The following is a 42,391-nucleotide window of genomic DNA, read 5'->3' as shown; positions in this document are numbered from 1 at the left end:
CCAGATGAAGGTGAAGTTAAAATTACAGAGGATATTTCAATGGTTTTTCAGGAAGATAGGTTGATTCCATGGCTTTCGGCAATTGAGAATATTAGTTTGGTTTTGAAGGATAGAGAACTAGGCCTTAAGATGGCCAAAGAATATATGAATGATATGCAATTAACTGACATTAAGAATAAAAGACCACAAGAATTAAGTGGTGGGATGAAGCGTAGAGTAGCAATTGCAAGGGCGCTCGCTTATGACAAAAGAATTATTTTGATGGATGAGCCATTTAAGGGGCTCGAGGAAGATCTTAAAAATCAGATAATGGATCAGGTAATTAAGCTTTCGTCGGATAAATTAATAGTAATTGTTACACACGTGAAAGCTGAAATAGAATATTTGAATGCAGATATAGTATATTTGTAGGTTTAATGCATTGTGATGATCGTAAAGTCATAAATAGTAAAAAAAGAAATCCTATGATTTAAATAATTATAGGATTCCTTTTTTTGATTTTAATCTTTAAAGTTAGATAATTGTTGAGATGCAGAATTAAGAGAATCTATTGCTGCTTGAATTTTAGCTTTATTATCTGCTTTTTCTGCTGAAGTAAGTGCTTGTTGTAATGATGTAACTGTGCTCTGTACAGTTGACATACTTTGGTCTACATATTGTTTAGCTTTTGCCATAAAAAATACCTCCTAAATATTAGTTTTCATTTCAATACTAGTATGGATATAAAAACAAAATATATGCATTTATAATTGCAAATAAAATATTTTTGTAGTAAGTAATATAGGTATGTAGCTTTATAGTTTGTGGAAAAGAGGATACGAAAATATAGACACCGTTTAAATTAGCATTTGACAATAATTGTGTATGGTAGTAATATAAAATTGTTGAAAGCTAATATAGATAAAGGAAATAAACTAATATTATATGAAATTTTTATATTATGGAGGCTACAAGATGTATAGTGATAAGGTAATGGAACATTTTATGAATCCTAGAAATGTTGGGGTCATTAAAGATGCTGATGGCATAGGTGAAGTTGGGAATGCAGAATGCGGTGATATAATGAGAATATTTATTAAGGTTAAAAATAATCTAATAGTAGATACAAAATTTATGATTTTTGGATGTGGATCTGCTGTAGCATCAAGTAGCATGGCAACGGAGATTATTAAGGGGAAAACTCTTGAAGAAGCTTGGAAAATCACAAATAAAACCGTTGCAGATTCATTAGACGGACTTCCATCAATTAAAATGCATTGCTCGGTTTTAGCACAAGAAGTTATACATGTGGCCATAAATGATTATAGAGAGAAACAGGGACTGGAGCCCTGGGTATAAATCACAAAATATAGGAGGAATTATATATGAAAGATATGAAAACACTAAGGGATGAAATGTTTAAAATGAAGAAATGGGCGTTAATTGGAGCGTCACCAAATGAAAGTAAGTTTGGATATAAAATATTAATGAAACTTAAAGAAAAAGGGTATACAGTATACGGTATAAACCCTAAATACGACGAAATAAATGGAGTTAAAATATATCATTCATTAAAGGAATTACCAGAGAAGGTAGATGCGGTAAATGTTATAGTGAATCCCACACTTTCTTTAAAGGCTATAGATGATATTGTGGAATGTAAAATAGAAAATGTATGGTTCCAACCAGGCTCTTATGATCCACAAGTTTTAAATAAGGCTAAAAATAATGAGCTTAATATGGTTTTTCATGAATGTTTATATGTAGAATTAAACAAAATTTAAAATTATATTGGTTATTAGAGTTTTTATATAAGAGTATAATTTGTGGGGGTACTATTATAAAAAAAATAGGAATCATTATTTGTGGACGTTATCAGAACTGCGGCGGTGGAAAATGTTTTAGAGGTTTAAGAGAACGTCTAGGAGGATTTTCAATATATCCTGCAGAAGAACAAGTCGAAGTAGTTGGATATTCGTATTGTGGTGGATGCCCTGGTGGAAACATAGAATATGTTCCAGAAGAAATGATTAAAAATGGAGCTGAAGTAATTCATTTAGCTACAGGCCTTGTAGTTGGATATCCACCATGTCCATATATTTTAAAATTTAAAGAGTTTATTGAGACTCATTATAAGGTATCTGTAGTAATTGGAACACATCCAATTCCTATGAAGTATTTTTCAAATCATGAAAAAATGTCTTTCTGGAAGGAAATGCACATGAGTGACATTGCTCCAGAATTATTTGAGGACTCAGAAGAAACAATGAAAAATTATGATTAATATGTATTTTTAACAATAGACCATACTGTTATTGGCATAAATAATAGTATGGTCTATTATTTTGTAAAAAAAATCTTTATATGTAAATTAATGAAGATATAGTCTTGTTTAAAATGATATATAAAATAATAATATAAAGTTATTGACATATACCCAAAACAGTGTATAATAGTAATCGTAAAGGACATATGTCCAAAATAAAAAAGAGGAGATGTTTTCATGGCTAGAAGAGATGGAACAGGTCCAATGGGAATGGGATCAAACACAGGAAGAGGAATGGGATTTTGCAATGTTACTAACGGTTTAGGCGTAAATAGAGGCTTAGGAATGGGAATTGGTTGCAGAGGAGGTTTTGGATGGAATAGTTTTAATAATACAATGAGTCCTGTAAATCAAAGTGATTTGCTTTCGGAAGAAAAAGCTATTCTTGAAAATAGACTCAATTTAATAAATAACCAATTGAATACTACGCAGGATGACAATTAAGTATAATTTTAGATGATTTATTAACAACAGACTGTACAATTATTTCATATGAAATAATTGTACAGTCTGTTGTTTTATTAGAGTAATGGAAGTTTAGACGTAAGATTTTATATAATAGTTGTTAGGAAGATGAAGTTTTTAATGTTGACTAATCTTAGCAAAATGTTATAATATAGTTAAATGTAAATGCAAATAGTTTGTATTTACATAGTATAGGAGGTTATATAAATGTTGAAAACAAGTAAAAAATCATTGGTATTTTATGTTGTTTTTTCTAGTTTATTTTTTTCTGCCTGTGGGGCTAGCAAAACAACTAATTATACAAATATAAAACAGAAAATTAATGTTGCTGTGTCTATAGTGCCACAGGAAACTTTTGTAAAAGCTGTCGGTGGGGAGAAGGTGGATGTCATTACAATGATACCACCAGGAAAAAGTCCGGAAAATTTTGCGCCTAGCCCAGATATAATGGAAAAACTCAGTAGCGCTTCTGTATATTTTACTATCGGTGTTCCTACTGAAAAAGCAAGTATATTGCCTAAAATAAAAGATTTTAATAAAGATATAAAGATAGTTAATATGGCAGATGTAGTTTCAAAGGTTTATCCTGACAGAAAGTTTGAATCTGGAGAGAGAGATCCTCATATATGGCTTTCACCTAAAAGAGCAATGGTTATGGTACAGGAAATAGTAAGTGAACTTTCTTTAAAAGATCCTTCTAATAAGAGCTTTTATGAAACAAATGGTAAAGATTATATAAATAAGCTTGAACAACTTGATATAGATACAAAAGATTCATTGTTGGCACTTATGAAAAAGGCATTTATATGTTACCATCCAGCTTTTGGATATTTTGCAGATGAATATGGACTTGAGATGGTATCACTTGAACAGGAAGGAAAAGAAGCAACGATTCAGGATTTACAAAATACAATAGATTTTGCTAAGAAAGAAGATATAGTGGTTATATTTTATCAAGCAGAAATAGATAGCAAACAATCGGAAACTTTTGCCTTAGAAATTGATGGAAAGGCTGAAATGGTAGAGCCACTTTCCTCAGATTATATAAACAACATAGAAAAAATGGCGAAAACTTTTAAAGAAGCAATGGAGATGAATTAAAATGAATGCAGTTGAAATACAAAATTTAAGTATGGATTATGAAAATTTAAATGCACTAAAGGATGTGGATTTAACTATTAAAGATAAGGAATTTGTTGCGATTTTAGGTCCTAATGGAGGAGGTAAGTCAACACTTTTAAAAGTGATATTAGGCTTAATCAAACCTACGTCAGGGCAGGTAAAAGTGTATGGTGAAAATCCGCATAATAAAAGAAATTCTATAGGGTATGTACCTCAATTTTCTAGTTTTGAAAAAACCTTTCCTATAAATGTAATAGATGTAGTACTTATGGGAAGGCTGAAATTTGGTATGAATTTTTTACGGAAATATTCTAAAGAAGATATGGAATATGCTAAAAATATAATGAGCATGTTAGAAATATATGAACTTAGGAACAGGCAAATAGGGCAACTTTCTGGTGGACAGATGCAAAAGGTATTAATTGCAAGGGCACTTTGTACAGAACCTAAACTTCTACTTTTAGATGAGCCAACTGCAAGTCTTGATGTACAATCAAAAACTAGTATTTATTCATTGCTTAAAAATATTAATAAGGATATGACTATAATTGTAGTGACTCATGATACAGGATTTGTTTTTTCTTATGTAGATAAAATAGCTTGTTTTAATCAGAAGCTATTTTATCATGGAGAACCTGAACTTGATAAAGATACAATGGACAGCGTTTATGGATGCCCAGTAGATGCTATATCTCATGGTGCTATACCTCATAGGGTGCTTAGAAGTCATCAGGAGGGGAATTAAATGATAGATGCAATTTTCAAATATACGTTTTTACAAAATGCAGTAATTGGAGCAGTGCTTGCAAGTATAATATGTGGTATTATCGGAACGATAGTTGTAGAAAAAAAGCTTGTGATGATGAGTGGAGGTATTGCTCATGCTGCATTTGGTGGAGTGGGTATGGGCTATTTTTTAAACATAGAACCAATAATAGGCGCTCTTATATTTGCTGTAGTATCATCTTTTGGTATAGTAGAGATAAATAGAAAATCAAAAGTGAATACTGATACTATTATAGGTATGTTTTGGTCATTAGGTATGGCGCTTGGGATTATATTTATATCGCTTACTCCTGGATATCCTCCAGATATATCATCTTATCTTTTTGGGGACATACTTACAGTCTCAAAATTAGATCTTTCTATAATGGTTGGATTGGACGCTATTGTTATTTTTATCGTAATAGCACTTTTTAATAATATAAAAGCCTATCTATTTGATGAGGAATTTTCAAAGGTAGTTGGCATTAATGTTAAATTGATGGAGTATGTGGTATTTATACTTATAGCATTTAGCGTAGTTGTACTTATAAGGGTAGTTGGAATAATACTTATAATTGCACTTTTAACAGTTCCACCTGCTATTTCTAAATTATTTACATTTGATTTAAGAAAAATTATGCTTCTTTCTATTTTATTTGGTGTGATATTTTCACTATTAGGACTTTATATATCATATAAGTTTCATATTGCTTCTGGAGCCTCTATAATAATTGTAGCGGTAAGTACTTATATTATATTTTTTATATCATCTAAATTGCTAAGGAAGAAAGTTAAGCCACATACATTATAATAAAATAATATAATTATATATAATAGTAAAGTTAATAATCGATTTTAAACTTTACTATTATTTTTTTACACGAAATCAATTGGCATTTGACAATAACTAATATTGGGAGTATTATAAAAAGTGAAAGTGGCAAATGCCAATATGCATAGATCAGTTTTATGATTGAGTACACTACATGTCGATGTAGATACAGATTTTAAATATAAGAAACTGATTTAAAATTGTATAGTAACGAATATAATAAAAATATTGGAGGTAAACAATGAAAATAGTGATTTCATCAACAGGGAAAACTACAGAGGATTTATTAAATACTAGGTTTGGAAGGTGTGAATATTTTCAAATTCATGATACTAAAAGTGGAGAAGTTAAAGTTATAGAGAACAAGGGTCAAAATGCTGGTGGTGGGGCAGGAATTATTGCATCTAACCAAATAATCGACGAAAATATAGATGTTATTATTACAGGTAATCTTGGTCCCAATGCTTTCGAACTTATTGAAAAAGCAGAAATTAAAGCATATAAGTGTGAAAGCATTGATATAAGCTCAGCACTTTTGAAATATAATAAAGGAGAACTAGAAGAAATACAAATGTCTGGTCCTGCATATCATGGTGGAGGTAAATAAAATGAAAATAAATATAGCAGTTCTTAGTGGAAAAGGAGGAACGGGTAAAACTACAGTTTCAACTAATCTCGCTCTTGCATTAGAAGCCAATTATATAGACTGTGATGTTGAAGAACCAAATGGGTTCTTGTTTCTAAAACCTGAAGTAGATAAAACAGAAAAAGTTATGGTAGAGTATCCAATTATAAATAAAGCTAACTGTACTTCTTGTGGAGCGTGTGTAAATGTATGCCAATTTAATGCTCTTGCAAAAGTGAAAGATGAAATTTTACTCTTTTCTAAATTATGTCATGGATGTGGAGCTTGTGAACTTGCATGTAAATATAATGCTATAACCTACAATAAAAGACAAACAGGTAAAATTGAAAGCGGAAAAGCAAGAAACATAGAATGCAGTAGAGGAATTTTAAATGTGAATGAACCTATGGCAGTTCCTGTTATTAGACAATTGCTTAAACGTATATCGGGGGGAGTTAATTTAATTGATTGTCCTCCAGGTACTTCTTGTAGTGTAGTAAATGGACTGAAATATGCTAATAGAGCAATACTTGTTACAGAGCCTTCAGAATTTGGACTTCATGATTTGAAAATGGCTGTAGAACTTGTAAAAATGTATAATATACCTTTTGGTATAGTTATAAATAAAGATGACGAAAAAGATAATATAATAAAAAGATATTGTAGGGAAGAAAAAATAAAGTTGCTAGGTACTATACCTTATAGTAAAAACACAGCAGTAATTTATTCTAAGGGAGAAGTATTATATGATGATTTATATCATAAAATTCTATTTAACGAAATTTCAAAGGAAGTAAAGGAGGTGTTGTTTTGGAACTTGTAATTTTAAGTGGTAAAGGTGGAACGGGCAAAACTACAATTGCAACAGCACTAGCTGAACTTGCTAAGGATGTAACAAGAATCGATTGTGATGTAGATGCACCTAATCTTTATATGTTTTACAAAGGACAGGATACTTACAAAAATGATTTTATAGGTGGTAAAAAAGCTGTAATAGATGAACCTCTTTGTAGTAAGTGTGGTAAATGTGAGACAGTGTGTAAATTCGAAGCTATAGAAAATTGCAAAATAAATTCATTTGCTTGTGAAGGGTGTGGAGCTTGCACACTTATATGCCCACAAAATGCTATAAAATTAAAATCAGAAAAAACAGCAGAAACATTTATTACTAAGTTAGATAAAGGTATAATTTCAAGAGCAGAAATGGATATAGGTAGTGATGGTTCAGGACTTCTAGTAACGCTTCTTCGGAAAAATGGCAAAAAATTTAGTGACAATAATAAATTAACTATATTAGACGGTTCGCCAGGTATTGGATGTCCTGTTATAGCATCAGTAACAGGGAGCGATGCGGTACTCGCTGTTACTGAACCTACAAAATCAGGTCTTGGAGATTTAAAGAGAGTGGTAGAGTTATGTGAACATTTTGGAGTTATTACCATGGTTTGTATAAATAAATATGATATTAATGAAGAAGTAGCTAAAGAAATAGAAGACTTCGCTCATGATAAAGGTTTGAAAATAGTTGGTAAAATTCCATATGATGATGTTGTTATGAAATCTATAAATGAGTTAAAACCAATTACTTGTTACAAAGAGAGTATAGCCGAAATAGCTATTGAAGATATGTGGAGCAATATTAAAGACTTATTTAAACTTTGATGTTCTGTGTAAAATAATTTATTAAATTAAATATAGGGAGGAATTATAAATGAGAATAGCAGTGGCAACTGAGGAAAGTAATGTAAGTGGACATTTTGGGTATTGTGATGGTTTTACAATATATGAGGTAGAGGAAGGTAAAACAGTAAGTAAGAGTTTTACTGCAAATCCAGGACATAAGCCTGGATATCTTCCAATATTTTTGAAAGAATTAAATGTCAATATTATTATTGCAGGTGGAATGGGAGAAACAGCACAAAACTTATTCAATGAAAATGGTATTGAGGTAGTAGTTGGTGCACAAGGATTAAGTGATGACGCAGTACAAAAATATATAAGTGGTGAATTAAAATCAACAGGTACTGTTTGCCATGAACATATACAATAAACGCACATAATTTTATAAGCTTTGTATTTTAGAATGGTTATTATATAAATAAGTTGTACAAATAAAACTGTATAAAATGGAGGAATTAAAATGGAAAAAATTCAAGCAAACATGAAATCTTGTCTTCAACCAATGCCTAAAGTGATAGTTTCTTGTAGAGGCCTTGATGGTAAAAATAATGCATTAGTAGTAGCTTATTGTTGTAATTGTAGTTATGATCCACCAATGATTATGGTAGGTATTGTTCCATCACGATATTCTCATAAAATCGTGAAAGAAACAGGTTCATTTGTAGTAAATATAGCTACTAAAGATCAGAAGGAAATGTTTGACTATTTGGGTAGTACTAGTGGTAGAGACGAGGATAAATTTGCAAAACTTAATATAAAGTTTGAAGAAGGAGTAAAGGGGCGTGCACCATTATTATCAGATTGTCCTATAAATATAGAATGCAAGGTAGTAGATTCTATACTTACGGGTTCACATGAAATGTTTGTAGGCAAAATTGAATATATGCATACTGACAGAAATGTAGTTGATGATAAAGGTCATATTGATTATTCTAAAATTGAACTTATTTAACATTATCACATTAGTTATTGACATATACCCAAAATAGAGTATAATAGTAATTATAAAGGGTATATGCTCAAGATAAAAAGGAGACGATGTTATGTCAAGAAGAGACGGTACAGGTCCAACAGGAATGGGACCAAAAACAGGAAGAGGATTAGGATTATGCAACGTAGCCAAAGTTGCAGCTGTAGTTGGAGGCTTAGGACTTAAAATGGGACGTGGAACTAAAAGAGGACTAGGTAATACAAATAATCCTAAAAATAAAAGATAATAATTTGATAAGTAATAAATAAGGGGTGGTAATCTACCTCTTATTTGTTATTGATTTTTAATAAATAAAAGAAAAAATGAAAGAAGGTATTAATCCAATGAGGAATATACATAAATTCATATGCAAAGGTGATTACTTTATTTTAGATGTAAGTTCGGGCGCTATTCATGTGGTGGATAAAATCATTTATGATATCCTTTCTGATGATGGTGTTGAAAGTAGAAATGATGTTATAAATAAATACAGAGAAAAATATGATAAAGATGTGTTAAATGAATGTTATGATGAAATAGAGGAACTTATAAAAAATGGGCAATTATATTCAGAGGATGCATATGAACCTATTGCTAAAAAATTTGAAAAGGAACCTGATTATATAAAAGCTGTGTGTCTTAATATAGCGCACGATTGTAATTTGAGATGTAAATATTGCTTTGCTGATGGCGAAGGTTATGATAAGCAAAAGATACTCATGAGTTTTGATGTTGCTAAAAAAAGCATTGATTTTTTATTGCAAAATTCAGGCTCAAGAAAGAATATTGAAGTAGATTTTTTTGGTGGAGAACCTCTTTTAAATATGGAGGTAGTTAAAAAAACTGTTGATTATGCAAGAGGACTAGAAAAACAACATAATAAAAATTTTAGATTTACAATTACAACAAATGCAACGTTACTAACTCCTGATATTATGGAATATTTAGATGAAAATATGGTTAATATTGTATTGAGCATTGATGGTAGAAAAGATGTACAAGACAATATAAGAACGAGAATTAATGGTGATGGGACTTATGATGATATTCTTCCTAAAATTAAAACTATGGTCCAAATGAGGCATAAATCTAAAAAACAATATTATATAAGAGGAACATTTACAGCTCAAAATTTGGATTTTTCTAAAGATATTAAACACTTTATAGATCTTGGATTCAAAGAAATTTCAATAGAACCAGTAGTACTTCCAGCTGATAATGTGCTTTCTATTAAAGAAGAACATTTAGAACAAATATACGATGAATACGATAAAATTTTTGATGAACTACTATTTCATGATGATGTAATATTTTACCATTTTAACATTAATATTAATGGAGGAGCATGTATTTACAAAAGAATATCAGGTTGCGGAGCTGGGTTTGAATACATAGCAGTAACACCGGAAGGAGATATATATCCTTGCCATCAGTTTATAGGAAATACAAGGTTCCTTATGGGAAATGTGTTTGAGGGAATTAAAAACAAAGAAATGCCAAGCATTTTTAGACAGGCTAATATATATAACAAACCAGACTGCAAAAAATGTTGGGCAAGATTTTATTGTAGTGGAGGTTGTCAAGCTAATAATTTTAATTCAACTGGAAATATAAAAACGCCTTACGAAATTGGATGTAAAATGCAAAGCAAAAGAGTTGAATATGCTATTGCATTACAATATTATAGAAATAATAAAAAGAAAAATAAATTATTAGAAAATAATAAGATCAAGTAATATAAATTTAGCAAATGGAGGAGTAATTATGAATGAAACAAAGTTTGTATATGGTCCAGTACCTTCAAGAAGAATGGGAGAATCTTTAGGAATAAGTCCAATACCAAAAAAAACGTGTAATTATTCATGTATATATTGTCAACTTGGAAGAACAGATAAATTGTCTAATAAACGTTTAGAATTTTTCTCTGTTTCTGACATTATAGAAGAATTTAAGACTTATATAAAAAGTGGATCTGAATTTGATGTGGTTACAATAGTGGGTGAGGGTGAACCAACTCTCTATCTAAAACTTGGTGAATTAATAGGCAAAATTAAGGAACTTACGTCTAAACCTGTAGCTGTTATTACGAATGGAGCATTGCTCCATGATAAAACAGTTAGGGATGAATTGTGTGAAGCAGATATTGTGCTTCCGTCATTAGATGCTTATGATGAAGATACTTTTAAAAGAATAAATAGGCCTTATCCTAAGTTAAACTTTATGGAATGTTATAATGGACTTGTTGAATTTTCAAAAATTTATAAGGGACAATTATGGATTGAAATAATGCTTATAGATGGAATTAATGATGACAGTGATTCACTTCAAAAATTAAAGCTATTAATTAAAGAAATAAAATACCACAGATTATATATTAATACCCCTGCAAGACCACCAGCTGAGGAATATGTGAAAACTATTAGTAATGGAAACATGAATATGGCTATAGAAATGCTGGGTGGTATATCTATAGAAAATTTAGTTTCCGTTGGATTTTCTAGCGGAATCAAAGATGATTATCAAGCTATTTTAAGTATTATTAAAAGACATCCAATGAATCAGTATGAAATCAAAAGTTTTTTAAATTCTAGAAAATGTGAATATATTGATAATATTATTAAAAGATTAAATTTGGATAATACTATAAACCATATAGATTATAAGGGATTTATTACTTATAGATTAAAATAAATAATATATAAATGCAGGAGGAATTAAAATGCCAAGACCAATAAAATTTAGAAGAGTAGAGTTTTTTCCAGAGGATACTTATTTTATCCCCTGGGGTAAGCCTAAATGTAAGATTGAAGAAATAGCTTTAAAAGTAGAAGAACTTGAGGCAATGAGGCTTAAGGATATTGAAGAATTGAATCAAGAAGAATGTGGTGAAAAAATGCAAGTATCAAGGCAAACTTTTCAAAATATTATAGATAGTGCAAGAAAAAAGGTGGCTATTGCTTTAACCGAAGGAAAAGCTATAAGGATAAGTGGCGGTAATTACAGGACAAAATTTTGTGAATTTAAATGTAACAATTGCAATAGTATATATGAATTAAATTATGAACAAGACAAACATATTTGTCCTGATTGTGGTTCTGATACAGTTATTTGTGTTAAAAAATCAAAAATTTGTAAAAAGTGGTGTAATGATTGTACTTAAGAATTTAAAGCAACGGAGGAGATTAAATAATGGCAAGACCTAAAAAATGGAGAAGAGTTTGTACGTTGCCTGAAATTGTTAAATTTGGTCCTATTGATTTAGTGGAAACAGTTAATGAATCAATAATTATGACAGTAGAAGAATATGAAACTATAAGGCTAATAGATTTAGAAGGTTTAAATCAAGAGCAAAGTGCAAATGTAATGGGGGTTGCCCGTTCTACATTACAAAGAACATATGATGATGCTCGCAAAAAAATAGCAGATACTTTAGTAAATGGTAAAATATTAAAAATAGAAGGTGGCGATTATAAGCTATGCAGTGATTTTGACGACAGAGAAAATTGTGACGATTGTATTTGTCATAGACATAGGCATGGTAGAAACAACAAAGGTTAAATCATCATCTGTGATGCTGTTAAATCATCTTTAAAATAATATTTAATAATATGAAAGCGGGTGCTTAAAATGAACTTAAAAATAACAACTCTTATTGAAGATAATTCAAGTGCGGATATAAAATTATACAATGAACATGGATTGTCTCTTTATATGGAAATTGATGGGATGAAGATTTTATTTGATACTGGTAAGAGCGGGGACTTTATTAAAAATGCTGAAACACTAAATATTGATTTGAATAAATTAGATTACGTTATGATGAGTCATGGACATTATGACCATAGCGGAGGATTTAGAAAACTTGTTGAGGAAACTTCAAACTCATATAAATTAATTGTAGGGGAAGATTTTTTTAATGAAAAGTATGGAACAATAGAAGGAGATAATTACAAGTATCTCGGCAATTCTTTTGAAAAGGGATATATACATAAAAATAATATTGCAATAAAATATATTAAACAAGATATATTTTATATTACCGAAAATATAATGGTATTTGCTAATTTTAAAAGAAATAATGATTTTGAATTACCTAATAAAAGATTTCAAATTAAACAAGATGAAAAATATATTTTAGATGACTTTTATGACGAAATAGTATTAGTATTAAAGGGTAAGCGTGGTTTATTTGTTGTTGTAGGATGTTCTCATGTAGGGATAGTTAATATTTTAGAGACCATTATAGAACGTACTGGGCTTCCAATCTATGGTATAATTGGGGGAACTCATTTAGTAGAAGCAGATGAGCAAAGACTAAATAAAACAATTGATTTTTTGAAGGAAAAAGATATAAAAATCATAGGGGTATCCCATTGTACAGGAGAAAAAGCAGCTGAAGAAATAAAACGACAATTCGGGGAAAGATTTTTATACAATAATACAGGTAACATAATAGAGTCTACTGTATATTAAATTTAAAGTCTAATAAGATAAAAATTTAGAAATATATGATTAGCATATTCTTTTACAATGCGAAATCTTTGAATATATATGGGGTGGGGTAAACCACCCCATTACATGCACTTTATTATTAATTAGGAATTTTTTATAGTTTTGCCATTATTTAATAGAGTCTAATTCTTCAAGGTTAAATACTTCTAGCGTGCTAGCTGAAATATTTTTCTTTATTACGTCCACCATGGCGCGTACAGTATCTAGTGTAGTGATTACTCCAATAGAACGTTCTAGTGCAGTTCTTCGTATTCTAAACCCTTCTCTTTTTAAATCATTTCCTTTAGTAGGGGTGTTAATAACTAAGCACAATTCTTTGCTTTTTAAAATTTCTGGTATATCTATAGTTCCTTGATTATTTTTCACAACCTCTACCACATCTAAACCTTCCCCCTGCATTAATTTAGCTGTTCCTGCAGTTGCAATAAATTTATAGTTTAAATCAATAAGCGATTTAGCTATAGGTAAAAATTCCTTTTTATCCTTTGAACTTATTGATGCAAATATTAGTCCGCTTTCTTTTATAAAATCCATTCCAGCAGCTACGAATCCTTTATATAGTGCCTCCTCTACAGTTCTTCCTATGCCTAGCACTTCTCCAGTAGATCTCATTTCGGGTCCAAGGCACACCTCTACCTCTGGTAATTTTTGAGTTGAGAATACAGGTACCTTTACGGAGATAAGTTTTGGCTCTTTATAAACTCCGATGCCATAGCCTAAGTTTATAAGCTTTTCTCCTAACATAACGCGGGTTGCTAATTCAATAATAGGGACATTGCTTACTTTACTTATATAAGGTACAGTACGGCTCGCTCTAGGATTTACCTCTATTATATATAGTCTTTCTTTGAATTCTATAAATTGGATGTTCATCATGCCTATAATTTGAAGTTCTGCTGCAAGCTTTTTAGAATACTCTAATATTTTCTCTTTTATAGCATGTGATATATTTTGACTTGGATACATTGTAATGCTATCTCCGGAATGTACACCTGCTCTCTCTAAATGCTCCATAATACCGGGTATTAATATTTCGCTTCCATCACAAATAACATCTACTTCAATTTCTCTACCTATTAAATATTTATCTATTAAAATAGGATTCACTTTATCTTTTTTAAATGCATTTCCTAAATAATGAATTAATTCCTTTTCTTCATAGGTGATTTCCATCCCTTGTCCTCCTAGAACATAAGAAGGTCTAACTAGTACTGGATACTTTAATTTTTTTGCTTCAAGTATTCCTTCTTCTAGGCTCCAAACGGCTTTGCCCTTTGGTCTGTCAATATTTAATTTCTCTAAAATTAAATCGAATTTTTCTCTATCTTCTGAAGCATCTATTTGTTTAGGCTGCGTTCCAAGTATAGGGACATTATTTTCACTTAAAAAGTTAGCTAGCTTTATTGCGGTTTGACCTCCGAACTGTAATATGACACCTTCAACTTTTTCTTTTTCTACTATGTTCAGAACTTCTTCTTCTGTTAAAGGCTCAAAATATAATTTATCAGAGATATTAAAATCAGTACTAACGGTTTCAGGATTATTATTTACTATTATAGTTTCAATTCCTAATTTTCTAAGAGCCATTACACTATGAACAGAGGCATAATCAAATTCTATACCTTGACCAATTCGAATTGGACCTGAGCCAATGACCATAATCTTACGATTATCACTCACTTCTACTTCATCATACATTTCGTAAGTAGAATAATAGTAAGGGGATATTGCTTCAAATTCTCCTGCACATGTGTCTACCATTTTATAGGAAGGTTTAATATTCCATATCTTCTTTAAGTCATAAATATCCTTTGATTTAACCTTTAATAAATCTGCAATTCCATTATCTGAAAATCCTTTTTTCTTTAGCAAATATAAATGTTCCTTTGTTAAATCCTCTATAGATAACTCTTTTAACTTTTCCTCTTGATCTACAATCCATTTTATTTTGTTCACAAAGAAAGGATCTATTCCTGTGATTTCACATACTTTACCTGGACGATAATCACGTCTAAGCATTTCAGCTAAGTAAAAAATTCTTTCATCATCGGGAATCATAACTCTTTTTCTTAACTCCTTTAAACTCTTATTCATGTAAGAAGGATTAATTAAAGAGAATTTTCCTAAATCTAAAGAACGAATTCCTTTTAAAAATGCTGCTTCAAAATTACTGCCTAAAGCCATAATTTCTCCGGTAGCCATCATTTTTGTACCTAAAGATCTTTTTGCTCCATAGAATTTGTCAAAGGGCCATTTAGGGAATTTAACAACCACATAATCCAAGGAAGGTTCAAAACAAGCATAAGTCTTTTGGGTAACTGCATTTTTGATTTCATCTAGTCCGTATCCCAGTGCAATTTTTGCTGCAACTTTTGCTATGGGGTATCCGGTCGCTTTAGAAGCTAGAGCTGAAGAGCGACTTACTCTGGGATTAATTTCTATTATTGCATACTCAAAGCTTAGAGGATTTAGTGCAAGTTGTACATTGCAACCTCCTTCTATTTTTATTTCATTAATAATATCTATAGAGGCCGTGCGGAGCATCTGATATTCTTTATCAGAAAGAGTTTGGCTGGGTGCTACTACAATACTATCTCCAGTATGGATTCCAACAGGGTCTATGTTTTCCATATTACACACTGTAATACAATTTCCTCTACTGTCCCTCATTACTTCATATTCTATTTCTTTCCAACCTTTAATCGACTTTTCGAGAAGAACTTGGGAAACGGGACTGAGGTATAACCCCTGTTCTAATATTACAATTAATTCCTCTTCATTTTCAGCAATACCGCCACCAGTACCACCTAAAGTATAAGCGGGTCTTACAACGACAGGATACCCTACTTTCTCTGCGAATTTTATTCCTAGTTCTAATTTTTCTATAATATCACTTTCAATAACTGGTTGATTTATTTTCTGCATGACTGCTCTAAATCGGTCTCTATCTTCTCCGTTTTTTATAGATTCTATAGAAGTTCCGATTACTCTAACCTCATACTTATCCAGAATACCCTTATCATAAAGTTCTACTGCTAAGTTTAGTCCTGTTTGACCTCCCATTCCACAAAGCAAGCTATCTGGCCTTTCTTTTGCGATTATCTTTTCTATAAACTCCACGGTTAGTGGCTCTATATATATTTTGTCCGCAATTTCTTTGTCCGTCATAATTGTAGCAGGATTACTATTTATGAGAACTACATTTATTCCTTCTTCTTTTAGTGATTGGCAAGCTTGTGTTCCAGAATAATCGAATTCTGCTGCTTGACCTATAATAATAGGACCTGAACCTATTACCAATACTTTTTTTATACTTTTATCTATAGGCATATGAGTCCTCCTTTATTTTTAAATAAGTGAAAAGTGTCAATTTAGTCGCATAACTCAAGAAATTTATTGAAAATATTATTAGCATCATTTGGACCGGGACTGGCTTCTGGATGGAATTGAACGCTAAAAATAGGTAATGTTTTATGCCTCATTCCTTCTATTGTTCCATCATTTACACTAATATGAGTTTTAATAGTATTTAGTGGTAAATCTTTTACTACATAACCGTGATTTTGTAGAGTTATGTATACTTTGTTTTCTTCTATATCCTTTACAGGGTGATTTGAACCCCTGTGACCAAACTTCAATTTTTCGGTGGTTCCGCCAAGACTTAATGCTAAGAGCTGGTGGCCCAGGCAAATACCGGAAAGAGGCTTAACTCCTATTAACTCTTTTATAGTATCAATTACTTTTTCTAAATCCTCTGGGTCCCCAGGTCCGTTAGATAAAAATATTAAATCCGGATTTTCTTTTAATATTTTATCAGCATTTGTATTAGCTGGAAATATAGTTATTTTACATCCTCTTTTTTTAAAGCACCGAAGTATATTTTCTTTTACACCAAAATCCATAATGGCTACATGTTTGCCAGTGCCCTCTATAACACGTATTTTTTTTGCAGTAACTGAGTTTACAGCATCTCGATTATTAAAGGTTTTAAATTTTTCTTTTATTTCTTCCTTAGTTAATTCTTTTAAAGCAATGATGCCCTTCATTGTACCGCTATTTCTAAGTGTTTTAGTTAAAGCTCTTGTATCAATTCCCTCAAGGCCTATAATATGATTTTGCTTTAAGTAACTTTGTAAATCCATCTCGCACCTGAAGTTGCTAGGGCTATCACATTTCTCTCTAACAATAAATCCACTCACTTTTGGTGCTTCTGATTCCATATCCTCTAGATTTATTCCGTAATTGCCTATAAGAGGGTAAGTCATAGTTACAATTTGGCCATAATACGATGGATCAGTTAACACTTCTTCATATCCTGTCATTCCGGTGTTAAATACTACTTCTCCGACGCTTTCTTCCAAGTATCCAAAAGGTATTCCTTCAAAAATAATTCCGTTTTCTAATATTAGTTTTGCTTGCATCTTGCTGCCTCCTTAGTAAAAATAAAATGATAAAGTTCAATTTAGTAAAATAATTCAAATTTATTAAACAACAAAATAATAATTTTGTATTTATACAATGATGTGTATATTTATACATAATACTTTATAAACAAAGATTTGTCAATATGAAATCTCACCTATAATTAAGAAGAGATTTATTCTGATGTTTTCCTGATTATCAGTGGGGTATATAGCACAAACGGTTAAATAGGTAAAAACTTAGTTTGTGATAAAAACAAAGGTAACTATAAAATAGATACAATACAACAACCAATAAAAATATATTTTTAGAATTTTATGTTGCATATTTATTCAATTTAATGTATAATTAATTAAAATGAAACAAAGGGGATGAATATATGATAAAGGTTGGAATTGTGGGAGCAACAGGATATGCAGGAGTAGAACTTTTACGATTACTACTCCAGCATCCTGAAGTTAAAGTAACAGAAATTGTATCACACTCATTTGAAGATAAAAATATCAGTGAAATATATGAGAATTTCAATGAAAATTGTGATTTAATATGTAGTAGTTTAACAGAATTTATTAAAACTGGTATTAAAAAATGTGATTTGGTTTTTGCTGCTTTACCACATGGATTAAGTGAAGATATAGCTTTTGAATGTGATAAACAGGGAATTGTTTTTATAGACATAGGAGCAGATTTTAGGCTGGAGGATGAAGAAGCCTACAAAAAATGGTATGGCCTAAGTTATAAACACAAAATATTACATAATAAAGCTCAATATGGATTACCTGAACTCTATAGAGAACAAATAAAGCAGTCGAAAATTATTGCGAATCCTGGCTGTTATCCAACCAGTATTATTTTAGCGCTGGTTCCTGCTTTAAGAAAAAAACTAATTAGTTTAAGTTCAATAATTATTGATGCAAAGTCGGGTCTTACTGGAGCTGGAAGAGAACTTTCCTCTGCTAGTCATTATATAGAGTGTAATGAAAGCATGAAAGCTTATAAAATCGGATGCCATAGACATACACCTGAAATAGAACAGGAACTATCAAAAGCTGCAAAAGCTGCAATATTAGTAAATTTTACGCCTCATTTACTTCCTATAAATAGGGGGATATTGTCCACTATATATTGCGATTTAGAGGTTCCGATTACTTTAGAAGAATTAATAGAGCTTTATAGAGATTTTTACGCTGAGGAGAAATTTGTAAGAGTACTGGATATAGGTAAGAGTGTAGAAATAAAAAATGTTAGAGGATCAAATTATTGTGACATAAGTCTTAATATAGATACTAGAACCAATAGACTTATTATTAATTCTACAATTGATAATATGGTTAAAGGTGCTGCAGGGCAAGCAATTCAAAATATGAACTTGATTTTTGGTTTCGCAGAAGATTTGGGATTATGTTATATCCCTATGGTATTTTAGAAAAAAATTGAATGGAGATGGGTTAAAATGAAAATTATTAATGGTGGAATAACTGCACCAATTGGATTTGTTGCAGCTGGTATACATTGTGGATTAAAAAAGAATATAAAAAAGAAAGACTTAGCGGTTATATATTCACAAAAAATATGTACTGCCGCTGGAGTCTATACTACAAATAAGGTTAAGGGAGCCCCGTTAATAGTAACAATGGAGCATTTAGAAAATTTAAAGGCCCAAGCAGTAATTGTTAATAGCGGGAATGCAAATACTTGTACTGGTTTAGTAGGATATGAAAATGCAAGAAAAATGGCTCGACTTACTGCTGACAGTTTAAATATTAAGGCAGAGGACGTAATTGTTGCATCCACAGGAGTTATAGGTGCTCACCTTAATATGGAATTCTTAGAAAAAGGTATACCTGAGGTTTGCATGAGCATTAGTAAGCAAGGGTATATTGATGCAAGAGAAGCAATTAAGACAACAGATACTGTTAAAAAGGATATAGGTATTGAGATTGATATAGCTGGTAAAAAAGTAACTATAGGCGCAATGGCTAAAGGATCTGGCATGATTCATCCTAATATGGCTACCATGTTAGCATTCATAACTACGGATTTAGATATTGATGAAACCCTGCTAGCAGAGGCACTAAAGGAGAGTGTAAGTAAAACTTACAATATGATAAGTGTTGATGGGGATACAAGTACAAATGATATGACGGTGATCCTTGCAAATGGAATGGCAGAGAATACAAAGATAATTGAAAAAGATATTAATTACAAAATATTTTTAGATGCACTCCAATTTTTAAATACAGAACTTGCTAAAAAAATTGCTAAAGATGGTGAAGGAGCTACGAAGCTTTTAGAAACAATTGTTATGGGAGCCGCAACTTACGAACAAGGCGCAAAGGTAGCAAAGGCTATTATCGCTTCAAGTCTTGTTAAAACTGCCATGTTTGGTGCAGATGCAAACTGGGGTAGAATTTTATGTGCAATAGGTTATTGTGGAGAAGATATAAATCCGGATATTGTTTCAATAAGCTTCGAAAGTGATAAAGGATATATTAAGGTATATGAAAATAGTCAACCATTAGATTTTTCAGAAGAAAAAGCCAAGGAAATACTTTTAGAAAATGAAATACAAATTATTGTAGAACTTAATAAGGGTAGTTTTGAAGCAGTTGCATGGGGCTGCGATTTGAGTTATGAATATGTAAGAATCAATGGAGATTATCGAAGCTAAAGAGCAGAGGGGTGTAATCAAAATGGTTATTAGAGACAAAGTTAAGGCAGACATATTAATTCAAGCTCTTCCATATATTCAGACACACTTTGGGAAAACTATTGTAGTTAAATATGGTGGGAATGCAATGATAAATGAAACCTTAAAGGAAATGGTAATAAATGATTTAATTCTTTTAAGTTGTATAGGTATAAAAGTAGTAGTAGTTCATGGTGGGGGACCACAGATAAACAAATATTTAGGTAAGTTCGGTAAGAAATGTGAGTTTGTTAATGGGCTGAGGGTAACGGATGATGAGACTATGGAAGTTGTCCAGATGGTACTTGATGGTAAAATTAACAAAGAAATTGTTGCACTTATTGATAAAAATGGTGGGAAAGCTGTTGGAATAAGCGGGGTTGATGCTGGACTTCTAAAAGCAAAAAAGAAAGTGTACAAAGGTGATGTAGACTTAGGTTTTGTAGGAGAAGTAACATCCGTAGATGAAATGGTACTTATTAATTGTTTGAAAGAGGGCTATATACCAGTGGTATCTACAGTGGCTCTTGGGGAGGATGATTATAAACCTTATAATATAAATGCGGATTATGCTGCTTCTAAAATAGCTGGAAAGTTAAAGGCTGAGAAGCTTATACTTCTTACAGATGTACCAGGAGTTTTAAGAGACTTCGAAGATGAAACAAGTCTAATATCTGAAATAGATATTAGAGATATCCCTGTACTAAAAAAAGAAGGAATTATAAAAGGCGGAATGATTCCTAAAATTGAATGTTGCAAGCAAGCTATAGAAGATGGTGTGAAAAGAACACATATTATTGATGGAAGAGTTCCTCATTCCATTCTACTTGAAATGTTTTTAGACAAAGGAATTGGAACAATGATAAATTAAATATTCTAAAAAATATATAGGAAAGGGTGATTAAAATGAATACTTCTTTAGAAATTGAAAAAGAACAAAAATATTTAATGCAAAATTATGGTAGATTTCCTGTTGTAATTGAGAGGGGCAATGGCTGTAAATTATATGATGTAGATGGCAAAGAATATATTGATATGACTGGAGGTATAGGGGTTAGTTGCCTTGGATATAACAATGAAGGGATAAAAAATGCACTTCATGAACAAATAGATAAGATAATTCACACATCAAATATTTTTTATAATCCGACTACTATAGAACTTGCAAAACAGCTAACACAACTTACAAAGATGTCTAAAGTTTTTTTTGCAAATTCTGGCGCAGAAGCAAATGAATGTGCAATAAAAATAGCTAGAAAGTATGGGTTTGATAACTATAATGGAAAGAAAAATAAAATTATTACATTAAAAGAATCTTTTCACGGTAGAACAATCACTACACTTACAGCTACTGGACAAGATAAATATCATAAATACTTTCATCCTTTTACAGAGGGTTTTAAATATGTAGAAATGAACAATATAGATGAAATGAAGGAAGCACTTGATGATACCGTGTGTGCTGTAATGTTAGAAGCTATTCAGGGTGAAGGAGGGATTCGCCCTATGAACAAAGAGTTTGCAAAACAAGTGGAAAAACTATGTATGCAAACAGACACCCTACTTATTTTTGATGAGGTCCAATCTGGTATTGGTAGAACTGGTAAATTCTTTGCTTATGAATCTTTAGATGTAAAACCTGACATTGTAACTATAGCAAAAGGCTTGGGCGCAGGAGTTCCTGTAGGGGCTGTTCTTTGTAATTCTAAAACGGGAAATGTGTTTAACAAAGGTGATCACGGGAGCACCTTTGGTGGTAGTCCGATGGCAGCAGCGGCGGCAATTGAAGTATTAAAAGTGATTTCAAAAGATTGTTTTTTAGAAGAGGTTGCGAAAAAAGGGGCGTATATAACTGAAAAGCTTAAAAATATGAACACTGATAAGATTAAAGAAGTCAGAGGGTCAGGACTTATGATTGGTGTAGAATTAAACTGCAAGGTAAAAGAAATACTCAATTTATGTATACAAAAAGGTGTTCTTTTTTTAAGCGCAGGGGATTATGTTGTAAGAATGCTACCTCCACTTATAATAACCTATGAGGAAATAGATATAGCGCTGCAAACTTTAGAAGAATCAATAAATTGTATTTAGTATCTTAACAAAAGGGTAGTCAGAGTTGAAGAAAACTCGGACTACCTTTTTAATAGAGAAAAAATAAAAAATACTACTAAGAAATAAATATTAATCCTCTCTTAATATATTGAGATCTTTACCTTGCATTATCTTATTCATAGTTCTCATAGAACACATTTTACCACACATAGTACAGCTATCCGCATTATCTGGCGTGGATTCTTTTCTATATCTTTTAGCTTTTTCTGGATCGATTGCAAGTTCAAACATTCTCTTCCAATTAAGATTTTGCCTTGCTGTGCTCATTTCATTATCCCAGTCGCGACTACCGGTCACGTTTTTAGCTATATCCCCAGCGTGAGCTGCAATCTTTGCAGCAATAATACCTTCACGTACATCGGAAACATTAGGAAGTCTTAAATGTTCTGCTGGCGTTACATAGCAAAGGAAATCAGCTCCATAGCTTGCAGCCAAGGCACCACCAATGGCACTGGTAATATGATCATAGCCTGGAGCAATATCTGTAACTATGGGTCCTAAAATATAAAAAGGTGCACCATGACATAATTTCTTTGCAAGAAGCACATTCGCATGAATTTCATTTATTGCCATGTGACCTGGACCCTCTATTATAACTTGTACATTTTTTTTCCAAGCTCTTGTGGTTAATTCACCAAGCACCATTAATTCATGAATTTGACAAGCGTCAGTAGCATCATTAATAGAGCCAGGTCTACAGGCATCTCCAAGGCTTATAGTTAAATCATATTTCTGACATATATCTAATATTTCATCGAAATGTTCATAAAAAGGATTTTCCTTTTGGTTTAATTCCATCCAAGCGTATAAAAGAGAACCTCCTCTTGATACTATATGAGTTAATCTCTCATTTCTTTTAAACACATTTGAAGTAGCAATGTTTAAACCAGCATGAATTGTTACAAAGTCAACTCCATCTTTCGCATGTTTTTCTACTACATCTATAAATTCCTTAGCTGTAATGTCCTGTAATTCTTTATCGTAAAAACCTAAGGCATCATAGATTGGAACAGTACCTATCATAGCAGTGGAGTCAGATATAAGCCTTTTTCTGAATTCCTCAGTTTTACCAAAGGAACTTAAATCCATTACAGCTTCAGCTTTCATATCTATGGATAATTGTACTTTTTTCATTTCCTCATCAATATCACAGCAATCCTTAGAAATACCTAGATTTACATTGATTTTTGTTTTTAATCCTTCTCCAACTCCTTCAGGGCTTAGTACTTTATGATTTTTATTAGCAGGTATTGCTACTACACCTCTTGAAATTTTTTCTCTTAGAACTTCTGCAGGCATATTTTCCTTTTGTGCTACTATTTCCATCTCTTTTGTTATAATACCTTTTTTTGCAGCATCCATTTGAGTTGTATACATCATTTTAAAATCCCCTTTTATTTATATTATTTTCAAATAAAAAAAATGCAAGCCCATAGAGAGCTTGCAACAAAAAAACCGTTGTAAAAAAACTCCCTACGTTGGAATTACCCAAATCAGGTTATGAGGGTCAGAGATAACGTCTCTTTCTCAGCTCATAATACGAGCTCCCCTTGTTTAATTTATTTAATTATTATTTCGACCTTAGTATAGTTGTAAAATTCTTTTATGTAAAGCTTTTTTAATTAATTATTTCACTTGAAGTGCATGGGTACATTTTTATTCGATATAAATATATGTTAAGATTTGTCCTATAAATAATGTTTAGGGAGGTTTTTTATGGAAAGATATGAACTTAATAATAATTTGGCTCAAATGTTAAAAGGCGGAGTAATTATGGACGTGGTGAATGTTGAACAGGCAATAATTGCGGAAAGGGCCGGAGCTTGCGCGGTAATGGCCAAAGGTAGGTTAGGTTTATTTTCATAAGATCGATTATTAAGGAAATTAGTTGTTGACTTCCATAAAAAAAAATGGTATTATCTTATAAAGTCACAGTAGTAAAGTGTTAACGTGGTAAAGTAAGTGTCTAAGGAGTGAAATTATGAATAATTGGAAAACCCATATACCAGAAGGATCAAGAGATATCATTTTTGAGGATTGTAGTAATAAAATAGAGATTGTAAATAAACTTAGGAAATTATATATAAATAGTGGTTATTTAGAAGTACTATCCCCTACATTAGAATTTTATGATGTTTTTCAAGGAGATACCACATCTATTGAACAGGAAAAAATGTATAAGCTTTTTGATAATGTAGGAAGAATATTGGTGTTAAGACCAGATATGACAACGCCAATAGCAAGAATTGCGGCAACAAAGCTTAAAGATTCATTATATCCACTGCGAATATGTTACAGCGGAAATATATTTAGGGTGAATGAAAATTGGGATGGAAAAATAAGCGAAGTCACCCAATCAGGAATAGAAATATTAGGAAGTGAAAGCCAAAAGTCAGACGCAGAAGTAATTATAACAGCCATTCAGGCCCTTCTTGCTATAGGTGTAAAAAAATTCGAACTTGAAATTGGGCAAGCTGAGTTTTTTAAAGGTTTAATCGAGGATATAGAACTAGATAGTGATGAAATGGAAAGGTTAAGAGAACTAGTTGAAAGTAAGAATTTTGGAGCGCTACGAGAGTTTATAGAAGAAAAAGAATCAAGACTTGGCACGGATAACTTAGAAGCTCTAAAAAAATTACCAGAGCTATTCGGAGGCATTGAAATCCTCGCGAAGGCCAGAGGTTTAACAAAAAATAAAAGAGCTGTGGCAGCAATAGATACTATAGAGAAAATTTATGAAAGAATAGAAAGTGTAGGCCTGGGTGAATATATTTCAATTGATTTAGGAATGGTACAGCAGATTAATTATTATACAGGTATTATTTTTAGAGGATATAGTAGTAAAGTTGGAACTACTATCATTAGTGGAGGAAGATATGACAACTTAACCTCAAAGTTTGGTGTGTCGATGCCAGCAGTTGGGTTTGCCATAGATGTGGACAACATCCTATCTGTTCTTGAAAAACAGGGGAATAATAATGAGGGATTAAAGCAGAATTTTCTTATTCATTATGTTAATTCACAAGTAGGAAGTGCTTGCACTCTTGCATCACTGATTAGATCAAAAGGATTTGTTGCAGAGCTTGGCCTATTTGAAGAAAAAGAAAAGGCTTTAAATTATGGGCAGCAAAAGAATATAGATAAAATGATATGTATGTATGAAAATGAAAAAGTCCAAATAATAGATATTAAAAGCAAGAAAAGCGTAAGCGAGGATTTAGAGAAATTTATTGTGAGTTTGGAGGAATAAAGATGAAAGCAATTCGTATAGCATTAACAAAAGGAAGACTGGAAAAGTACGCTATTAAAATGTTTGAAGATATTGGAGTAGATTGTACGGAATTACGAAACAAGGGAAGAAAATTAATCCTAAAGGATGAGAAAAATAATATAGAATTTGTGCTAGTGAAATCTACAGATGTTTTGACCTACGTAGAACACGGGGCTGCCGATATAGGAATTGTTGGCAAAGATACTTTAATGGAGCAAAATAAAGATTATTATGAAGTTGTAGATTTAAAAGTTGGGAAATGTATGTTCGCCGTGGCGGCTCTACCAAGTTTTACAAGCTATGATGGGTACAATCGCAAAAAGATTGCTACTAAATATCCTACTGTGGCAAAAGAATATTTCAAGAAAAATAATGAAGATGTAGAAATTATAAAACTTGATGGATCGGTAGAACTTGCTCCTATATTAAAATTATCAGATGCAATTGTAGATTTGGTTGAAACTGGAGATACACTAAAGGAAAATGGACTTATTATAATAGAAAAAATCTGTGATATTAGTGCAAGAATGATTGTAAATAGAGCAAGTATGAAAATGAAAAAAGAAAAAATAAGTAAATTAATATTGAAGGTTCAAGAATATGTAGATAAAAATGAGGTGTCAGTATTATGATAAAAATTATAAGAGCAAATAGCAGCGTGGGAAAAGAACACATGGAAACCATAAAAAAACGAACTGAAGATGTACAAAAGGATGTAAATATTATAGTGGATAAAATTATAGAGGATGTAAAAAGTAGAGGCGATGATGCCATAATAGAATACACACAAAAATTTGATAGTAAATTCATTAAAGCGGAAAACCTCATTGTTTCAACGGAAGAAATTAAAAATGCTTATAAAATGGTAGATAAAGATTTTATAGATGCAATTAACCTGGCAAAGAAAAATGTGACACTGTTCCATGAAAAACAAATAAGAAACCCCTTTATGATGACAAAAGAAAAAGGAGTTATTTTAGGACAAACAGTGAGAGGCGTAGAAAGTGCAGGTATATATGTACCAGGTGGTACAGCGGTATATCCGTCCTCGGTTATTATGAATGCAATTCCAGCAAAGGTGGCAGGGGTTGAAAATCTAGTAATGGTGACACCGCCACTATCAGATGGAAGTATTAACCCACATATTTTAGTAGCAGCAGACATAGCAGGGGTAGACAAGATTTATAAAGTAGGTGGTGCACAAGCAATAGCTGGTCTTGCTTTTGGAACAGAAATTATTTCTAAGGTAGATAAAATAGTAGGGCCAGGAAACATATATGTAGCTATGGCCAAAAGAAGCGTATTTGGATATGTAGATATAGATATGATAGCAGGCCCTAGTGAAATACTAATTATTGCAGATGATACTGCAAATGAAAAATTTATTGCTGCAGATTTAATGTCTCAAGCAGAACATGATGTACTTGCATCAGCAATGCTAATAACAACATCTAAAGATCTTGCAGACAAGGTAGTAAGTGAACTTGAAATACAGATACAAACTATGAGTCGAAAAAACATTATTAAAGAGTCTCTATCAAAATATGGAATAATATTAATTGTTGATAATATAAATGAGGCTATAGTACTAGCTAATAAAATTGCACCAGAACATCTTGAAGTTTTAGTTGAAAGTCCTTTTGATTTATTAGGGAATATAAAAAATGCAGGTTCTATATTTTTAGGTGAGTATTCCCCAGAACCACTAGGAGATTATGTTGCAGGACCCAATCATGTTCTTCCAACTGGAGGCACTGCAAGATTCTTTTCTCCATTATCTGTAGATGATTTCATAAAAAAATCAAGTTATATATACTATACAAAGGAAGCTTTAGGTGAGGTCAAGGATAAGGTAATAAAACTTACAGAGGTTGAAGGGCTAACAGCTCATGGAAATTCTATAAAAGTGAGGTTTGAAAAATGATACAGGATTTATTTAGAAGTGATTTAAATGATTTTAAAGCTTATGAACCAGGTAAAACTAATTATAAAGTAAGGTTAGATGCCAATGAAAATTTCAGTAACTTTTCTCCAGATATAAGGGCTAAGATAGGGGGGGCAATAGAGGAATCTATTTTTAATAGATACCCTGATCCAGCTGCCTTGGAGGTATGTGATCACTATGCACAGTATGCAAATGTAAATGGTATAAATGTAATGGCAGGGAATGGCTCAGATGAATGCATACAAATCATTACAAATACTTTCTTAAATACTGGTGATAAGGTAGCAATGCCAAGTCCGGATTTTTCAATGTATGCACTATATACTAAAGTTGCAGGTGGAATACCAATTGAGTTTCCGCTGGACGATGAGTTGAAATTGGATGTAGAGGGTTTTATTTCTATGGCTAATGAAGAAAAGGTTAAAATTTTATTTTTATCCAATCCTAATAATCCTACTGGAGGAGTTATTTCAAGAGAGAATATTATTAAAATAATTGAGGAATGTAAATGTATTGTAGTTATTGATGAAGCTTATTATGAATTTTACGGAAAAAGTGTGACGGATTTAACTTCTGAGTATGAAAATTTAATTGTACTTAGAACTTGTTCTAAATTTGGACTTGCAGCAGTTAGGATAGGATTTTTAATTACTGGTAGGGTTCTAATGGAAGAAGTTAAAAAAGTGAAACCTCCTTATAATGTGAATGCAATTTCTCAGAGTATTACTTCTGTTATTTTAAAAGATTCGGATATAATATATAAAAATATAGAACGTATACTTATAGAGAAAAAATATTTATTACAAGGATTAAATAATATTCTTGGAATAAAAATATACAAATCGGAAGCTAATTTTATATTGATCCAGGTTGAAGATGCACAAAAAATTAAAGAAAAACTTTTAGATCTCAGTATAAATGTGAGAAGTTATGGGTCTGGTAGATTGGAAAATTGTTTAAGAATAACAGTTGGTAGCAGAGAAGAAAACCGAAAATTATTAGACAATATTTCCCAGGAAAAGTAATGAATATATATGGTTAAATATATTTATATTTTGTAAATTAAGGGAGTGAGATACGTGATTATAAGAGAATCGAAAATTTTGAGAGAAAGTAAAGAAACAAAAATAGATTTAAGTCTAAATTTAGATGGATCTGGAAAATATGAAGGAGATACAGGTATAGGTTTTTTTGATCATATGTTATGTCTTTTTGCAAAACAAGGACTTTTGGATTTATATGTAAAGGTACAAGGGGATATAAATGTAGATTCTCATCATACGATTGAAGATGTAGGAATAGTACTAGGAAATGCTATTAAAGAAGCTATGAAGGGGAAAGAGGGTATTAAGAGATATGGAACTAGTTTTGTACCCATGGATGAAACACTTGCTACAGTTTCCTTAGATCTTAGTGGTAGAGCGTTCCTTGTATTTGAAGGAAACTTTACTGTAGATAGACTTGGAAGCTTTGATACAGAAATGGTAGAAGAATTTTTCAGAGCTGTTGCAGCTAATGCAGGAATTACGCTTCATGCAAGAGTTATTTATGGGAAAAATAATCATCATATGGTGGAGGCGCTGTTCAAAGCTTTTGGAAAAGCTTTAAGTGAAGCTCTTACCTATGATGCTCGGATAAAAGGAGCATTATCTACAAAAGGATTTTTATAAGGAGGGGAATATTATGATAGCTATAGTGGATTATGGTGTGGGAAATTTAAAAAGTGTTCAAAATGCGCTCAAAACGCTTAATATTCCTTCTATAATATCTTCAGATAATGAAGAAATAGCAAATAGTAGAAGCATTATTGTTCCAGGTGTGGGTGCTTTTCCAGATGCAATGAAAAATATGAAGGCTAGAGGTCTTGATAAGGTAATAATATCCGCAGCAAAGCAGGGCAAGCCGATACTTGGTATATGTCTTGGCATGCAGCTCTTTTTCGAGAAAAGTTACGAACTTGAAATATGCCAGGGGTTTGGTTTTTTTAAGGGGAATATTGTGAAGTTAGAAGGTTCTATAAAAATTCCACATATGGGATGGAATAGTCTATCTTTTGAAAAAAATACTCCATTACTAAACGGTGTAGTGGAAAATAATTATGTATATTTTGTTCATTCTTATTATGCGAAGGTCCATGAGGAAGGTATAGTAAATGCATATAGTACCTATGAAAAGAAAATACCTGCAATTGTAAGCAAGGGTAATATATTTGGTATGCAGTTCCATCCAGAGAAAAGCGGGGAAGCTGGGATGAAACTGCTCGAAAACTTTGGGAGGCTAGTATAATGAAGATATTTCCAGCTATAGACTTAAAAAACGGGAAATGTGTTAGACTATATCAGGGTGAATTTAATTCTGCTAAGGTTGTAGCAGAAGACCCTTTGCAAACAGCACTGAAATTTGCAAGCCAGGGCGCGGAATATCTACATATGGTAGATTTGGATGGAGCATTAACTGGAACTATTGAAAATCTAAATAGTATAAACAAAATTATAAGGGACGCAAAGATTCCTATTCAGCTAGGTGGAGGAATAAGGAGTTTGGATACCATTGATATGCTAATTGAAAAAGGGCTTAGTAGAGTAATACTTGGTACTGCAGCTTTGAATAATCCATCTCTTGTAAAAGAGGCTCTTAAAAAATATGGAGATAAAATTGCAGTTGGTATCGACGCAAGGGATGGATATGTAGCGGTGGAAGGTTGGAAGACCAGTAGCAAAATAGAATATATAGATTTTGCAAAACAAATGGAATCTCTAGGAGTAAAAACTATTATATTTACAGATATAAGTAGGGATGGAACTTTGACGGGACCTAATTTTTTCGCCACAGCTAAAATGAATGATATGGTGTCATGTAATATTATTGCCTCAGGTGGTATGAAATGTATTGAGGATATAAAAAGACTTGTGAAGATGAATATGTATGGAGCCATTATTGGGAAAGCACTTTATAGTGGAAATATGTCACTAGAAGATGCAATCTATGAGGGGAGTCGATAAAGATGCTTACTAAAAGAATCATTCCTTGTCTGGATGTAACTATGGGCAGGGTAATGAAAGGAATCAACTTTATAAATTTAACAGATGTAGGTGACCCTGTAGAAATTGCTGAGTTTTATAACAGTGAAGGTGCAGATGAAATAGTTTTTTTAGATATAACAGCTACTCATGAAGGAAGAAAAACCATGCTTGATGTGGTGAAAAGGACTGCTGAAAAAGTATTTATCCCTCTCACGGTAGGTGGAGGAATTAAAACTATAGAAGATTTTAAAGAAACCCTTCGGGCTGGAGCAGATAAAATATCTGTAAACTCAGCAGCAATTAGAAATCCTCAGCTTATATCAGAGGCGGCAGCAAAATTTGGAAGCCAATGCGTAGTAGTTGCTATAGATGGTAAGAAGAATAAGGATGGACTCGGATGGAATGTTGTTATAAATGGTGGAAGAATAGATACAGGTTTAGATGCTGTAGAATGGGCTAAAACTGTAGAAAAACTAGGGGCAGGGGAAATACTCTTAACTAGTATGGATTACGATGGAACAAAAAAAGGATATGATATAGAATTCCTAAATGCAATTACGGGAAGTATAAATATTCCTGTGATTGCGTCAGGTGGTTGTGGTAAACTTGAGGACTTTTATGAGGTTTTTGCGAAAAGTGGAGCAGATGCGGCTCTAGCAGCTTCACTATTTCATTACAAAGAATTATCTATAAGAGAAGTAAAACAGTATCTTAAAAATAGTGGTGTAGAGATTAGAATTTAATAAAAAACGAATGAAATGTGGTGGGTTTGTGGATATAAATGAGATTCAATTTAACAATGGATTATTACCTGCAATAGTGCAGGATTATAAAAGTGGAAAGGTTTTAATGCTTGCGTATATGAACGAAGAATCGCTTAAAAGGACTATGGCTACGGGAACAACTTGGTTTTGGAGCAGATCTAGAAATAGGTTCTGGAACAAAGGTGAATCCTCAGGACATTTTCAATTTGTTAAGAGTATAAGTATTGATTGTGATGCAGATACAATTCTTATTAAGGCAGAACAAAAGGGTGTAGCTTGCCATACAGGAAATGAAAGTTGTTTTTACAGAGAAATTTGGAATGGTAAAACAGGAAAATAAATTAGAAAAGGGGTTAATAAAATGAGTGAAAATAATGTAGTAAAGGAACTTTATAAAATTATTGAAGAAAGAAAAGAAAATCCTATACAAGGATCTTACACAAGTTATCTTTTTGAAGAGGGCTTGGATAAAATCTTAAAAAAAATAGGCGAGGAAAGTGCAGAAGTTATAATTAGTTCTAAGAACGATGATCAGAAAGAAATTGTTTTAGAAATATCTGATTTATTCTACCACACCTTAGTACTTATGGCACTAAAGGGCGTTAAAGTAGAAGATATTGTGGAAGAGCTTGAAACAAGGAGAAAAAAGATAGGTAATAAAAAACAAAGCAGAGAAGATATTGCAGGAATACACTAAGGTAAAAATTAGACTGACATATAAATGTCAGTCTTTTATTATTATAAAAACAAAGGAAGAATAAATATTGGGTTGACAAATTATAAAAAATGGTGTATTTTAATAGTATATTTAGCACTCATACACATAGAGTGCTAACAAAAATAAATATAAAGTTATAAGCACGAAAGGGGAAATTTTAATTGGAAAAGAAACAGTTTAAAACAGAATCAAAGAGGCTTCTGGATATGATGGTAAATTCAATATATACTCATAGAGATATTTTTTTAAGAGAACTTGTCTCTAATGCTAGTGATGCTATTGATAAAATTTATTATAAAACATTAACAGATGAAACATTAACTTTTGATAAGGATAACTACTTTATTACAATAGCTAATGATAAAGAAACTAGAACGTTAACAATATCTGATACAGGTATTGGTATGACTAAAGATGAGCTTAGTGATAACCTTGGAGTTATAGCTAAAAGTGGATCTTTAGCATTTAAAAAAGAAAATGATATAAAAGATGGATATGACATAATTGGCCAGTTTGGAGTTGGATTTTATTCTGCGTTTATGGTAGCAGATAATATCACAGTTATAAGTAGAGTGTTTGGTAGTGACGAGGCTTATAAGTGGGAATCTGATGGTGCAGAGGGTTATACTATAGAACCTTGTGAAAAAAGTTCAATTGGTACAGATATTATACTTAAAATAAAAGAAAACATAGAAGATGAAGACTTTGATAAGTACCTTGATGAAAACGGACTAACAACTATAATAAAAAAATACTCTGATTTTATTAGATACCCAATTAAAATGGATGTAAGTGAATCAAAATTAAAAGAGGGTAGTGAAACAGAGTACGAGGATTATAGTACTGAAAAAACTGTAAATAGCATGGTTCCTATATGGAAAAAAAATAAAAGTGAATTAACTAAGGAAGATTATGATAACTTTTATGCTGAAAAGCACTATGGATATGATAAACCAGCAAAACATATTCACATTAGTGTGGATGGAGCTTTAAGTTATAATGCAATATTATTTATTCCGGGAAAAATGCCTTATGATTTTTATACAAAAGAATATGAAAAAGGCTTAGAGCTATATTCGAGTAGCGTTTTAATAATGAATAAGTGTGCAGATTTATTGCCTGACTATTTTAGTTTTGTAAAAGGGATAGTGGATTCAGAAGATTTATCACTTAACATATCTAGAGAAGTATTGCAACATGATAGACAGCTTAAACTAATAGCTAAAAACATAAAAACTAAAATTAAGAATGAATTAGAAAGTTTACTTAAAAATGAAAGAGAAGTGTATGACGATTTCTATAAATCTTTCGGTAGACAATTAAAATTCGGAATTTATAGTGATTACGGCAGCAATAAAGAAGTCCTTCAAGACCTACTTATGTTTTATTCATCAAAAGAGAAAAAAATGGTAACTTTAGATGAATATGTTTCTAGAATGCCAGAAAGCCAAAAATATATTTATTATGCCGCTGGAGAATCTAACGAGAGAATTGAAAAATTACCACAAATTGAAATGGTATCAGATAGTGGATTTGAAATTCTATACTTTACAGATGATGTAGATGAATTTGCTATAAGAATGTTAATGGCATATAAAGAGAAAGAGTTTAAATCTGTATCAAGCGGTGACTTAGGTATAGAAGAAGAGAAAAAAGACGACACTGAAATCAAAGATGAAAAAGAAAGTAAAGAATTATTTGAGCATATGAATAAGGTTTTATCAGGTAAGGTTAAGGATGTTAGAGCATCCAAAAGACTTAAAAACTACCCTGTATGTCTTTCAAATGAGGGTGACCTTACAATAGAAATGGAAAAAATATTAAATTCTATGCCTAACAATGAGAATGTAAAAGCTGACAAGGTTTTAGAAATTAATATAAATCATGAAATGTTTACAGCACTAAAAGATTCGTTTGAAAAAGATAAGGTTAAGTTTGATTTATATACTAATATATTATATAGTCAGGCATTACTTATCGAAGGGTTACCTGTTGCTGACCCAGTAGAGTTTACAAACAATGTATGTAAGATAATGATTTAAGTAAAATACATTTTAATTAAAATTAAATTATTTTTATGAGCTGTGAATGGATTCATTTACAGCTCATTTTCGTTATGATTATTTAATATTAATTATCATAAATTTAAGATATGAGTAAATCTGTGAAGAGGAATCACTTATACACTTAAAGAAGCAGTATCTATAATTAAAACTTAGTGATATTGTGAAATGATATGATTTAACGAGGGAGAGATTAATAAATGTTTGAGATGATAGATAAATATAAAACAGGTATTGTACATATTGATGCAGAGCATGCAAAGCTTTTTGAAATAGGTGAAAGAGCTTATCAATTACTTAAAAATTCATATAATATTGATAAATATGATAAAATAGTAGATGTAATTGAAGAATTAAAAGAGTATACAAGTTATCATTTTAAGGATGAAGAAGATTATATGGAGAGTATAAATTACAAAAGATTATTTACTCAAAAAATGGACCATATATATTTTATTAAAAGACTAGATGAAGTAAACTTGAATAAAGTTGATGAAAACCAAGATGAGGCTATAATGGGAATATTAACTTTTTTAAATGATTGGTTGATTAATCATATATTAAAAAAAGACCTACTTATACCAGTAAAATAACAAATGAATTAAAATGGGGGGCTTTTGGTGGAATTACGGAAAATAATTGTTCTTTTATTTGTTTTAGTACTCCTTTTTTATACGATAAGATTATCAATTTTCACAAAACGAAGTCAGAAATCTAAAACATATACATTTGCTGTATTAATTGGAGGAATTAGCTTAATTGCTATTGGCACTTTTTTAGATATGATTGTCTATATGATGAGTTATGAAATTATATATATATTAATAAAAATCTGCTTTACTCTAGGCGCAGGTATCTATATATTAGGTGTGATATTATGGAGTAATTACACCCAAGAAATAATTAAGCAGTTAGAGGGATTTTTATTGACTGACTTTATGACGGGTGTATTAAATAGAAATGGAATAGAAAAGATTTACAACATGCATATTAAAGCAAAGAATTCTTTTTATGTTATTGTTTGTGACCTTGATGGAACAAAGATAATTAATGATGGCCTGGGTCATTTAGTTGGAGACGATTATATTACTAGTACTACTAAAATAATGACAGATATAATAGGGTTAAAAGGTCACATTGCTAGAATTGGTGGAGATGAATTTATAATTATTATAGAATATATAGATGTTTTAAAGTTACAACAAATCATTTCAAAAATAAAACAAGCTGTCTATGAAATTTTACCTGAAAAAAATAGTGGAGTAAGTTCTGGTTACTCATCATTTCCTGATGATGGAGTTACATTTGAAGAATTAATAAAAGTAGCAGATAAAAAAATGTATGATGATAAAAAAAGTAAAAAAATATGAATTTTACAAAAGGAGGATGTAAATGATTAAACTTATTGCTACTGACATGGATGGTACGCTATTAAATGATAATGGCAAAATAAATGAAAAAACATTTGATTTGATACATGATTTTAATGAGAAAGATATAAAATTTGCGGCGGCTAGTGGTAGATTTTACTCTCAACTTAACAAAAACTTCGAAAAGGTAAATACGGATATGATATTCATTGCTCATAATGGGGCTCTTGTTAAGTATAACAACAATCGTGAGACACTGTATTCAAACAGTATTGATAAAAAACAAATAGATGAGGTAATAAACTTAAATCCAAAGCTAGGAGAAGAATTATTTTTAGCCGCAGAAAATGATGCATATGCAATAAATCCATCAGAGGATATGCGCAGGCAATTTACATTTTCTCAGGTTCCAGTAGTAATGGTAAAATCTTTAAATGAAATAAAAAAACCCATATATAAGATTACTTATTTCATGGCTGATGGCATAAATCCAGCTATTGTTGAATATTTGAATAAAAATTTAAATGATGAACTTGAATTTGTTGTATCTGGAGACAAGTGGATAGATATAATGAATAAAGGCATAAGCAAGGGAAATGCTATAAAAATACTTCAAGAAAAATTCAATATAAATCAAAATGAAACCATGGTCTTTGGGGATTATTATAATGATTTGACTATGTTTAAAGCAGCTCACCATAGTTACGCAATGATGAATGCTCCAGAAGATGTGAAAACTCATGCTAATTTTGTTGCTGAAAGCAATAATGATGATGGAGTCTATAATATAATAGCTGCGTTATAAAGATAGGATTTACAAGAAAATATTAATAAATTTGCACAGTTAATAAACAATGTTTAAGTTAAGGCTTGGTGGAATTAGATGAAGAAAATATTTAAAAAATATAGCCTTTCTAAATTAAATAGGAGAGGCTATATTTTTTAAACTGTGTCTATTGGTAATTAATTTTCATTAGGAAAATATGCAATTGACCAATTTTGTATCATTTCTAATGCTGGGAAAAGGTCTTTTCCTATTTCGGTTAGTAGAAACTCCACTTTAGGTGGAACTTCAGCATAGACTATTTTTCTAATTAAACCATCTCGTTCTAATTCTCGTAATTTTTCATTAAGAACTTTTTGGCTAACACCACAGGTTATTCTCTGAAGTTCTAGAAATCTCTTTGGGCCATCATTTAGATGACATAAGATAACTGCTTTCCATTTGCCGCGAATTAATTCCATACCGAGATCTATATTACACACATATTTTTTACCATTATAGCTAATCATTTGTACACCCACCTATTAAAAAAATATAAATTAAACATCTTACTATGTTTAATTATATACTACTCAAGTTATAGAATCAATTGTCTTAGAAAACAATCTGTTCTAGAACATAGTAAATTCAACAATTCATACCTTTTGGTAGGTTATCTTACATAAAAGTGCGTACTTGTTCTATACTTTTTTAAGGCGTATACTTCAAGTAGAAATGTTGAACTTAACAAGTATAAAGGAGTTGAATTTAAATGATTACTATAGTTGCAAAAAACACAATAAAGCAATCAAAAATTGTAGAGTTTAAGAAATTAGCTGGAAAACTTATAAATGAAAGCAGAAAAGAAATAGGATGCTTATCTTATAACTTATATGAGGATTCTAATAATTGTAATATATTAACCTTCATAGAAGAATGGAAAAGTGAAGAGGCCATTAAACTTCATAATAACTCGGAACATTTTACCAGTATTGTTCCTCAATTTGTTGAACTTAAAGAAAGCCAGTCACAGATTAATCTATATAAAAAGATATAACAAACTACATGTAATTTTGTACATAGATATGATTGCTCTAAATAAATTAAAAGGTAGGTAAGAAAATGAAAGTTGTAGCTTTTAACGGAAGTCCAAATAAAGAAGGAAACACTTATCAGGCGATAAAACTAGTTGCAAATGAGCTTGAAAAAGAGGGAATAGAAACGGAAATTATTCACGTAGGGAATAAGTCTATTAGAGGATGTATTGCCTGTAACCAGTGTGTAAAAAACCAAAATGAACAATGTGTGCTCCCAGGTGATGAGGTTAATGGATGGATACAAAAAATGAAAGAGGCAGATGGAATTATTTTAGGATCACCTGTGCATTTCTCAGCAATGGGAGGGACTATGAAATCATTTTTAGATAGGGCATTTTATGTTGTAGGTGTTAATGGTGGAATCTTAAGACATAAGGTTGGTACATCTGTTGTCGCTGTTAGACGTGCTGGTGGAATTCCAACATTTAATCAGCTAAACAATTATATTAATTATGCTGAAATGTTAATGCCAACTTCTAATTACTGGAGTGTTATTAATGGTACAACACCAGGAGAGGCGCTTCTAGATAAAGAGGGCGTACAAATAATGAGAGTGCTAGGAAATAATATGGTATGGCTTATGAAACTAGTAGAAAACGGAAAAGGAAAGGTAGAAGAACCAGAAAACGAAAGCAAAATAATGATGAATTTTATTCGTTAATATATTAAATACAAGTATAGAATAAAAACTAGTCTTCTAGGATAATATAATCCTAGAAAGGGGAGTTTTTAATGCCTAATAAAGCTACAAAGATGAATATACAGCATGATTTAAATAAGAGACATAATAAGCCTGGAATTGTTGATGCTGAAAATGAGCCCGTTAATAATAAACCAATAAAAGAAGCTAAAAAAACATTCCGGTAAAAAAAGAGCCTTAGGCTCTTTTTTTTATTGTTAAATCATTTATTAGAATTGATATTAGATGATCTATCTCCTCTAAAACCATAATTAGTTGAAACTGTTCTTCCTATACTAGTAATTTTTCCAGTTATACAACCACGACAATGAGCGGGAGTATCTCCAGTACATATTTTACCAGGATATAGAGCATATTGTTTCCTATATTCACCTTCGGTAACATTTGGCATAACTACATTGGCACCACTTTGAAGGGCCATGAGCCTTCCGTTTTTATTTAAGGACTCCATAGCCGTTGTAGCAGGTATGTTAATGTCAGGTAACAGTAAACGTGTTATGGCCATAACTTTAAGGGCCATTGTCAACTCCTTACCATTTGCATTAGCAAGTGGGGTGTCCTCATTTGGAATAAAAGGTCCTATGCCTAACATGTCAGCATTTATTTCTTTAAAAAATAAGATGTCATCCGCATAGGATTCAATAGTTTGGGTGGGAAGACCAACCATAACACCTGTCCCAACTTCAAAACCTAATTCCTTCAAATTCTTTAAGCAATTTAATCTGTTATCGTGGCTCATACCTGGATCTAGCTTCTCATAAAGGGTTTTATCCGTTGTTTCAATTCGGAGAAGATATCTATCAGCGCCAGCTTCTCTATAAGCTTTATATTCTTCATAAGTTTTTTCGCCTATGCTTAAAGTTAGAGCTAAATCTAAAGCTTTAATTCCCTTTATTATTCTAATAACTTTATCAGTGGTGTAATAATCATCTTCTCCGCCTTGAAGTACTATGGTTTTATATCCAAAGGACTTAGCTTTAGTTGCAAAGTCTAAAATTTGTTCTTCTGTAAGTCTGTATCTAATTATATTTTTATTTTCATATCTGAGTCCGCAGTAAAGACAATTTCTTTTACATATGTTGGTGAATTCGATAAGACCTCTAAGATGAACATCATCACCTAAATATTTTTTTCTAACTTCATTAGCTGCATTAAATATTTCTTGGTTTACATTATTGGTACTTAAAAGCAAAACGATTTCATCTTTGCTTAGTATATGATCTGTTTTAGCCTTGTTTATAATTTCTAGTAATTCCATCTTAAGGATCCCCTCCAGTATTTACTCTTTAGTGCTAAGACTATCATAATATTTAAAAAAATATATGTAAAGATAAAACACAAAATAAATTAATGCACTAGTAAATTATCTGTCCGCAATTAAAGTGGGGTGCTAGTTTTATTTCTAAAATGTGTTGTATATGTTTCATGCAATGTTTCATGATTAATTTTTGTTGGATCAAACTTTAATAATTTGAAAGTAACTTGGACACAAAAGCCTATTATAAATGCAGATATAATTGTTCCAATACCAATCATACCGCCAAGTTTCCATCCTATAAACACCGCTATAAGTTCAATCGAACCACGACATATTCCTACTGACAGACCTGTTTTTCGAATAAGTGCCACCATTAAACTGTCTCTAGGACCTGCACCAAAGGAAGAACCAATGTAAAAGTATGTAGCTAAAGCAATTATAAACAATCCTATAATCATCATTACGATTCCTAAAGAGAGGTTGCTGGCCAGCGGTATTATATTTAATGCAAGAATCATATCCAAAAATACCCCAATAAGAATCATATTTAAAATGGTGCCAAGTCCCAATTTTTCGCCAAGCAATACTGATATTACGCCAATAACTACTCCAGTTACAATTGAAGCGGTTCCGATACTCATACCTACCATTTTTGAAAACCCAACATGGAAAACATCCCACGGAGCGTAGCCTATATTGGCATTCATTGTAACAACAATTCCAAGTGCATATAAGAAAAGTCCACATATTAATCGCAGCATACGGATACAAAATTGTTTCATAAATAAAATCCCCCCTTATTAATAATAAATCTATTATAACAGTTATTATAAATTTAATTATTAATCCTGCCTAAATAAATAGTTAGGTATAATAAAACAGTACTGAGGATTAATAAAAATAAAATTGGCTTATCAATTATGACAAGCCAATAAAAGTTCTCATTTTGTTATAACTCAGTGTCTTCTCTGTTAATGGAAGATAGTATTACCCATACAAGAATTGGTGAAATCGCAAGAACTAAAAATACCATACCATATATATTTCCGAGTATACTAAGTGCTGCTGATAAACCCCAAAGGAACATAGTATAACTCATTTTGTAGCTATGGAAATTGCTGTTTATATTGTTTAAGAATTTATTTTTTCTTATTTAAAACACCTCCAATCTAATTTATTTAATAAATTTTTTATAATATAAAATTTGCTAATAGTATTAAATAGTAAGAGTTTAAAACTCCTTATTATTATAAATGTGTATAGAGATCATTAGTGAAATTAAGAATATAATTAATCCTATTACTAGTGCTAATGAATTTTGTGTAAAACTAGATGTGGTATTTATAAAATAATGAATTTTTTGCACGAAAATATTATTTGGATTTGAACTAGCATATTCAATAGCTGTCGCTGGTAGAAAAACAATTAACATAACTAGTAAAACATTAAAGAAATTCATTTTAATAAACCCAAATCTAAAATAAAAAGGGAAAAATATGGAGCTAAATATACATACAGACGCTAAAACTAAAACAATATGCAATAATGAAATTGAACTATCGAACATTGAAAGACCAGTAAGTTTTCCTAAGAATCCAACCAATATAGAATAAACAAGGCCTAGAGTTGCAAATACGAATATTGAAATATATTTTGATATAACAATATCATCTCTTTTAACTGGTAAACTATTTATTATAATTTCACTTTTATTCTTTTCATCGTATTTTGCAGCAAAGCTTATGAACATATAGGTTGTAGCCATGGGTGGCAACACATATAAAGCGAATCCATTCAGATTCATTGAAAAAAAAGCAATTGGTGCAAAAACAGCATAAAGAAAAGTGTATAGCAAGGTCTTTTTCTGTATTGCTATGTCCTTTACTACTAAATTAAACACTAAACATTCCCCCTAACTGTATACACCATAATATCTTCAAGTGAGGCTTTCTCAATAATGCCGTTACCTTTAAATATTTTTCTGGCTTTGTTAATATCCCTTGTTAGAGCCTCGAATCCAAAATCAGTTTCTTTTATGCTTACAAATTCGCGTCTAGTATCATTATCTAAAAGGTCTTTACCACCTTTTACTAAACCGTAATTTTCAACAATTTCATCTTTAGTTTGCGTAAAAACTAATTTGCCTTTATTGATAAAAGTAATATAATCAGCTATTTTTTCAAGGTCCGTAGTTATATGAGTTGAAAAGAAAATACTTACATTTTCATCTTGAATTATGCTATATAAAATTTCTAATAGTTCACTTCTGAACACGGGGTCGAGTCCCGATGTTGGCTCATCCATTATAATTAGCTCTGCATTATGACAAAGGGCTAAAGCTAGTGAAAGTTTCATTTTCATTCCTTTTGATAGGGTTTTAATTTTATTCTTTTTAGGTAACTCAAATTCTTTTATATATTTTTCAAACAAGGTGTCGTTCCAGTTTTTATAGAAAGGTCGAATAATATTTTTCATTTCTATGATATTTAATTCTTCATAGAAATAATTTTCGTCATAAACAAACCCGATTTTTTGCTTGATTTCTTTATCATGTTTGGAATTGTCCATTCCGAAAATATTTATGTTTCCACTATTCTTTTTTATAAGATTCATTATAAGTTTTATGGTGGTACTCTTGCCTGAACCATTTGGACCTATAAATCCCATTACAGAGCCTCTCTCAACATTAAAAGTTAGATCATCTAAAGTAAAATCTTTATAGGACTTTCTTAAGTTTTTAACTTCTAGTATATTATCCATGTTTGTTCCCCCTTAATTAATTTGAGCTTTCACGGAAACTCATTAGCTCCTATGATTACTCATTTCTAGTATCATTAATTTTTGTTGATTCCCCCATTTTTTCTGCATAAAACGCTTGACAAGTCTGTAAAAATTTGAAAAATCCCTCCTAGAGACATGT

The 42,391-nt window shown here is 31.3% G+C and carries 50 protein-coding genes, 1 pseudogene and 1 riboswitch; of the genes and pseudogenes, 41 read left to right on the top strand and 10 right to left on the bottom strand.

The annotated features are described in order from the left end of the window. On the top strand, nt 1-411 hold a 411-nt coding region (locus JJD95_RS08520), incomplete at its 5' end, for an ATP-binding cassette domain-containing protein (RefSeq protein WP_291642326.1). 89 nt (nt 412-500) lie between these two features. Here the strand turns inward: JJD95_RS08520 and JJD95_RS08515 are convergent. Further along, nucleotides 501-674 carry a hypothetical protein gene (locus JJD95_RS08515; RefSeq protein ID WP_291642324.1) on the bottom strand — a complete coding sequence of 58 codons (174 nt, stop codon included), beginning with the start codon at nt 672-674 and terminating at the stop codon, nt 501-503. Between the two features lie 280 nt (nt 675-954). On the opposite strand from JJD95_RS08515, the gene nifU reads away from it, so the two are divergent. From nifU to JJD95_RS08425, 18 genes are all read left to right on the top strand, one after another. Further along, a complete protein-coding gene (nifU, locus tag JJD95_RS08510) occupies nt 955-1,338 on the top strand; it encodes a Fe-S cluster assembly scaffold protein NifU (RefSeq protein ID WP_291642322.1) in 384 nt (127 codons plus the stop codon). A 26-nt stretch (nt 1,339-1,364) separates the two neighbouring features. Then, nucleotides 1,365-1,763 (top strand): CoA-binding protein, encoded by a 399-nt coding sequence (locus JJD95_RS08505; protein ID WP_291642319.1) that lies wholly within the window; start codon nt 1,365-1,367, stop codon nt 1,761-1,763. Next, nucleotides 1,733-2,263 carry a CGGC domain-containing protein gene (locus JJD95_RS08500; RefSeq protein ID WP_291642317.1) on the top strand — a complete coding sequence of 177 codons (531 nt, stop codon included), beginning with the start codon at nt 1,733-1,735 and terminating at the stop codon, nt 2,261-2,263. The genes JJD95_RS08505 and JJD95_RS08500 overlap by 31 nt, the downstream gene beginning before the upstream one ends. Before the next feature lie 219 nt (nt 2,264-2,482). Continuing rightward, entirely contained in the window at nt 2,483-2,749 is a 267-nt protein-coding gene (locus tag JJD95_RS08495) for a DUF5320 domain-containing protein (protein ID WP_291642315.1), read from the top strand. Between the two features lie 228 nt (nt 2,750-2,977). After that, the gene (locus tag JJD95_RS08490) at nt 2,978-3,871 is read left to right on the top strand and encodes a zinc ABC transporter substrate-binding protein (RefSeq protein WP_291642313.1); all 894 of its coding nucleotides are present in this window, start codon (nt 2,978-2,980) and stop codon (nt 3,869-3,871) included. A 1-nt stretch (nt 3,872) separates the two neighbouring features. Further along, on the top strand, nt 3,873-4,637 hold the full coding sequence (locus tag JJD95_RS08485) for an ABC transporter ATP-binding protein (protein ID WP_291642311.1): 765 nt from the start codon (nt 3,873-3,875) through the stop codon (nt 4,635-4,637). Then, nucleotides 4,638-5,468 carry a metal ABC transporter permease gene (locus JJD95_RS08480; RefSeq protein WP_291642310.1) on the top strand — a complete coding sequence of 277 codons (831 nt, stop codon included), beginning with the start codon at nt 4,638-4,640 and terminating at the stop codon, nt 5,466-5,468. 262 nt (nt 5,469-5,730) lie between these two features. Next, on the top strand, nt 5,731-6,096 hold the full coding sequence (locus tag JJD95_RS08475; protein ID WP_291642308.1) for a NifB/NifX family molybdenum-iron cluster-binding protein: 366 nt from the start codon (nt 5,731-5,733) through the stop codon (nt 6,094-6,096). A gap of 7 nt (nt 6,097-6,103) precedes the next feature. Continuing rightward, nucleotides 6,104-6,937, top strand: coding sequence for an ATP-binding protein (locus tag JJD95_RS08470; RefSeq protein ID WP_291642332.1), 834 nt, complete (start codon nt 6,104-6,106; stop codon nt 6,935-6,937). Beyond that, nucleotides 6,925-7,776, top strand: a complete 852-nt coding sequence (locus JJD95_RS08465) for an ATP-binding protein (RefSeq protein WP_291642306.1) — start codon at nt 6,925-6,927, stop codon at nt 7,774-7,776. Before JJD95_RS08470 ends, JJD95_RS08465 begins: the two co-directional genes overlap by 13 nt. A gap of 49 nt (nt 7,777-7,825) precedes the next feature. Beyond that, nucleotides 7,826-8,164, top strand: a complete 339-nt coding sequence (locus JJD95_RS08460) for a NifB/NifX family molybdenum-iron cluster-binding protein (RefSeq protein WP_291642304.1) — start codon at nt 7,826-7,828, stop codon at nt 8,162-8,164. Between the two features lie 90 nt (nt 8,165-8,254). Continuing rightward, a complete protein-coding gene (locus tag JJD95_RS08455; protein ID WP_291642302.1) occupies nt 8,255-8,746 on the top strand; it encodes a flavin reductase family protein in 492 nt (163 codons plus the stop codon). Between the two features lie 91 nt (nt 8,747-8,837). Continuing rightward, nucleotides 8,838-9,011: a DUF5320 domain-containing protein gene (locus tag JJD95_RS08450; RefSeq protein WP_291642300.1), complete on the top strand. Its 174-nt coding sequence runs from the start codon at nt 8,838-8,840 to the stop codon at nt 9,009-9,011. 97 nt (nt 9,012-9,108) lie between these two features. Then, a complete protein-coding gene (gene scfB / locus JJD95_RS08445) occupies nt 9,109-10,500 on the top strand; it encodes a thioether cross-link-forming SCIFF peptide maturase (RefSeq protein WP_291642299.1) in 1,392 nt (463 codons plus the stop codon). Between the two features lie 28 nt (nt 10,501-10,528). After that, nucleotides 10,529-11,455, top strand: a complete 927-nt coding sequence (locus JJD95_RS08440; protein WP_291642297.1) for a radical SAM protein — start codon at nt 10,529-10,531, stop codon at nt 11,453-11,455. 28 nt (nt 11,456-11,483) lie between these two features. Next, a complete protein-coding gene (locus JJD95_RS08435; RefSeq protein ID WP_291642295.1) occupies nt 11,484-11,924 on the top strand; it encodes a DUF134 domain-containing protein in 441 nt (146 codons plus the stop codon). A 29-nt stretch (nt 11,925-11,953) separates the two neighbouring features. Beyond that, entirely contained in the window at nt 11,954-12,322 is a 369-nt protein-coding gene (locus JJD95_RS08430; RefSeq protein WP_291642293.1) for a DUF134 domain-containing protein, read from the top strand. Between the two features lie 69 nt (nt 12,323-12,391). Then, nucleotides 12,392-13,237, top strand: a complete 846-nt coding sequence (locus JJD95_RS08425) for an MBL fold metallo-hydrolase (RefSeq protein ID WP_291642291.1) — start codon at nt 12,392-12,394, stop codon at nt 13,235-13,237. 147 nt (nt 13,238-13,384) lie between these two features. On the opposite strand, the gene carB is transcribed toward JJD95_RS08425, so the two are convergent. Both carB and carA read right to left on the bottom strand, forming a co-directional pair. Continuing rightward, complete coding sequence (gene carB / locus JJD95_RS08420) at nt 13,385-16,606, bottom strand: carbamoyl-phosphate synthase large subunit (RefSeq protein ID WP_291642289.1); 3,222 nt, start codon at nt 16,604-16,606, stop codon at nt 13,385-13,387. Between the two features lie 41 nt (nt 16,607-16,647). Further along, nucleotides 16,648-17,697 (bottom strand): glutamine-hydrolyzing carbamoyl-phosphate synthase small subunit, encoded by a 1,050-nt coding sequence (carA, locus tag JJD95_RS08415; protein ID WP_291642287.1) that lies wholly within the window; start codon nt 17,695-17,697, stop codon nt 16,648-16,650. A gap of 380 nt (nt 17,698-18,077) precedes the next feature. On the opposite strand from carA, the gene argC reads away from it, so the two are divergent. The 4 genes from argC to JJD95_RS08395 are packed head-to-tail and all read left to right on the top strand — an operon-like array spanning nt 18,078 to nt 22,478. Further along, nucleotides 18,078-19,124: an N-acetyl-gamma-glutamyl-phosphate reductase gene (argC, locus tag JJD95_RS08410; RefSeq protein ID WP_291642285.1), complete on the top strand. Its 1,047-nt coding sequence runs from the start codon at nt 18,078-18,080 to the stop codon at nt 19,122-19,124. 27 nt (nt 19,125-19,151) lie between these two features. Next, nucleotides 19,152-20,369, top strand: a complete 1,218-nt coding sequence (gene argJ / locus JJD95_RS08405; protein WP_291642283.1) for a bifunctional ornithine acetyltransferase/N-acetylglutamate synthase — start codon at nt 19,152-19,154, stop codon at nt 20,367-20,369. A 22-nt stretch (nt 20,370-20,391) separates the two neighbouring features. After that, the gene (argB, locus tag JJD95_RS08400) at nt 20,392-21,258 is read left to right on the top strand and encodes an acetylglutamate kinase (RefSeq protein ID WP_291642330.1); all 867 of its coding nucleotides are present in this window, start codon (nt 20,392-20,394) and stop codon (nt 21,256-21,258) included. 35 nt (nt 21,259-21,293) lie between these two features. After that, nucleotides 21,294-22,478 (top strand): aspartate aminotransferase family protein, encoded by a 1,185-nt coding sequence (locus JJD95_RS08395; protein WP_291642281.1) that lies wholly within the window; start codon nt 21,294-21,296, stop codon nt 22,476-22,478. A 90-nt stretch (nt 22,479-22,568) separates the two neighbouring features. On the opposite strand, the gene thiC is transcribed toward JJD95_RS08395, so the two are convergent. Further along, complete coding sequence (thiC, locus tag JJD95_RS08390) at nt 22,569-23,879, bottom strand: phosphomethylpyrimidine synthase ThiC (RefSeq protein ID WP_291642279.1); 1,311 nt, start codon at nt 23,877-23,879, stop codon at nt 22,569-22,571. Between the two features lie 72 nt (nt 23,880-23,951). Beyond that, nucleotides 23,952-24,060: riboswitch (TPP riboswitch) on the bottom strand. A 155-nt stretch (nt 24,061-24,215) separates the two neighbouring features. Here thiC and JJD95_RS08385 point away from each other — a divergent pair. The 15 genes and pseudogenes from JJD95_RS08385 to JJD95_RS08315 form a co-directional block, all read left to right on the top strand. Next, a pseudogene (locus tag JJD95_RS08385) lies at nt 24,216-24,338 on the top strand (pyridoxal 5'-phosphate synthase lyase subunit PdxS); the annotation flags it as partial. Nucleotides 24,339-24,480: 142 nt separating this feature from the next. Beyond that, nucleotides 24,481-25,749, top strand: coding sequence for an ATP phosphoribosyltransferase regulatory subunit (locus JJD95_RS08380; RefSeq protein ID WP_291642276.1), 1,269 nt, complete (start codon nt 24,481-24,483; stop codon nt 25,747-25,749). A gap of 2 nt (nt 25,750-25,751) precedes the next feature. Further along, entirely contained in the window at nt 25,752-26,402 is a 651-nt protein-coding gene (hisG, locus tag JJD95_RS08375; protein WP_291642275.1) for an ATP phosphoribosyltransferase, read from the top strand. After that, entirely contained in the window at nt 26,399-27,694 is a 1,296-nt protein-coding gene (gene hisD, locus JJD95_RS08370; protein WP_291642273.1) for a histidinol dehydrogenase, read from the top strand. The genes hisG and hisD overlap by 4 nt, the downstream gene beginning before the upstream one ends. Further along, the gene (hisC, locus tag JJD95_RS08365; protein WP_291642271.1) at nt 27,691-28,740 is read left to right on the top strand and encodes a histidinol-phosphate transaminase; all 1,050 of its coding nucleotides are present in this window, start codon (nt 27,691-27,693) and stop codon (nt 28,738-28,740) included. The genes hisD and hisC overlap by 4 nt, the downstream gene beginning before the upstream one ends. 60 nt (nt 28,741-28,800) lie before the next feature. Next, entirely contained in the window at nt 28,801-29,385 is a 585-nt protein-coding gene (gene hisB / locus JJD95_RS08360; protein WP_291642328.1) for an imidazoleglycerol-phosphate dehydratase HisB, read from the top strand. A 13-nt stretch (nt 29,386-29,398) separates the two neighbouring features. After that, on the top strand, nt 29,399-30,001 hold the full coding sequence (hisH, locus tag JJD95_RS08355; protein ID WP_291642270.1) for an imidazole glycerol phosphate synthase subunit HisH: 603 nt from the start codon (nt 29,399-29,401) through the stop codon (nt 29,999-30,001). Beyond that, complete coding sequence (gene hisA, locus JJD95_RS08350) at nt 30,001-30,717, top strand: 1-(5-phosphoribosyl)-5-[(5-phosphoribosylamino)methylideneamino]imidazole-4-carboxamide isomerase (RefSeq protein WP_291642267.1); 717 nt, start codon at nt 30,001-30,003, stop codon at nt 30,715-30,717. Before hisH ends, hisA begins: the two co-directional genes overlap by 1 nt. Nucleotides 30,718-30,719: 2 nt before the next feature. Continuing rightward, a complete protein-coding gene (gene hisF, locus JJD95_RS08345; protein WP_291642265.1) occupies nt 30,720-31,481 on the top strand; it encodes an imidazole glycerol phosphate synthase subunit HisF in 762 nt (253 codons plus the stop codon). 10 nt (nt 31,482-31,491) lie between these two features. Next, the gene (gene hisI / locus JJD95_RS08340; RefSeq protein ID WP_291642263.1) at nt 31,492-31,842 is read left to right on the top strand and encodes a phosphoribosyl-AMP cyclohydrolase; all 351 of its coding nucleotides are present in this window, start codon (nt 31,492-31,494) and stop codon (nt 31,840-31,842) included. 21 nt (nt 31,843-31,863) lie between these two features. After that, nucleotides 31,864-32,199, top strand: a complete 336-nt coding sequence (gene hisE, locus JJD95_RS08335; RefSeq protein WP_291642261.1) for a phosphoribosyl-ATP diphosphatase — start codon at nt 31,864-31,866, stop codon at nt 32,197-32,199. A 182-nt stretch (nt 32,200-32,381) separates the two neighbouring features. After that, nucleotides 32,382-34,262 carry a molecular chaperone HtpG gene (htpG, locus tag JJD95_RS08330; protein ID WP_291642259.1) on the top strand — a complete coding sequence of 627 codons (1,881 nt, stop codon included), beginning with the start codon at nt 32,382-32,384 and terminating at the stop codon, nt 34,260-34,262. 221 nt (nt 34,263-34,483) lie between these two features. After that, a complete protein-coding gene (locus JJD95_RS08325) occupies nt 34,484-34,876 on the top strand; it encodes a hemerythrin family protein (protein ID WP_291642257.1) in 393 nt (130 codons plus the stop codon). Between the two features lie 27 nt (nt 34,877-34,903). Continuing rightward, the gene (locus JJD95_RS08320) at nt 34,904-35,653 is read left to right on the top strand and encodes a GGDEF domain-containing protein (RefSeq protein WP_291642255.1); all 750 of its coding nucleotides are present in this window, start codon (nt 34,904-34,906) and stop codon (nt 35,651-35,653) included. A 22-nt stretch (nt 35,654-35,675) separates the two neighbouring features. Then, nucleotides 35,676-36,458 (top strand): Cof-type HAD-IIB family hydrolase, encoded by a 783-nt coding sequence (locus JJD95_RS08315; RefSeq protein WP_291642252.1) that lies wholly within the window; start codon nt 35,676-35,678, stop codon nt 36,456-36,458. 158 nt (nt 36,459-36,616) lie between these two features. Here the strand turns inward: JJD95_RS08315 and JJD95_RS08310 are convergent, their stop codons facing one another. Next, the gene (locus JJD95_RS08310) at nt 36,617-36,946 is read right to left on the bottom strand and encodes a helix-turn-helix domain-containing protein (RefSeq protein ID WP_291642250.1); all 330 of its coding nucleotides are present in this window, start codon (nt 36,944-36,946) and stop codon (nt 36,617-36,619) included. Nucleotides 36,947-37,188: 242 nt separating this feature from the next. On the opposite strand from JJD95_RS08310, the gene JJD95_RS08305 reads away from it, so the two are divergent. From JJD95_RS08305 to JJD95_RS08295, 3 genes are all read left to right on the top strand, one after another. Beyond that, entirely contained in the window at nt 37,189-37,473 is a 285-nt protein-coding gene (locus JJD95_RS08305; RefSeq protein WP_291642248.1) for a putative quinol monooxygenase, read from the top strand. 65 nt (nt 37,474-37,538) lie between these two features. Further along, on the top strand, nt 37,539-38,174 hold the full coding sequence (locus JJD95_RS08300) for a flavodoxin family protein (RefSeq protein ID WP_291642246.1): 636 nt from the start codon (nt 37,539-37,541) through the stop codon (nt 38,172-38,174). Between the two features lie 71 nt (nt 38,175-38,245). Next, complete coding sequence (locus tag JJD95_RS08295; RefSeq protein WP_291642244.1) at nt 38,246-38,380, top strand: hypothetical protein; 135 nt, start codon at nt 38,246-38,248, stop codon at nt 38,378-38,380. A gap of 35 nt (nt 38,381-38,415) precedes the next feature. Here the strand turns inward: JJD95_RS08295 and hydE are convergent, their stop codons facing one another. The 5 genes from hydE to JJD95_RS08270 all read right to left on the bottom strand — a co-directional run bounded on the left by hydE (nt 38,416) and on the right by JJD95_RS08270 (nt 42,231). After that, complete coding sequence (hydE, locus tag JJD95_RS08290) at nt 38,416-39,471, bottom strand: [FeFe] hydrogenase H-cluster radical SAM maturase HydE (RefSeq protein ID WP_291642242.1); 1,056 nt, start codon at nt 39,469-39,471, stop codon at nt 38,416-38,418. A gap of 119 nt (nt 39,472-39,590) precedes the next feature. Further along, nucleotides 39,591-40,253, bottom strand: coding sequence for a hypothetical protein (locus JJD95_RS08285; RefSeq protein ID WP_291642240.1), 663 nt, complete (start codon nt 40,251-40,253; stop codon nt 39,591-39,593). Between the two features lie 167 nt (nt 40,254-40,420). Next, nucleotides 40,421-40,558, bottom strand: coding sequence for a hypothetical protein (locus JJD95_RS08280; protein ID WP_291642238.1), 138 nt, complete (start codon nt 40,556-40,558; stop codon nt 40,421-40,423). Nucleotides 40,559-40,702: 144 nt separating this feature from the next. Next, nucleotides 40,703-41,371: an ABC-2 transporter permease gene (locus JJD95_RS08275; RefSeq protein WP_291642236.1), complete on the bottom strand. Its 669-nt coding sequence runs from the start codon at nt 41,369-41,371 to the stop codon at nt 40,703-40,705. Next, nucleotides 41,371-42,231, bottom strand: a complete 861-nt coding sequence (locus tag JJD95_RS08270) for an ABC transporter ATP-binding protein (RefSeq protein ID WP_291642234.1) — start codon at nt 42,229-42,231, stop codon at nt 41,371-41,373. The genes JJD95_RS08275 and JJD95_RS08270 overlap by 1 nt, the downstream gene beginning before the upstream one ends. Nucleotides 42,232-42,391 lie beyond the last annotated feature (160 nt).

Source organism: Clostridium sp. (genome assembly GCF_016650035.1).
Taxonomy (GTDB): domain Bacteria; phylum Bacillota; class Clostridia; order Clostridiales; family Clostridiaceae; genus Clostridium_AD.
Note: the sequence above shows the minus strand (reverse complement) of the source record. Positions and strands in the feature narration are given on the sequence as shown.

Excerpts from the sequence above, each read along its gene's own strand:
- JJD95_RS08515 (WP_291642324.1), bottom strand. The coding sequence starts at position 674 with ATGGCAAAAGCTAAACAATATGTAGACCAAAGTATGTCAACTGTACAG.
- nifU (WP_291642322.1), top strand. The coding sequence starts at position 955 with ATGTATAGTGATAAGGTAATGGAACATTTTATGAATCCTAGAAATGTT.
- JJD95_RS08505 (WP_291642319.1), top strand. The coding sequence starts at position 1,365 with ATGAAAGATATGAAAACACTAAGGGATGAAATGTTTAAAATGAAGAAA.
- JJD95_RS08500 (WP_291642317.1), top strand. The coding sequence starts at position 1,733 with ATGTTTATATGTAGAATTAAACAAAATTTAAAATTATATTGGTTATTA.
- JJD95_RS08495 (WP_291642315.1), top strand. The coding sequence starts at position 2,483 with ATGGCTAGAAGAGATGGAACAGGTCCAATGGGAATGGGATCAAACACA.
- JJD95_RS08490 (WP_291642313.1), top strand. The coding sequence starts at position 2,978 with ATGTTGAAAACAAGTAAAAAATCATTGGTATTTTATGTTGTTTTTTCT.
- JJD95_RS08485 (WP_291642311.1), top strand. The coding sequence starts at position 3,873 with ATGAATGCAGTTGAAATACAAAATTTAAGTATGGATTATGAAAATTTA.
- JJD95_RS08480 (WP_291642310.1), top strand. The coding sequence starts at position 4,638 with ATGATAGATGCAATTTTCAAATATACGTTTTTACAAAATGCAGTAATT.
- JJD95_RS08475 (WP_291642308.1), top strand. The coding sequence starts at position 5,731 with ATGAAAATAGTGATTTCATCAACAGGGAAAACTACAGAGGATTTATTA.
- JJD95_RS08460 (WP_291642304.1), top strand. The coding sequence starts at position 7,826 with ATGAGAATAGCAGTGGCAACTGAGGAAAGTAATGTAAGTGGACATTTT.
- JJD95_RS08455 (WP_291642302.1), top strand. The coding sequence starts at position 8,255 with ATGGAAAAAATTCAAGCAAACATGAAATCTTGTCTTCAACCAATGCCT.
- JJD95_RS08450 (WP_291642300.1), top strand. The coding sequence starts at position 8,838 with ATGTCAAGAAGAGACGGTACAGGTCCAACAGGAATGGGACCAAAAACA.
- scfB (WP_291642299.1), top strand. The coding sequence starts at position 9,109 with ATGAGGAATATACATAAATTCATATGCAAAGGTGATTACTTTATTTTA.
- JJD95_RS08440 (WP_291642297.1), top strand. The coding sequence starts at position 10,529 with ATGAATGAAACAAAGTTTGTATATGGTCCAGTACCTTCAAGAAGAATG.
- JJD95_RS08435 (WP_291642295.1), top strand. The coding sequence starts at position 11,484 with ATGCCAAGACCAATAAAATTTAGAAGAGTAGAGTTTTTTCCAGAGGAT.
- JJD95_RS08430 (WP_291642293.1), top strand. The coding sequence starts at position 11,954 with ATGGCAAGACCTAAAAAATGGAGAAGAGTTTGTACGTTGCCTGAAATT.
- JJD95_RS08425 (WP_291642291.1), top strand. The coding sequence starts at position 12,392 with ATGAACTTAAAAATAACAACTCTTATTGAAGATAATTCAAGTGCGGAT.
- carB (WP_291642289.1), bottom strand. The coding sequence starts at position 16,606 with ATGCCTATAGATAAAAGTATAAAAAAAGTATTGGTAATAGGTTCAGGT.
- carA (WP_291642287.1), bottom strand. The coding sequence starts at position 17,697 with ATGCAAGCAAAACTAATATTAGAAAACGGAATTATTTTTGAAGGAATA.
- argC (WP_291642285.1), top strand. The coding sequence starts at position 18,078 with ATGATAAAGGTTGGAATTGTGGGAGCAACAGGATATGCAGGAGTAGAA.
- argJ (WP_291642283.1), top strand. The coding sequence starts at position 19,152 with ATGAAAATTATTAATGGTGGAATAACTGCACCAATTGGATTTGTTGCA.
- argB (WP_291642330.1), top strand. The coding sequence starts at position 20,392 with ATGGTTATTAGAGACAAAGTTAAGGCAGACATATTAATTCAAGCTCTT.
- JJD95_RS08395 (WP_291642281.1), top strand. The coding sequence starts at position 21,294 with ATGAATACTTCTTTAGAAATTGAAAAAGAACAAAAATATTTAATGCAA.
- thiC (WP_291642279.1), bottom strand. The coding sequence starts at position 23,879 with ATGATGTATACAACTCAAATGGATGCTGCAAAAAAAGGTATTATAACA.
- JJD95_RS08380 (WP_291642276.1), top strand. The coding sequence starts at position 24,481 with ATGAATAATTGGAAAACCCATATACCAGAAGGATCAAGAGATATCATT.
- hisG (WP_291642275.1), top strand. The coding sequence starts at position 25,752 with ATGAAAGCAATTCGTATAGCATTAACAAAAGGAAGACTGGAAAAGTAC.
- hisD (WP_291642273.1), top strand. The coding sequence starts at position 26,399 with ATGATAAAAATTATAAGAGCAAATAGCAGCGTGGGAAAAGAACACATG.
- hisC (WP_291642271.1), top strand. The coding sequence starts at position 27,691 with ATGATACAGGATTTATTTAGAAGTGATTTAAATGATTTTAAAGCTTAT.
- hisH (WP_291642270.1), top strand. The coding sequence starts at position 29,399 with ATGATAGCTATAGTGGATTATGGTGTGGGAAATTTAAAAAGTGTTCAA.
- hisA (WP_291642267.1), top strand. The coding sequence starts at position 30,001 with ATGAAGATATTTCCAGCTATAGACTTAAAAAACGGGAAATGTGTTAGA.
- hisF (WP_291642265.1), top strand. The coding sequence starts at position 30,720 with ATGCTTACTAAAAGAATCATTCCTTGTCTGGATGTAACTATGGGCAGG.
- hisI (WP_291642263.1), top strand. The coding sequence starts at position 31,492 with ATGAAATGTGGTGGGTTTGTGGATATAAATGAGATTCAATTTAACAAT.
- hisE (WP_291642261.1), top strand. The coding sequence starts at position 31,864 with ATGAGTGAAAATAATGTAGTAAAGGAACTTTATAAAATTATTGAAGAA.
- JJD95_RS08325 (WP_291642257.1), top strand. The coding sequence starts at position 34,484 with ATGTTTGAGATGATAGATAAATATAAAACAGGTATTGTACATATTGAT.
- JJD95_RS08315 (WP_291642252.1), top strand. The coding sequence starts at position 35,676 with ATGATTAAACTTATTGCTACTGACATGGATGGTACGCTATTAAATGAT.
- JJD95_RS08310 (WP_291642250.1), bottom strand. The coding sequence starts at position 36,946 with ATGATTAGCTATAATGGTAAAAAATATGTGTGTAATATAGATCTCGGT.
- JJD95_RS08305 (WP_291642248.1), top strand. The coding sequence starts at position 37,189 with ATGATTACTATAGTTGCAAAAAACACAATAAAGCAATCAAAAATTGTA.
- JJD95_RS08300 (WP_291642246.1), top strand. The coding sequence starts at position 37,539 with ATGAAAGTTGTAGCTTTTAACGGAAGTCCAAATAAAGAAGGAAACACT.
- JJD95_RS08295 (WP_291642244.1), top strand. The coding sequence starts at position 38,246 with ATGCCTAATAAAGCTACAAAGATGAATATACAGCATGATTTAAATAAG.
- hydE (WP_291642242.1), bottom strand. The coding sequence starts at position 39,471 with ATGGAATTACTAGAAATTATAAACAAGGCTAAAACAGATCATATACTA.
- JJD95_RS08285 (WP_291642240.1), bottom strand. The coding sequence starts at position 40,253 with ATGAAACAATTTTGTATCCGTATGCTGCGATTAATATGTGGACTTTTC.
- JJD95_RS08280 (WP_291642238.1), bottom strand. The coding sequence starts at position 40,558 with ATGTTCCTTTGGGGTTTATCAGCAGCACTTAGTATACTCGGAAATATA.
- JJD95_RS08270 (WP_291642234.1), bottom strand. The coding sequence starts at position 42,231 with ATGGATAATATACTAGAAGTTAAAAACTTAAGAAAGTCCTATAAAGAT.